Raw genomic sequence first — 57671 nt, 5'->3', positions numbered from 1 at the left:
TCCTTGGACGGCCGGTCCATGTAGCGCAGCGGCTTGCCGTCGAGGTCGATGTTGATCTTCTCGCCGATCAGGTAGTCACCGACGTCGGAGGAGTTGTTCGCCCAGAACTCCACCGCGGTGGCCAGGATGTCGGAGGTGGCCTCGTTCAGACCGCCGGACTCGAAGTCGTAGATCAGGCCGGCGGTGTTGGAGGTGACGCCGTGCGTCATCTCGTGCGCCGCGACGTCGATCGAGGTGAGCGGGTTGGTGTTGTAGTAGCCGTCGCCGTAGGTCATGCAGAAGCAGACGTCCCACCAGAACGCGTTGCGGTAGATGTCGCCGTAGTGGACGCGGGAGTACGCGGCGACGCCGTTGTTGCGGATGCCCGTGCGGGCATGGACGTTCTTGTAGTAGTCCCAGGTCAGCTGCGCACCATAGGCGGCGTCCACACCGGCCGACTGGTTGTGGCCGGGGGCGCCGGTGCTCCAGACGTCGTCGGAGTCGGTGAACGTCGTGCCGACGGGGATGTTGCCCCCGAAGGGGTCGTCCGTGGCGTGAGCGAGGTCGGTGGTCTTGTGGCCGCCGCGGGTGCTGTCGACCAGGCTGTAGTTGCCGGCGGACCCCGTGGTGTTGAGGGTGACCTGGCCGGCGTACTGGCTGTTGCCGACGCCGTTCTTGACGGCCTGGTACTCGAACAGCCGGGCGCCGGTCTTCGCGTCGGTGATGACGTGCAGTTCGGAGGGGGTCTTGTCGTGCTGCACGCCCCCGACGACGGTCTCCCAGGCCAGGGTGGGTCTGTCGGCGGCGGCCCAGACGACCTTGCGGACCGAGTCCGCCCTCGGGGACGTGGCGCCTTCGGACGTGGCGCGCCCCAGTGCGAAGGACTTCGCCGAATCGGCCGTCTTGACCGCGGTGGTGGAGGCGACGGCGACCGTCGCCCGGGTGGCCTTGGTGACGCTCTTGACAGCGCCGTCGGCCGCTGCGTGCACGACCAGGTCTCCGCCGAGGACCGGCAGGCCGGCGAAGGTGCGTTCGTAGCGGGTGTGCAGCGTGCCGTCGGCGTCCTTCAGGACGGACTTCGGCAGCAACTGCTCCTGCGCGCCCAGGCCCAGGGCATGGGCGGTGGTGGTGCGGTGCGCCTGCGCGTCGGCGAGCAGCGCCGCGTGCTGGGCCGGGGTGAGCTCCGCCTTCAGAGCGCCGGCTCGGGGCGCCGGACTGAGGGAGGCGGCCGGCGCTCGGGTGCCCGTGGCGGCGGAGGCCGGAAGTGCGGAGGCGGGAAGTGCGGAGGCGGGAAGCGCGGCGGCGACCATGGCGACGCTGGCTATCAGGGCACCCGCGGCGACGACTTTGCGGGGGGAAGGTCTCACAGTGAACTCCTAGGATGGCGGCCGAGAGGCTCGGCCGAACACCGGGCGGACGACGGAGCCCGCCCGGGGAACGGCGCCGATGTTCAGCGCTGGGGCATCGGTCGTGCGCGAAGTCAGGGAGCGACGGTGAGGGCGATGTCGTCGAGCAGGAAGGACGTCTGCATGGCGTAGTCCTCCGCGGCCGTGAACTTCAGGGTGACGCTCTGCCCGGCGAAGGCGGAGAGGTCGATGGTCTTCTTCGCGTAGTCGTTGTTCTTGTCCAGGTTGGAGTACGTGACCAGGGTGGTCCCGTTGGCCTGGACCTTCATGGTGTCGTACACGGTGTTCATGATCTCGTTGGTGTTGATGTTCAGCCAGTACGTCAGGGTGGTGGGGCAGCCGGCCGGGATGGTCACCGTCTGCGTGAGGGCGTCGGTCTTCGTGAAGCCGTAGCCGCCCATCCACGCCTTCCACGTACCGGTGCGCGGCTGCAGCTTGACGCCGTTGTCGATGATGCTGCCGGCGGGGGTGGAGGTCCACGCGGTGTCACCGGACTCGAAGCCGGGGTTGCCGAGCAGCTGCGCCGGGTTGCAGGGGCCGGGCGTGTAGATCTTCCACGTGAACGTGGCGGTGGAGGAGGCGTTGGTGGAGTCCGTGACCGTGACCGTGACGTTGCTGGTGCCCAGCGCCGTCGCGGTGCCGGAGATCAGGCCGGTGGAGGCGTTGATCGACAGGCCCGCGGGCAGGCCGGTGGCCGTGTAGGTCAGCGCGCCGGGGTTGGTGCTGATGGCCTGGACCTGCAGGCTCCCGGCGGTGTTGATCGCCGTGTACTGGTTGCCCGGGTCGGTGATCCTCACGCCCAGGGGGAGTCGGGCGCCGACGTTGACGGCGGCCCAGGCGTTGGCGGCGTGGACGTAGGTCGCGCTGCCGTTGCCGTACAGGTCGGCGGCGGCCCGGAGGGTGGCGAGGCGGGCGCCGGCGTAGTTGGTCGAGCCGGTCATGTAGGTGGTCAGCGCGCGGTACCAGATCTTCATCGCGGCGTCGCGGCCGATCGCGGTGACCGGCTGCCCGTCGAAGGTCGGGCTGTTGTAGCTGACTCCGTTGACCGTCTTGGCGCCGCTGCCCTCGGAGGCCAGGTAGAACCAGTGGTTCGCCGGGCCGGAGGAGTGGTGGACGTCGGCCTCGCTGAGGGTGGAGTACCAGTAGTCCTTGGACTTGCCGTCCTTGGACGGCTGGTCCATGTAGCGCAGCGGGGTGCCGTTCCCGCGGATGTCGATCTTCTCGCCGACCAGGTAGTCGCCGACGTCGTTGGCGTTGTTCGCCGAGAACTCCACCGCGGCGGCGAAGATGTCGGAGGTGGCCTCGTTCAGACCGCCGGACTCGCCGCTGTAGATGAGGCGGGCGGTGGCGCCGGTGACGCCGTGCGTCATCTCGTGGGCGGCCACGTCGATCGAGGTGAGCGGCTTGGCGTTGCCCGCGCCGTCGCCGTAGGTCATGCAGAAGCAGAAGTCGTCCCAGAAGGCGTTGACGTAGGCGTCGCCGTAGTGGACCCGGGAGTAGGCGGCCACCCCGTCGTTCCTGATGCCGCTGCGCGCATGGACGTTCTTGTAGTAGTCCCAGGTCACCTGGGCGCCGTAGTGCGCGTCCACGCCCGCCGTCTGCGTGTTGGCCGCCAGGCCGTTGCCCCAGACGTCGTCGGCGTCGGTGAACAGAGTGCCCTGCTGGCTGTCGTTGGTCGAGTGGCCCATGTCGTAGGTCTTGTGACCGCCACGAGGGGCGTCGTTCAGGGTGTAGCTGCCCGCGGATCCCGAGGTCCCGATGGTGACCTGGCCGCTGTACTGGCTGTTGCCGACGCCGGTGTGAATCTCGTCGTACTCGAAGATCTCGGCGCCGGTGGTCGCGTCGGTGATCACGTGCATCCGGCTGGGGGTGCCGTCGTGCTGGAGCCCGCCGACCACGGCCTCCCAGGCCAGGACCGGCTTGCCCGAGCCGGCCCAGACCACCTTGCGGACCAGGTCGGCCTTCGGGGCCTTCGAGCCCTCGTCCTTGGCCTTGGCCAGTGCGACGGCCTTCGCCGACTCTGCGCTCTTGGCGGCCTTCGTGGAGGCGACGCCGATCACGGCCTTGGTGTCCTTGGTGACGTCCCTGACGGTGCCGTTCGCTGCCGCGTGCACGATCAGCTCGCCGCCCAGGACCGGCAGTCCGGCGTACGTGCGGTCATAGCGCGTGTGCACCGTGCCGTCCGCGTCCTTGAGCACGGACTGGACCACCAACGCCTCCTGCGCACCCAGGCCCAGGGCCTTGGCCGTGGCAGCGCGCCCGGCCGTGGCGTCGGCGACCAGGGCGGCCCGCTCGGCCGGGCTGAGCCTGACCTGCAGCGCACCGGCCCGGGGCGTGGCGCCGGCGGAAGCGGCCTGCGCCCCCGCCGGGGCCGGAGAGCCGGCGTGCGCGGTGCCGGCCGGAAGCGTCGCCGCGACCATGGCGGCACCGGCTATCAGCACTCCCGCACTGACAGCCTTTCGGGAAGAACGTCTCACTCTGAGCTCCTTGACTGACGACCGAGGGTCTCGGCCGTTGAGGAATCGGGCGGCTCGGTCCGAGCCGCCTCGACGGAACCGACGAAGTGGTGCGCGATCAACTACCGCCGAGAGACTGCTCGTTGCGAGCACGTTCTCTGCGCCAGATTGCTCAGAAGAGTGCCATGGTTGCGTTAACTCGTCATTACGCCGACGCAGGTTGGCTGGAATCCACGCTTCCAGATGTCCTCTGTGGTCTGGACCTGGGAGTGGTCGCACCTATGGCACAGAACCATCGGCGCTGCGTAAGCGGGTCCGCGTGAAGGGATGGGGTCAAGCGGCCGGCTCGCACACTGCGGCAAGATGTCGCCATGCGCGTGTCCCGGCCGAAGTGCGCCGATGTGATGCGCATGGCCCAGGAGCCCCTGGACGCCGCGCTCAGTGGACGGGCGTCAGGAGTGGCAAGCGCCCCGCAGCACCCGACCGAGTGAGCATCCAACCTGACGGCGGATGAAGGGAGTTGGGGGACGACCGCACGGCACGAAAGTGACGAACCCTCGGACGGCTGCCGTCCGTCACACCCCCGCTCCGCCCGGCCTCGTCCCCCTCACCGCCGCGTGCCCCCCCACGGCACCGTCGACACTCTGGTCGTACCAAGAGGTCGGCCGTCCTACCCGCGCTTGGGGCCCGCCACCTGAACGTCGAGGAGCGCGGGAGATCACGGACGTCGTGCCACGAAGACGAACTCTCCCCCTGGGCGGTCGGGCGCATCGAGCACATCCATGCTGACCTTTCGGGATCGAGGGAATGTCCCGCATGGGTACAGACATGAGCGGGCGATCATGCGGGCGCCGTGTTCTTCGGCGTCGAACTTGGGCGGCCGGCTGCCGCGCGACCCGAGCTTCTTGCGGGTGCGCGCCTGGTCGGCCTTGTCCGGGATGGTGCAGCGGATACCGTGTCGACGCAGGTAGGCACGGTTCTTGCGCGACGCGTACGCCTGGTCGGCGCGGACCCGGTCGAGCCGGGTCCGCGGACGGCCCGAACCCGGGTGTGCGACGCGCACCTACCGCACACGTTTCCCGGATCACCGCCTCGGGCGGCCGCCGTCGCCGTCGGGGGCTTCGGCGAGTTCGGCGCGCAACTGGTTACGGGTGCGCACCAGAATCCGTCCAAGCATGTTCTTGCCGTTCCCGGTTCTGCCCCGACCCCAGTAGTGATCGGTGGTGGTGTCTTCGACGATCCCTTCGTCACCGGTGGACAGGAGAATGTCACGGATATCGGCATGCGTGCGGAACTTGGTTGCCACCGCACGGCGCATCACGTCGTCCTTGACCCGCTCCCAGTCCCTCCGCGGAGGTCTGAACGAGTCACGACCCAGCTCCGCCGCCCGAAGCGGCGTGCGCGCACGCCGGATGAGATCAGCGTGACGAGTTCCCTTGAACTTCTGCGCCTGGAAGTAGTGTTCCGCGGTTGGCCACCGCACCCCGTCGACGTCGAAGCCGTGATCGGAAAAGTTCGAGAAGCATCCATAAGGGACTTCGTCGGCGCCATAGAAGTAAATCGTCATGGGAACCTCACGCATGTCACGGAAACCCGCACCGTGTCAGGCATGCCCCAGCCTCCGCAACCAGATTTCTCTGCCATACCCGGACCTTCACGGCACCAACGACCCGGTGAACCTTCCCGGTCACAGCGCTGGAGACCCCGGCCCGAGCACGTACTCGCGGATCGCGAAGTCCGCCCCCTGGATTCGACGCTGAGACGTACAAGGAGCGCAATACCGTTGAGCCGTGCATCGTTCGGCTCTATCAATGGAGGGGGCCTGGCCATGCGAACCGACATGCTTGTCATCGCGTATCAGGCTGTACTCCGGCCGGCTGCCATCCTTGTCTGGGCCCGTCGATGACCAGGCATCACGACGCGCGCCGTGGAGCGGAGAAATACGGTGGTCCCGGCCTGAAGGCACCCATAGCATCCGCCTATGACCGAAGACATCAGGATTGCGGGCGACGAGCACGAAGCAGAGGCTGAAAGGGAGATTTCCTGGCGGGCGAAATCCGTCGGCCTCGCAGTACTCGACATAGACGACGCAGAGCTCATGCACAGCTGGCGATCCGATCCTGTAGTCGCCCACCAGATGGGCATCTGGCCACGCTCACTCACCGCCGTGCGCGCGCGCATCGAGCGCGACATCGAGGACGACGACCGCGACGACTTCCTGATCCTCCCTCCCGATGGCACCCCTGTCGGCTACGTCGCACTGACCGGCCAGAACATCGTCAACGGCACAGCCCAGGTCGAGCTGATGCTCGCTGCTCGGCATCGTGGGCAGGGCCACGCCACCGCTGCCCTCGACGCCGTGGTGGACCTCGCCTTCGGTGAACTCCCGATGTATCGACTCACGGCGGAAACCCACACCGACAACGCGCCCGCGCTCGCCGTCCTTGCCAAGTCCGGCTTCACCCAGGAAGGGATCAGCCGCGCCGCCTGCCTTCACCGCGGCCGCCGCCACGACCTCGCCGTGTTCTCGCTACTCCGCCCCGAGTGGGAAGAGCTGAACCGTCCTCGTGCCTGGGATGCCTGACCCGGGACGGCGTAGGGATCCCGCTCCGTGGACCGCCCCCTCGTCGAGCCGCCGAGAATCGGCTGGTCAGCGGCGGGTGGTGCTGACCATCCTGTCCCCATGGGAGACAGAGCCAACGTCATCGTGGTCCGCGAGAACGGAACGCACGAGCTGTACCGGACTGGCTGGGCGGTAGGGATCGACCTCGACCTGCTGGACGGACCGGAGGCCGTGCTCGCCATGCTCCCCGAACTCCATCAGGACGACTGGTGGTTGGACGAGGAATCGGCCCAGGGCGGAGTGCTGCTCGACCTCGGCCAGAAGGTCCTGCTGTTCTTCGCGTGGGAGGGGCCGAGCACCGAGCTCCGGCACCGTGCGTCCACCTTCGAGCTGATCCGGGCGGCGTGGCAGGGCTGGAAGGTCCGCTGGTTGTACGACGGCGCGGCTGAGCTGCGTAAGTACGTCGGACTGGATCCGGAGTACGTCCGCCGGCCCGGATCCGCCCTCTCCACAGCCCCGTTTCTCGCCCCCGACGACGAGGACCTGGCAGGGCCGGACCCGGGCGATGTGGTGGTCACCGTCGGTACCGTCGGTACCGTCGGCACCGACCACTGCCACGTCGCCTCCGGCGCCTTCGACCACCCCGTTCGTGAGGGTGCCTCCCTGCTCGACCGCCTGGCGGATGCCCCCGAGCACGGAGTGTGCCGCCTGCACGTGAACTCCGGCATCCACCTGGATCCGGAACGCCACCGCCTGGGCTGGTGGTCCCTCGCCTCCTCCACGCAGGCGTACGAGATACCGAAACTGTGGTCGGGCTGGACAGTGGAGTTCTGGCAGGACGACTGGGAACGGCACGTCCGGGCCTCCGGCGGCCGCTTCTCCCCGGCACCGTTCGACCCCGCGGGGGAGGAGGCCAGGGCCGCGGTGCTCGCAGAGGCCGAGGAGCGCAGGATCCAGCGGGCCCGTCACCGCGCCCAGGTCACCCACCTCCGCACCGCACCGGCCCCGCCGGCCGGCTGATCCTCCGCAGGCGTGACTACGCGCGCGCCGGCTACGCAGGGGCCCGAAGCCCTGCGGCGACTGCCGGGCCTCTTCCGACTCCCGGCCCGGCGTTCCCGCCCGGCGGACTGACCTTCGTACACCGGCTTCCACCCACCGACGACTGCCATCGGCTCACGGGCTGTCGGCGGTCCCGCCGGAGGTCCTCGTCAGCGGCGCCCGTATCTGGCCGCCATCGTGTGGAACACCTTCTTCGGTTCCCAGCGCCTCTCGTCGAGCACCCGGACGACGCCGTAGGAGCCGAGGTCCAGCTCCCCGGGCCTGCTGTACCCGGCGAAGGTGAACCAGAACGCGGAGTCCACACCTTCGTCCTCGAAGACGTCCAGCAACTCGACGAGGTAGTGCGCCTGTTCGTCTTCGTCCGGGACCGCGCCGTCCGGCACCTGCCAGGCCATGCCGCCACGCTCGCCCGCGCCCCGGTACGCACAGGTTCCGTACTCGGTCACCGCGACGGGCTTGCCGTGCGCGAGGTGTCCACGCAGCTCGTCCCGGAAGTGGTCGGCGTTGTAGGCGGCCCGGTAGGCATCGATGCCGACGAGGTCGAACGCGGTCCAGTCGACGAACTCCCAGGGACCCGAGGCGTAGGTCACCCGACCGCCGAAGTGCGTCCGCACGGTCGCGGCGACCTGGGAGAGGAAGTCGTTGAGGCGTTCCTGAACGGGTCCGAGGGAGGACCACCACTCCATGTCGGCGGCGGCCATGGCCCGCATGCGGTCGCCGTAGGTGTCGCCCGGAAGGAAACCGCCGCAGAACGCGCTGATCTCGCAGCCGGCGACGAACACCACATCGGCACCTGCCCTCCGTACGGATTCGGCCCGAGCCGCGCAGTCGGCGAAGAACGGGAGCAACCGGTCGCGGGGAAGGTCCACGGGGAACGGGGCGAACCAGACCTCAAGGCCGGCCTCCGCGGCGAGCCGGGCGGCGATGCTCAACCGTTCGGGCTCTCTTCCGGAGACGCGAACGGCGTCGCAGTGGAGAACCTCGGAGATCACCGCCATGTCCTGTGCTGATCGGTCTCGACTTGTCAGAGATGCTTGCGTCCCCCTATTCGATCTTCGCCGTCCTCGCCGGAACCGGCCTGCTCGTCGACGGCGCGCGAAGGATCATCCGGCTCCGACGTCCCGGCGCGGGTACGTCGAGCGTTGGCCCGGCAGCTCGACGAAGCCGGCCAACGGGTTCCGCGAGCCGAACTCGCGTCAGTCATGCGCATGTTGGCCGGAGAGCCGATCCCGCCGTGGCGCCCCGTGCACGTCGAAGACCCGGAAGAAGCCCGCGCGGGTGCCCGGCGTCGCGGCGGCCCGCGCGGCGGGAATGCGAGCCTTCGGCTACGCAGGCGGTCCGACCCCCGCCGAACGACTCGAAGGCCCGGGCACCGTCGTCTTCGACGGCATGCGCGAACTGCCGGCCTTGCTCAGCGGGCGGGCTCGGACCTGATCGCCGCCGCGTCGACCGTCCTGACCCGCCGGCGGTACTGCTCGGAATCCTGATGTCCGATCGTGGCGACCGCCGGTGGTGTCGGCATCGGCCCCGGGAGGAGGAGGGGCGCGGAATACGGTCGTTGGTGGACTCTCGCTCCACCAAAGGCGTGGGGGTGATTCCGAGTGGGTGGTGGGGCGTGCGGGGTTCCTCCATCAGCGGATGACGGGGAGGGGGCGGGTCCCGAGGATCGGTGGTTGTTCGGCTGAGGAGGCCGAGTGCATCCCAGGCCCTTGGGGGAGAAGTGAACGAGTACGCAGCACCCCGTCGCATATCCGTCTTCGACACCACGCTCCGCGACGGTGAACAAGCGCCGGGCAACGCGATGAACCCGGAGCAGAAGCTCGAACTGGCCCAGCTGATCGCCGGGTTGGGGGTGGACACCATCGAGGCGGGCTTTCCCGCCTCGTCGCCCAGCGACTTCGAGGCGACCCGGCTGATCGCGCGGCATCTGACCGGGACCAAGTTCGCCACGTTCTCGCGGACGACTCGCCGGGACGTCGAGATCGCCGTCGAGGCCGGCGGAGTCGACAACCACCAGGTGCAGATGGTGGCCACCGGCAGCCAGATCCACCTGTCCCACAAGCGGGGCATCACCCGGCAGGCGGCGGTGCGGGAGGTGGTGGACACGGTGAGGTTCGCCGTGTCCCTGGGCGTCACCGACATCGCCGTCGGCATCGAGGACGCCAGCCGCGGTGAGGACGACCTGCTGCGGGCGCTGACCGAGGCGGCCGTGGACGCGGGAGCGACCTGCATCATCCTGGCCGACACGACGGGATGCCACACTCCCGAGGAGTTCGGCACCCTCATCGGCAAGATCCGCCGATGGGCGCCGCACCCCATCAAGGTCTCCACCCACTGCCACAACGACTTCGGTCTGGCGACCGCCAACACGCTGGCCGGCCTCGCGGCCGGCGCGGACGAGATCCAGGTCGCGCTCGGCGGCATCGGCGAGCGGGCCGGCAACACCTCGCTGGAGGAGGTCGCCGCCGTCCTCGCGTACAAGACCGAGCTGCTCGGGATGACCACGGGCGTCCGCCTGGAGGCCATGTACGCGGCGTACAACCGGCTGCGCGAGATCATCCGCCTGGAGGAGCCCCGCAACAAGCCGATCTTCGGCAAGTACGTCTTCGGCACCGCCGCCGGGATCCACCAGCAGGGCATGCTGAGCGACCCGAGCACCTACGAGTACGTCGAGCCCGCGCGCTTCGGCCGCGAGCGCTCGCTGCTGATCGGGCGCCACTCCGGGCGGACCGTGCTGCGCCACCTCATCGAGCAGCTCGACGTGGACGTCGACGAGACCGAGCTCGACGAGCTGTACCGCGTCCACATCGCCGAGCGGGAGCAGGGCGACTGCGAGGACCTGTCGGTCGTACGCGAGCGGCTCGCCCTGGAGCTCGGCACGCGCCTGGCGGTGGCAGCGGCGCGATGAGGTACGCCTATCTGGGCCCGGAGGGCACCTTCACGGAGTCCGCCGTCCGGCGGCTCGCGCCCTCCACCCGGCAGACCGCTCCCTTCCCCACCGTCCCGGCGGCGGTGGAGGCCCTGCGGTCCGGCAGGTTCGCCAGGGCCGTGGTCCCGCTGGAGAACTCCGTCAGCGGCGTGGTCCCGCCCACGCTCGGGGAACTCGTCGCGCACGCCGGGCAGCTCAGAATCGATGCCCAGGTGACGATCGGGGTCACCTTCGCCTTGATGGCGGCCGAGGGAACGAGACTGTCCGACGTACGGCGGGTGGTGAGCCATCCGCACGCGCTCGGCCAGTGCCGCCAGTGGGTGGAGCGGCACCTGCCGCACGCGGAGACGGTCATCGCCGACTCCACCGCGGCGGCCGCCGTGGCACTGGCGCAGGGCGGGGCGGCCACCGACGCCGCGATCGCCGCCCCTGAGACCGCCGCACGCTACGGGCTGAGCGTGCTGGCCCACGACATCGGCACGCGCCGCGACGCCATGACACGTTTCGTGTCACTGCGCCGCAGCGGCCCCGACGGGCCGCCGACCGGACAGGACCGCACCGCGTTGCTGATCACCTCCGACCGCTCGGATCCCGGCGTGCTCACCGGCGTGCTCGGCGAGCTGAGCCGGCGGCAGGTGTCCATCGCCTGGATCCAGTCCTGGCCCCGGCTGACCGCGCGGGGGCGCTACCACTTCCTGGTCGAGGTCGACCGGCACCTCGCCCATCCGGGCCTGGCGGAGGCCGTCGAGGCGATGCGCAGGAGCGTCGACTCGCTGAGCCTGCTGGGGAGTTATCCGTACATCGTCGACCGTGAGGTCAAGGGGGAGAAGGCAGCCGCATGAGTGCGACGCGCATCGCTGTGATCGGCAGCGGGCCCAGAGGAATGATGGTGCTCGAGCGGCTCGCGGCCCGGCTCGGGGAACACCCGGGCCCGCTGGACGTCCGCATCTTCCTGGTCGACGCGGTGGAGCCGGGGGCCGGGCAGGTCTATCGGACCGACCAGCCCGACTGGTTCCTGATGAACACCGTGGCGGGGCAGTGCTCCGCGTACTCGGGCGAGCCGGACGGCGGCCCGGCACGGGCCGGGGCCGGCCCGTCGTTCGGCCAGTGGTGGGAGTCCGTCGGGGACTACCCCGGCCCGGACAGCTACGCGCCGCGCGGGCAGTACGGCAGGTACCTGCGCTCGGTGCTCGACGCGGTGACGGAGTCCCTGCCGGCCGGCGTACGGCTGCGGAGCATCAAGGAACGCGTCGAGGACGTCGTACGGCTCGACGGCCGCTACCGGATCGCCCTGTCGGGCGGCGAGCGGCTGGACGTCGACCGGGTCGTTCTGGCCACCGGGCACTCCAGGCACCGGCTCACCGGGCGGGAGGGCGGCCTCGCCGACCTCGCCCGGCAGCACCCGGAACTCCGCTACATCCAGGGCGAGTCGGCGGCCGACATGCCGCTGGACGAGATCGCTCCGGGCTCCGGCGTCGGCGTCATCGGGCTCGGTCTGTCCTTCTACGACGTGATGGCGGCCCTCACCGTCGGACGCGGCGGCCGGTTCGCCCCGGGCGAGGGCGGCACGCTCGTCTACCACCCCAGCGGCGAGGAGCCGGTGATCGTGGCCGGATCGCGCAGCGGAATGCTGCTGCCGGCCCGGGGCCGGAATCAGAAGCCGCCCCAGTACTCCTACCGCCCGGTCCTGTTCACCCCGGGGCGGATCCGGTCCCACCAGCCCCGCGGCCCGCTCGACTTCACCCGCCACGTCCTCCCGTGGCTGAAGGCCGAGATCGAGCTGGTGTACTACGGAACGGCCTTGCGGAGCGGCTTCGGCGGCGAGGTCGCCGACCGGTTCGTCGCCGGGGTGGAGCTCGCCGCCGAGCAGGGCGTGCCCTCCGTGGAGGCCATCGCCGCACGCCTGGGACCGCCCGGCGTGCCGCCGATCGACATCGACGCGCTCGCCCGGCCCTTCGCGGACCGCGCCTTCGCGGACCCGGAGGACTTCGGCCGGGCGCTCCGCGAGGAGATCGAGCGGGATCTCGCGCATGCCGAAGTGGGCAACGTCGCCTCGCCGCTCAAGGCCGCGCTCGACGTCATGCGCGACACCCGCTGGGTCCTCCGCGAGCTGGTCGACTTCTCCGGGCTGACCGGGCGCTCGCAGAAGGAGGACTTCCTCGGCTGGTACGTACCCAGGGCCTCGTTCCTCGCGGCAGGGCCGCCGATGGAGCGCCTCCGGCAGGTGCTCGCCCTGCTCGACTGCGGGCTGCTCCGCATCGTCGGGCCGCGGACCCGCTTCGACGGCGATCCGGCCGAGGGCGTGTACGTGGTGTCCTCGGCCCAGGTCCCCGGCTCCGCCGTGCCGGTGACGACGCTGGTCGACGCGCGGATTCCCAGCCCCGACCTGCTCGGCGACCTCAGCCCGCTCACCGCGAGGCTGCGCGAGTCCGGCGCGTGGACGAGCTACGTCAACCGCAGCGGCGGCGCCGGTTACGACACCGGCGGCGTCGCCGTGACCAAGAGTCCGTTCCACCCCGTCGCCGCCGACGGCGGAATCGACGAGGACATGTACGTGCTCGGCATCCCCACCGAGCACACCCGGTGGTTCATGCAGGTCGGCAGCAGCCGGCCGGGCATGTGGAGCGACTTCGTCCATGACGCCGACGCGATAGCGGCGCACGCGCTGCGCCCCGTGGCCCGGGTCGACGTGTCCCGGGCGCAGACGCCCGAGTTGGTCGGCTCGGGCGTGGAGAAGGCAGGCGAGCGATCGCCGGAGAGGAAGGTGGGATGAGCATGCGTGTCGCACAGCGGTTCTCGAATGTGGAGCGGTCCGCGACCGTCGCCCTGCTGGAGACGGTCCAGCGGCTGCGTCGGGAGGGCGTCGAGGTGCTCGACCTCAGCGGCGGCGAACCGGACTTCCCCACGCCGGAGCCCGTGGTCGCGGAGGCCGTGTCGGCGCTGCGGGGCGGAGACACCCACTACACCCCGAGCCGGGGCGTTCCCGAGCTGCTGCGGGCCGTGGCGGACAAGCTGGCCGTCGAGAACGGCGTCCATGTGGATCCGGCCACCGGCGTCATCGTCACCCCCTCGGCCAAGCAGGCGCTGTTCACCGCGCTGATGACCGTGCTCGACCCGGGTGACGAGGTCATCGTGCCCACACCGGCCTGGGTCAGCTACCCGGCGATGGCAGGTCTGCTCGGCGCCCGCGCGGTCGCGGCCGAACTCCGCGCGGAGGACGGATTCAGGCTGTCGCGGCGGGTCCTGGAAGGCCTGGTGACGGACCGCACCCGGGCCCTGGTCGTCAACACGCCGGCCAATCCGACGGGACACGTGCTCGACCGCGAGGAGGCCGAGGAGATCGTCGCGTTCGCGGTCGAGCACGACCTCGTCCTCGTCGTCGACGAGATCTACGAGAAGATCGTCTACGACGGCCGCGTCCACCTCAGCCTGGCGAGCCTGCCCGGCGCCGCGGAGCGGACGCTCACGGTCAACGGCTTCTCCAAGGCGTACGCGATGACGGGCTGGCGCCTCGGCTACCTGGCGGGGCCCGAACCGCTGATCTCCCAGGCGCTCAAGGTCCAGGAGCACACGGTGAGCTGCGCCGCGTCGTTCGTGCAGCGCGGAGGTGTGGCGGCGCTGACCCGGACGACCGACGACGTGGCGGCGATGCTGAAGGAGTACACGGTGCGCCGGGACATGACGGTCTCCGCCCTGGACGCGCTGCCCGGTGTCACCTGCGCCTCCCCCGAGGGCGCGTTCTACGCCTTCGCCGACATACGGGGGACGGGGCTGTCGTCGGCCGCCTTCGCGCAGCGGCTGCTCGACGAGGCCGCGGTCACCGTGGCCCCGGGCTCGGCCTTCGGCGCGGGCGGCGAGGGGTACGTACGACTGTCGTTCGCGGCGTCCCGCGAGGTGCTGCAGGGCGCGGCGGAGCGGCTCCGGCGCCTGGCCGCCGAGTGGGCGGGCAACTGACGGGAGTCGCTCCGCACGCCGGGAGGCCGGCAGCCCGGCTTCGGGGCTGCCGGCCTCTCGGCGTATCCGGCGTATCTGGTGCATCCGGCGTATGAGGCGTCGACCCGGCCCGCGGACGTCGTCGGCCTGTTCCGTCCTGTTCGCGGGGGGACTTCAGGCCACTTCGACAGGCCTGGCCGGTGCGACGGGCAAGGCTTCCCCCTCCGTGGTGCAGGACCGCTGGAACAGCAGCACGGCCTCCAGCCGGTTGCGGGCGCCGAGCTTGGTCAGCGCGTGGGAGATGTGGCTCTTCACGGTGGCGGGCGAGACCCTGAGGCGGACCGCCGTCTCGGCCGTCGACATGCCCTCCGTGAGGTTGCGCAGCACCTCCTGCTCGCGGGAGGTGAGGGTGTGGAGGAGATCCTTGGCGCCCGCCGAAGTGGGGGCCGGTGCGGCGCCGGAGGGACGGGCGTACAGGGTGCGCAGCTCGGGGGAGAGCACCGTGTGGCCGGAAGCCACCGCACGGATGGCCGTGGCGAGTTTGGCGACGTTGATGTTCTTCACCAGACATCCGGTGGCGCCGGCCGCGAAGAAGGCGTCGAGGCGCCGCTGGGTCCATCCGGTGCCGACGACCAGCACCCGCACCCGGCGCAGGTCCAGTTGGCGGATCAGGCCGGTGGCGTCCTCCCGGGGGGCCACCGCCAGGACGGCCACGTCGACGCGGTCGAGAGGCCACTGCCGCAGCGGTTGCTGGTTGTTCACGCCGCCCACCACGTCGAGGTGGGCCGACGCGCCGAGGACGCGGGTCAGGACGTGACGGGAGATCGGGTCGTGATCCGCGACCAGCACGCGAGCTGTGTCGTCTTCGGCGTGCTCCGCGCCGAAGAGATCACGTTCCAGAGACATGAGGTGCGCCCTTCGTCAGATTGTTCGATGCCTGCCGAACAAGCCTAAAATCGAGAACGCTGTTCAGCAATGATGAACAGCGTTATGGCCAAATCTGAGCGCTCCACGGTCGACCCTCGGGCACGGATGGGTGAAAACCCTCCATTTCCAAGGTGATCGCCTTGATCCTTCCTTGGTCTGTCGTTTGTTGACGCCCGACAGAGTCCCCACCTACGGTCGGGAATCGGGGGCCGCCCGCCATCGCCGTCGGGTGCAGGGCTTCCGTGTGCCGCTGCAGCGGAGGGGGAAGCATGCAGGACGATGCGCTGGCCAGGGCGTGGCTCCGAGGGTTCGCGCGGGCCGTCGAAGAGGGCGAGGACAGGCTCACCGCTCTCGATTCCGCGATCGGGGACGGCGACCACGGCATCAACATGCGCCGGGGCGCGTCCCACGTCCGACGCATGCTGCTGCGGGACCAGGTGCCGGGCACCGCGGGCGAACTGCTCGACGAGGCCGGCCTGTTGCTCCGGGACCACGTAGGAGGATCCGCCGGGGTGCTGTACGGCAGCGCCTTCCAGGCGATGGGTGCCGCGCTCCCGGGCGACCGGGCCGGTGCGGTCCGGCTCGGCGACGCGCTGCAGGCGGGACTCGACGCCGTCGTCAGACTGGGAGCCGCGGTCGCGGGCGACAAGACCATGGTCGACGCCTACGCGCCCGCCGTGACGGCGTTCCGCGCGGTGTGCGCGCGGGGCGGTGACCTGGGAGAGGCCGCGACGGCCGCCGCCGCGGCCGCCAAGACGGGCGCCCGGTCGACCGTCCCGATGCAGGCGCGCAAGGGCCGTGCCTCGTACCTCGGTTATCGCAGCGTCGGCCACCTGGACCCCGGTGCCGCCTCCACGGAGATGCTCTTCAGATCACTCGCCACGGAGGTGACGGCCGGCCCGGACCCGGAGTTCTCCTACGTGCGGATCGCCTGCATGCCCGGAGTGTGAACGCGAGCCCGCGCTCGGGGCCGTGACGCGGGCCCGCCCCTTCCCGGACCTTGGAGGATCCTCGGCTGTCCGAGACCCCGAAGGAGCCCAGGCCTCCCGGGACCCCGAGGAGCACAGATCGTCCCGGACCCTGACCAGGCCTCCTCCGTCACGCTCCGACGCCCGGCCGGGGAGGAGGCCCCCACGCACCCACCACGGTGAACGCCTGCTGGGCGTTGAGCCGTGGATCGCGCGGCGGGGTCGCGCGCTCGGCCACCCGGTCCGCGTCGCCGAACCCCCAGGCGCATTCCGTCACCGAGTCCGGGGTGGTCGGCAGCCGCAGTCCCGCGGCCACTCCGCCCGCCTCGACGACGGCCCGCTGGAAGGCGACGACCTCCTCGATCACCATCGACACCAGCTGGGACCGGTGGCCCGAGAGGGCGGTGAACGTGTTGCCGCCCATCGGGTCGCACAGCCACGCCGAGGGATGCCCGGCCCGCCGCACGGCGGCCACGAGACGGGGCAGCTCCGACGCCGCACGGTTGACGCCCATCCGCGAGACGAGCGTGAGGCGGCCTGGCGTCCGATCGGGATCCAGCACGCGGCACAGGCGTACGAGCTCATCGGGAGTGGTGTGGGGGCCGACCTCGCAGGCGATCGGGTTCGCGACCCGGGCCAGCAGCCCGGCCCGCGCCCCGTCCGGCCGGAGGGCGTGTTCGCCGAGCCACGGCAGGTGCGTGGACGCCAACAGGGGTCGGCCCGTCGGCGTGCGCCGAAGGAAGGGCAGCTCGTCGTCGGGCGCCAGAACCTCACGGCTCGTCCACAGGGGATCCCCGGAGGGCCGGAGGCCGTGGTTCGCACGCTCCCGGGCGATGCGTAACACCGGTCTGCCGCTGTTCACCCGCATGATCCCCGCCAGCGCGTCGAGGAGGCCCGCCTCGCGGGCGACGGCCGAGCGGTCGCCCCCGAGGCGAGTCCCGGCCACGGGGTCCCCGGCCTGGAGCACCTGGTACTCGCCGGCGGCGGCCCGGGCCAGCAGCAGCCGGAGGGTCTCGATCTCCTCCCGGGTGACCGGATCCGGCGGCACGGCCGGCTCGGCCCGCAGCGTCGCGGCGTCCGCCGGGGAGTCGGGCGAGGGCACGGTCAGAGCTCCGCCGGCCCGGCGGCGGGAGTCCCGGCGACCAGGTCGGGGCGCAGCGCGGCCGCGCCGTGCAGGTAGACGTGCGCGGCCGAGGCCCGCGGCCGGGAGGAATGGGTGTGGATCAGGACGCGGACCGCGCGCGGACTGCCGCCCGGTACGTCGATCTCGCTCGCGCACATCAGCGGCACGTCCACGAACCCCATCTCCCGGGCGGCGCGGGCCGGATACGCGGCGGTGAGGTCAGGGCTGGCGGTGAACCAGATGCTGATCAGGTCGGCCGGGTCGAGCGCGTTGCGGGTGACGATTTCCCGGAGCAGCTCGGTGGTGGCCCGCACGATCTCGTCCGGATCGTTCGATGCCGCCTGGGTGGCACCGCGCAGCGCCAGCACCCGGGACGCGGGTGGCGCGGCCGTCGGGCCCGTGGGCTCGACGGCGGGGTGTCCGTTCACTTCACGATGTCCGTTCACTTCTTCTCCGGGGATGCCGACGGGCGGATCGAACAGGCGCGGAACGCGGTGTCATCCTGTTCGGCCCCGGGCGCCCCCGTCATCCACCGACGGAGGACCCGACCGGCCGCCTCGGCCCGGTCGCGCGGAAGGTGGAGCGCCGTGCACCGGCGAAGGAGGCCTCCACCATCGGCCGATGCCCCGGCACGGCGCGTGCCAGGAGCATGGCGGCCATGGGTTCAACGCTTGCGCAAAAGGTCTGGGCCGACCACACGGTCCTCAAGGGCGAAGCAGGGGGAGACGACCTGCTGTACGTCGATCTCCACCTGCTCCACGAGGTGAACACGCCGGCGGCGTTCGACGGCCTGCGGGCGGCCGGACGCACCGTGCGGCGCCCCGAGCTGACGGTGAGCACCGAGGACCACAACGTGCCCACCACCTCGCCCCTCGACGGATTCGACGACCCCGCGGGCCGCCGGCAGTCCGTCCAGCTCCGGGACAACTCCGACGCCTTCGGGATCCCGATGTACCGGCGCGGTGACGAGGAGCACGGCATCGTGCACGTCGTCGGTCCCGAACAGGGCCTGGTCCGGCCCGGTATGACGGCCGTGTGCTGCGACTCGCACACCACCACCCTGGGAGCGTTCGGAGCCATCGCGTTCGGCATCGGCACCAGCCAGGTGGAGCACGTACTGGCCACGCAGACGCTGTGGACGCGGCGGCCGCAGGACATGGCGGTCAACGTCACGGGCACGCTCCCGGCGGGCACGACGGCGAAGGACCTGGTGATGGCGCTGATCGCGGCCATCGGCACCGGCGGCGGCCAGGGGCACATCATCGAGTACCGGGGTCCGGCCGTCGAGGCGCTGTCGATGGAAGGGCGCATGACCCTGTGCAACATGTCGGTGGAGGCCGGCTCCAAGGCGGGGCTCGTCGCCCCCGACGAGACGACCTTCGCCTACCTGCGCACCCGCCCCGGCATGCCGCAGGGCGCGGAGTGGGACGCCGAGGTCGCGTACTGGACCTCCCTGCGCACCGACCCGGACGCGCGGTTCGACAAGGAGGTCACCCTCGACGCCTCGGCGATCCGGCCGTACGTCTCCTGGGGAACCAATCCGGCACAGAGCCTGCCGCTCGACGGCCGCGTGCCCAGCCCGGCCGACTTCGACACCGCCCCGCAGCGAGCGGCGGCCGAACGCGCCCTCGACTACATGGACCTGAAGCCGGGCAGCCGGTTGACGGACATCGGAATCGACACCGTGTTCGTGGGCTCCTGCACCAACGGCCGCATCGAGGACCTGCGCGCCGCGGCCGACGTGCTGCGCGGCCGCCGGGTCGCCGACGGGGTCCGCATGCTGGTCGTACCCGGCTCCGCCGCGGTGCACCGGCAGGCCGTGGACGAGGGGCTCGACCAGGTCTTCACCGGTGCCGGCGCGGACTTCCGCCCCATCGCCGGCTGCTCCATGTGCTGCGGTCTCAACGAGGACCGGCTGCGGTCCGGACAGCGCGCCGTGTCGACCAGCAACCGCAACTTCGAGGGCCGGCAGGGCAAGGGGGCGCGCACGCACATCGCCTCCCCGGCGGTGGCCGCGGCCAGCGCCGTCGCCGGCCGGATCACCGCACCCACCGACCTGTGAGGCCACGCACCTACATGGAACAGTTCACCGTGCACGTCGGTACGGCGCTGCCGCTCCGGCGCAGCAACGTCGACACCGACCAGATCATCCCCGCCCGCTTCGTCCCCTACTTCAGCCCGACCGGCCAGGGCAACGGCCTGTTCGGGGACTGGCGGGACGACCCGGCGTTCCCCGCGAACCTGCCCCAGTACCAGGGCGCGACCGTCCTCGTGGCGGGCAACGAGTTCGCCACCGGATCCTCCCGGGAGTCCGCCGTCTGGGCCCTGCAGAAGTCCGGATTCCGGGCCGTGATCGCCGCCAGCTTCGGCGACATCTTCCGCGAGAACGCCCTCATGCGCGGCCTGCTGCCCGTCGTGCTGCCCACGGACGCCGTGGAGCGGCTGTGGGAGCTGACCGAGGCGGACCCGACCACGCCGGTCACCGTCGACCTGGAGCGGCGCCAGGTCCGCTTCGCCGACCGGACCGAGACCTTCCGGATCAACGAGGGCGCACGCGACCGGCTGCTGCGCGGCGCGGACACCATCAGCGACACCCTGCGCCACGAGGCGGAGATCAGCGCACACGAGCGACGGCGCCGCCCGCTCCTGCCCACGACGACGAGGAGCGGCCGATGACCCGCCGACCTGCCCTGCTGGTGCTCGACCTCATCAACGAGATCGCCCACCCCGACGGGAAGTACAACGACGTCTGCCTCGACCAGATCGAGAGCCGGGGCGTCCTCGGACACGCCCGCCGCGCCATCGACCAGGCCCGCGAGCGCGGCATACCGGTGGTCTACGTGGTCGTCGGCTTCTCCCCGGGCCTCCCGGACTGGTCGCCGGTGTCGCCGCTGTTCAGCGAGGCGGCCGACGGCGACCGGCTGATCCTGGGGACCTGGGGCACCGAGGTGCACGACTCCCTCAAGCCCGAGGCCCACGACCCGGTCATCGCCAAGCGCCGGATCAACCCCTTCCTCGGGACGCACCTCGAACTGACCCTCCGGTCCCTCGGCGTGGACACGCTGCTGCTCACCGGGGTGACCACCGACCTCGTCATCCTCTCCACCGCCCGCGAGGCCCACGACCTGGACTTCCACGTGGAGGTACTGGAGGACGCCACCGCGACCTCCAGTCCGGAACTGCACGAGGCGGCGCTGACCCTGCTGCGCCGCACCGCCGAAGTCACCACGGTGGACGCGGCGTTGGGGCGGGACCGGGCCGCCGACGACAACGAGACCGAAGAGAAGGTGTGACACCGATGCAGCCGTTCTACCTCATGACCGACCGGGAGAAGGACGAACTGTACGGGGTTCTCGAGACCATCGACACCAACCCGTACGACGACTACCACGCCTTCTCCGCCGCCGTACGGCGGGCGACGGACGGCAACGTCCCCGCGTCGCTGCTCCGGGCCGCCGAACGGATCAGGACGGAGCGGGAGGCGGGCGTCTCCGACACGCACGTGCTCCGCAACTGCCCGGTGGACAAGGACCTTCCCGAGCTGGGGCACGACGACCCGCAGGCGGACAAGTACGCCCACAAGGCGACCTTCGTCGGCGAGGGCTTCCTCGAGCTCGTGGCGCAGCTGACCCGCACCCCTGTGATGGCGTACGCGACCCGCTTCAACGGCGACTTCTTCACCGACGTGTACTCCATCAGCAAGTACCACGGGAAGCAGACCGGATACAGCGACGGCGAGCTCGTCTACCACAACGACCGCACCGCGCACCCCGTCCGTGCCGACTACATCAGCCTGCTGGGCATGCGGTGCCCGGTGCAGGAGTACACCTGCACGAGCCTCGTCGAGGCCCGCACGCTGCGCGCCGGACTGTCCGGGGACGCCCTGCGCGTCCTGGGGGAGGCGCACTTCGTCACCCCCTTCGACGTGGTCTCCCGGGACAACAACAGCAGCCTGACCCTCTCGGAGAAGCACGCGATCTTCCAGGGCGACTACGGCATCCGCTACCTGGACACGCACACCACGGTGGCGCCGGACGCTCCGGGCGAGGCCAAGGACGCCCTGATCGCGCTGAAGAACGCGCTCACCCGCGCGGAGAAGAAGCGGCACCGCATCCTCGAGGGCGACCTGCTGATCTTCGCCAACCAGAACGGGCTCCACAGCCGCGAGCTGATCGAGGTCAACGACCCCGAACGGTCCCGCTCGCGCTGGCTGCTGAAGACGTACACCCTGCGCAGCCAGGCCGTCGCGGACGGCTTCGCGGACCGCTGGGTGGAAGGCGTGGCCGGCCGGGTCGGCGACTGACCGCCGGGCGGACGGCGGGATCCGAGGGGCAGGTGCGCGGGAGGTGTTCCCGCGCACCTGCCCCTCGCCTTCGCGCGTCCGCAGGGGGTGAAGGCCGAGGTCAGTCGGTCACGCGCCAGGCGACGCCCCGGCCCGCCCCGAGCTCGCGGGAGAGCAGCGTCGCCACATCGCGTACGGCGATGGCGTGCCGCTGCCGGTTCGCCTTGGACAGGAGCCGCTCGACGGGACCGAGGATGCCGATCGCCCCGGCCGGTTCGCCGGACCGGTCGAACACCGGCGAGGCGATGCAGGCCTCGCCGAGCGTGCTCTCCTGCTCCTCCAGCGCGTAGCCGGTCTGCCGGATCGCCTCCAACTGGTCCGCGAGGACCACCGGGTCCACCACGCTGTGTCCGGTCAGCCGGGCCAGCTCGCCGTCCAGCAGGTCCTTCTGCCGCTGTGCGGGAAGGAACGAGACGAGGGACTTGCCGAGCGCGGAGGTGTTCCACGGAACGCTGGCGCCGATGTCGGGGATCTGCACCCCGCTGCGGGGCCGGAAGGCGTGGTGGACGACGAGTATGTGCCGGTCGTCGTCGAGCACCGCGACCCACACCGCCTCGCCGGTGCGCTCGGCCAGGGTGTTCGCCCACGCGACCGAGTGGGACCGCAGCTCCTGCGTCTCCAGGTAGGAGTTGCCGAGGCGGAGCAGGGTCATCCCCAGGAGGTACTTGCTCGTCCCCTTCTCCTGCCGGACCAGGCCCTCGGCCTCAAGGGTCTGCAGGAGTGCGTGCACGGTCGGCTTGGAGACTCCGATCCGCTCGGCGAGCTCGGTGACACCCAGGCGGGGACCGTGTGTCGCCAGTTCCCTCAGGATGCGTGCGGCACGCTGAACGGACTGCACCATGCTTCAACTCGCATTCAGTATGGCGGAACGCCGTTCAGAATAGTGTCGCGCCGTGACGCACCTGCTGACCGATGGACGGGCGAAGTTTACGCCCTGATGGCGAGGAAGGGGAGATTCCGGCCGAAGGATGATCAACCGCGGAGCGTCGACTGCGAAGTGTCGACCGCGGAGCATTGGACGGGGTGCCCGGGCCGGAGCCGACGACCGGCGCGCACGCGCGGACGACGAAGCGGGCGGCGCGCCCCTCGGCCGCCGGACCATGGCCGGACGCCTCGGAGCCCGCCGCCCGCGGCGACCGGAAGGGCCGTCGAGCGGATGCCGGTGACGTCACCCGGCCCGGGCGGCGTCGGCACGGCGCCCGGTGACGGCGGCCAGCACCGAAGCCGACAGGAACGCCACCGCTGCGATGACCGCCGACACGTGCAGCCCGCCGATCATCCCGTCCGCCGTGCCGACGAGTGTGCCGAAGAGGGCCACACCCATCGCGCTGCCCACCTGACGGGACACGTTGAACACCGCCGACGCCGTGCCGGCCTTCTCCGCGGGGCTCGCCTCCATGACGGCCACGGTCGCCGCCACCACGGTGACCGGCGTCGCGAGCCCCGTCGCCATGAGCGCGAAGAGGAGTACGGGATAAGGGGTGTCGGGACCGGCCGCCAGCCAACCCAGGAAGCCGACGCTCCCGAGCAGCAGCGCCCCCGCCATGGGCACGTACGGACCGCTGCGGGCGGTCAGGCGACTCGACAGCGGCGCCGCGACGAAACCCATGCAGACCGACGGCAGCAGGGCGAACCCGGTGCTCAGGGCGCTGAGTTCACGCTCCTGCTGGAAGTACAGCGTCGAGACGAAGAGCAGCCCGTAATAGCCGAAACTGAGCAGCAGGCCGATGACGTTCGTCGCCGTGAGCCGGACCTCGCGGAAGAGCGACGGCGGCAGCAGCGGCCGCCTGCCCTCCGGCCGCACCGCCGCGTTCCTCTCCAGGCGCAGTTCGACGACGACGAAGGCCGTCAGACACACGACGCCACCCGCGAACATCGCCAGCACCTCCGGCGACGACCAGCCCGCGGACCCCGCCTCGTTGAGCGCACCGGCCACGCCGAGCAGCCCGAGCACGCCCAACAGCAGACCCGCCGGATCCATCCGGCCGGGCCGGTCCTTCCGGCCCGGGGCCGGCACGTGGCGCAGGGTGAGCAGCACCGCCACCGCGGCCACGGGCAGGTTCACCCAGAACACCGCGCGCCAGTCGAACCCGGCGACCAGCAGCCCGCCGACCGCGGGTCCGGCACCGAAGGCGACCGCGGAGACGAGCCCCCAGTAGCCGACCGCCCGGGCGCGCTGGGCCCGGTCGGGGTAGGCCGCCTGAAGCAGGGCGAACGACGCGGGAACCAGCAGCGCGGCCCCGGCGCCCTGAGCCAGCCGGGCGGCGATCAGCACGCCCGCCGAGGGCGCCAGCGCGCAGCCCACGGACGCGGCGGCGAAGACCCCCAGTCCCGAGAGGAACAGCGTCCGGTGCCCGAAGCGGTCACCGAGCCCGCCGCCGACCAGCAGCAGCCCGGCGAAGAAGGCGCTGTACCCGTCGACGATCCACTGCAGGTCCGACGGACCGGCGTCGAGCGAATCCTGGATGGCGGGCACGGCCACGTTCACGACCGTGACGTCGAGCATCACCAGGAAGTAGCCGAGGCTCAGCGCGATGAGCGGCGGAAGGGAAAGAGGAGGGCGCTCGGCCGGCGGGCCGGCGGACGCGCCGGGCGCGAGCGCGGGGGAGGGCGAGGGATCCGTGGACGTCATGCGTTCCAGTCTCGGGTCGCAACATTTAGTCGTCCGTCAAAGTGTGATCGGACTACGCTTGCCGCATGGCAAGGACGACGACCGGTCGACGCCGGAACCAGGACCAGGTACACCACCAGCCCGACATCGCCCGGGCCGCCCATCTCATCGCCGACCCCTCCCGCGCCCGCATGCTCAAGGCGCTCAGCGACGGCCGCGCCCTGGCCGCCGGCCTGCTCGCCACCGAGGCGGGGGTGAGCGCCGCGACGGCGAGCGTCCATCTGGGCAAGCTCGTCGAGGCGCGCCTGGTCGTCATGGAGAGCGCCGGCCGGTGCCGCTACTACCGCCTGGCCAACCCCGACGTCAGCGTCGCCCTGGAGGCGCTGGCCGTCATCGCACCACCCCTTCCGGTCACGTCACTGCGCGAGAGCAGCACCGCCGGCGCCCTGCGCCGCTCCCGCACGTGCTACGACCACCTCGCCGGCCGACTCGGCGTGAGCCTTCTGGAGTGCCTGCTCAAGGACGGCCTGCTCGCCGGGCACGACGGCAGCCACCGCCCCGAGAACGCGGTGCGCGACGGGGTCTCCGGATACGGGCACGACATCGACTACCGCCTCACCGGCGCCGGCCGGGACACCCTGGCCCGCTTCGGAGTCGACCTGGACCGGCTGCCGGCCCGCCGCCCCCCGATCCGGTACTGCGTGGACTGGAGCGAGCAGCGACACCACCTCGCGGGCGCGGTCGGCGCCGCGCTCACCGCGCGGCTCTTCGAGCTCCGCTGGCTGCGCTACGGCTCCAGCCCCCGCGTCGTCCACGTCACCGAGGAAGGCGCCGACGGCCTGGCCCGTACCTTCGGCCTGCAGCCCACGGACTGAGCCTCCCCGACCGACCGGCCCCTGACCGACTGGCACTCCGACCGACCGGCACCCCGACCGACTGTCGTATCGACCGACCGGAACACCCGCCGTTCGGCACTCCGACCGCCCGGGACCCGGATCTCGGCCGATCGGTGTACTCCTCCGGAGGAGCGGCCCCCGGAGCTTCCTCCGATGAGCGATGACGCGCGGCCCTCTTCCGCCGAGCCTGGATCGGGCCGAAGAACCACCGCACGAAGCCGGCCCGCGGAACGCGCGCGCCGGCAGAAGCAGAGGGAGAACACCGACGTGCCCAACACGCCGAACCGCACGGACCGCACGGTCACGGTGCTGCGCGACCTGCTGTCGTCCGAGGCGCTGGACTCCGTCGAGTGGCGGCGCTGGCACGAGCCGGGCCGTACCGGCACGGCGATCCACGCCCTGTACGAGACCGACGACGACCGGCCGGCGACCGCCCAGCTCATCCGCTTCGACCCCGGAGCCCACGGAGACCTCCACGAGCACCTGGGGTACGAGCTGATGTTCGTCCTCCAGGGGGAGCTGGTGAACGACAACGGCGACCGCTACGGGGTCGGCGACCTGGTCATCGAGGAGCCGGGAAGCGTTCACCGCATCAGCACGGAGACCGGGTGCACCCTGCTCGGGATCCGTGAGGCCCCGGTCGTACCGACGAACTGAAGGGCACGGGCGTGAACCTCCACAGACCCAGCGGATCCTGGCAGTCCCTGCCCGCGGCGCAGCAGCCCGAGTACCCCGACCCGGACGCCCTGCGCGAGGTCGTCGCCGACCTCCGGTCGTACCCGCCGCTCGTCTTCGCCGGCGAGGCCGACCAACTGCGCGCCCGTATGGCGGCCGTCGCCAAGGGGGAGGCGTTCCTGCTCCAGGGCGGCGACTGCGCCGAGGCCTTCGACGGCGTGTCCGCCGACCAGATCCGCGACAAGCTGAAGACCCTCCTGCAGATGGGCGTCGTGCTCACGTACGCGGCCTCGGTGCCGGTGGTGAAGGTCGGCCGCATCGCCGGCCAGTACTCCAAGCCGCGCTCCAGCCCGACCGAGACGCGCGACGGGGTGACCCTGCCGACGTACCGGGGCGACTCGGTCAACGGTCAGGCCTTCACCGAGGAGGCCCGGACACCCGACCCGGAGCGCCTGAAGCGGATGTACCACGCCTCCGCCTCGACGCTGAACCTGGTGCGCGCCTTCACCACCGGTGGTTACGCCGACCTGCGCCAGGTGCACGCCTGGAACCAGGACTTCGTGAAGTCGTCCCCCTCGGGCCGGCGCTACGAGGCGCTCGCCCGCGAGATCGACAACGCGCTGACCTTCATGCAGGCCTGCGGTGCCGACCCGGAGGAGTTCAAGGCGGTCGAGTTCTTCTCCTCTCACGAGGCGCTGCTCCTCGACTACGAGTCCGCCCTCACACGCGTGGACTCGCGCACCGGGCGCCTGTACGACGTGTCGGCCCACATGGTGTGGATCGGTGAACGCACGCGCCGACCGGACGGCGCACATGTGGAGTTCGCCTCGCAGATCAGCAACCCGATCGGGGTGAAGCTGGGCCCGACCACCACTGCGGACGAGGCGCTGACGTACATCGACCGCCTGGACCCGGACCGCGAGCCGGGCCGGCTGACCTTCGTCGTCCGCATGGGCGCCGACAAGGTCCGCGACAAGCTCCCCGAGCTGGTCGAGAAGGTCACCGCGTCGGGTGCGGTCGTCGCGTGGGTCACCGACCCGATGCACGGCAACACCTTCGAGGCCGCCTCCGGCCACAAGACGCGCCGTTTCGACGACGTGCTCGACGAGGTCAAGGGCTTCTTCGAGGTCCACAAGGGCCTCGGCACCCACCCGGGCGGCATCCACGTCGAGCTCACCGGTGACGACGTCACCGAGTGCGTGGGCGGCGGCGACGAGATCTTCGTCGACGACCTGCACCAGCGTTACGAGACGGCCTGCGACCCGCGCCTCAACCGCAGCCAGTCGCTCGACCTGGCGTTCCTCGTCGCCCAGATGTACCGGGAACACGTGCGAGGCTTCTGAACCCCGCGTGGCCGCACCGAGAGACGTCGGTGCGGCCACGCGCGCGCGTACCGTACGGCGGCACGGCCGTTTCCGCAGGGTACGGCCCCGAGGGACCGCCGACCCCGCCGGTCAGGTGGACTCGCGGACCACGAGTTCGTTCGGGATGACGACCGGATCCCTGGGGCCGCCCTCGATGAGCCCGAGCAGCAGGTGCACCGTGGCGATGGCCTGGTCGGCCATCGGGCTGCGTACCGAGGTGAGCGCCGGTGCCGTGTACGCGGCCGCCTCGATGTCGTCGAAACCGACGACGGCCACGTCCTCGGGAACCCTGCGCCCCGCCTGACGCAGGGTCCGCAGAGCTCCGATGGCCATGAGGTCGTTGCTCGCGAACACGGCGTCCAGCGCCGGGTCGTCCTCCAGGAGCTGCTCCATCGCCAAGGCGCCCGACGCCCGGGTGAAGTCGCCCAGCGCGACGATCGACCGGCGGCCGGTGCCCCGCAGCGCCTCGCGGTAGCCTTCGAGCCGCTCGCGCGCCTCGAACAGGTCCAACGGCCCGGTGATGGTGGCGATCCTGCGACGCCCCCGCTCCAGCAGGTGCCGTACGGCGAGCGAGGCACCGCCGACGTTGTCGAGGCCGGCATAGGGCACCTGCGGTGCGGACGTGCGGTTGAAGGAGGCGATCGGCAGGCCCGTCCTGGCCAGGGCCGCAGGCAGCGGATCCGTCCCGTGCAGCGCGACGAGCATGACGCCGTCCACGTGCCCGCCCGCCACGTACTGCTCCACCCGCGCCCTGCTGCGGTCGGACTCCGCCAGCATGAGCACGACCTGCTTCCCCGCCGCTTCCAGCTCCCTGCTGACAGCACGCACGACGGTGGAGAACAGGGGGTCGTCGGAGACCACGCCCTGAGGCGGATCGGAGACGACCACGGCCACCGCGTCCGTCCGGCGGGTGACGAGGTTGCGGGCAGCCGCGTTGGGCACGTAGCCCAGTTCCTGCACGGCCCGCATCACGACGTCACGGATCTGCGGGGCGACCGTCGTCTCACCGTTGACGACCCGCGAGACACTCGACTTGGACACACCCGCGCGAGCGGCGACCACTTCCAGCGTGGGTCGTTTCATCCCGGTCCGTTTCGATCGACGACGCGCGAGCCGCTCAGGGAGCGTTCTCCGGCGAGAATGACGCCCCCTCACCGCCCATGTCAACGGCACCGCGGACGACGGCAGGCTCGGCACCCCTGGCGGTAACGCACCCCGAACGGCATGACTCCTTCCCCCCCGGCACAGCCAGCACACTCGACCCCTGATGGTCCATGAGAAACCGTTCCCTGCAAGGGTGTTGACGAGTCAATCGCGTTTCCAGTCGGTGAACCAAGCCCTTGACAGCCGATACGGACCGGCCCATTCTCACCCCTCAGGGAGCGCTCCCTCGCCCACCCCCACCTGAGGAGCCGCCGTGCGTCCGCTGCTTCGCCGCCTCGGATTACTCACCGCCGTCGTGGCCACCCTGCTCACTTTCACCACCGTGCCCGCCACTCCCGCGCCACCTGCCGCATCCGCCGCTGCCGCTGAAGTCCCCCTGTCACAGGGCAAGTCCGTCACCGCCTCCACCACCGCAGGCGCCTTCGCCGCCTGCGGCAGCACGGACGCCGCACGAGGCCGGCCCGCCACCGCCTCCAGTACCGAAGGCGCCTTCGCCGCCCCGAACGCCGTCGACGCGGACCCCGCGACGCGCTGGTCCAGCGGCTTCACCGACCCCCAGTGGCTCCAGATCGACCTGGGCACCACCCAGCAGGTCTGCGGCCTGACACTCGACTGGGAGGCCGCTTACGCCAAGGCCTTCCGGATCGAGGTGTCGAACGACGCCGCCACCTGGACCACCATCCACGAGACGACGCAAGGCACCGGAGGCAGCCAGAGCATCACCGCCTCGGGCACCGGACGCTTCGTCCGCCTGTACGCGACCCAGCGCGCCACCGCCTACGGCTACTCCTTGTGGACCTTCGCCATCCGCACCACCACCGACGGCGGCACCGGCGGCGACACGCTCCTCTCCTACGGCCGCCCGGGCGCGGCCTCCTCCTCGCAGAGCGACCAGAACTGCTGGGAATGCACCCCTGCCCGAGCCTTCGACCGCGACCCCGCCTCCCGCTGGGCAACCAGCTCCACCACCGGTTGGACAGACCCCGCCTGGATCTCCGTAGACCTCGGCGCCACCGCGCAGATCGACAAGATCGTCCTCCAGTGGGACCCGGCGTACGCCAAGTCCTTCCAGATCCAGGTCTCGCCGAACGGAACCGACTGGACGCCGATCTACTCGACCACGACCGGCACGGGTCTCAAGCAGACCATCCCGGTCGCCGGCACCGGCCGCCACGTACGGATGTACGGCACCGAACGCGCCACCCCCTACGGCTACTCCCTGTGGGAGTTCCAGGTGTACGGCACCGGTGGCGCCCCGAACCCGGCACCGCCGCTGCCGCCCGACCCGGCGACGCCGCCGCGGCTGGTCTGGAGCGACGAGTTCGACGGCGCCGCAGGAGGCAAGCCCGACCCGGCCAAATGGAAGGCCGACCCCGGCACCGGCCAGAACGGCGAGCTGCAGTACTACACCGACCACGACAACGCCGCACTCGACGGCGCCGGCCACCTCGTCATGGAAGCCCGCAAGCAGGCCACGCCCGGCAAGGGATGCCCGCCCGACCCGCTGACCGGCAGCACCACCTGCCAGTACACCTCGGCCCGCATGAACACGGGCTCCACCTTCCAGTTCACGTACGGGCGCGTCGAGGCACGCATCAAGGTCCCCAAGGGCAACGGGCTCTGGCCCGCCTTCTGGATGATGGGCGCCGACTTCCTCACCGGCCGGCCGTGGCCCTACAACGGCGAGATCGACATCATGGAGATCCTCGGCAAGGACGTGAAGACCGCGTACTCCACCGTCCACGCGCCCGCGTACAACGGCGGCGGCGGAATCGGCTCACCGTACAAACTGCCCCAGGACGCCGACTTCTCCGACGACTTCCACACCTGGACCGCCGACTGGACGAGCAAGGGCATCGTCTACAGCCTCGACGGGCGCACCGTCTTCACCCTCGACAAGGAGCAGGTGGAAGCGACCCGCGGTCCCTGGATCTTCGACCACCCGCACTACATGATCCTCAACCTCGCGGTCGGCGGCGACTGGACCGGCCCCACCGACACCACCACGCCCTTCCCCTCCAAGCTGCTCGTCGACTACGTGCGCGTCTACCAGTAGCCCCGCGAGCGCCATCTCAGAAGCCCCCGCCGGCCACCCCACACCCCCGGAGGAACCGACATGCGCCGACGACAATCCGTCCACCACCTCTACACGCTGATAGCGGGCGCCCTGGCCGTCGCCCTCGCCGCCGCGCTCGGCATCACCCTCACCGCCCAGACCGCGTGGGCCGCCACCGTCGTCGTCCAGGCCGAGTCCTACGCCGCACAGTCCGGCGTGGGCGTCGAAGCGACCGCGGACACCGACGGCGGACAGAACGTCGCCTACCTCGCCGACGGCGACTGGATGCGCTTCGACAACATCGACCTCGGCGCCGCCGGCCCCCTGACGGCCTCCGCCCGCGTCGCCTCCGCCACGGGAGGCCCCGGCACCGTGGAACTGCGCACCGGATCGCCGACCGGCCCCCTGCTCGCCGCCTTCCCGATCTCCCCGACCGGCGGCTGGCAGAACTGGGCGACCAGGACCGCCGACATCACCACCCACCCCACCGGCCCGCAGACGCTGTTCGCCGTCATCCGCAGCACCGCACCCGGCGACTTCGTCAACATCAACTGGTTCTCCTTCGACAACGGCACCACCGGCGGCGGCACGGCACCGGGCTGGGTCGCCATCGACCAGACCGCGTGGAACACCCAACTGGCTCAGTTCCGGGCCATGACCCCGGCCACCGTGCCCGCCGACGCGGTCCGCGTACCCGAGTTCAACGCCACCTGCACCTACAGCCACTCCAAGCCGGACGACCCGATCGTCGCCCCGGGGCTGCCCGGCGCCTCCCACATGCACAGCTTCTTCGGCAACAAGAGCACCGACGCCTTCACCACGCCCCAGAGCCTGCCGGCCAACCCGGGCACCAGCTGCACGCCCGCCAAGGACCTGTCCGCCTACTGGACCCCCACCCTCTACCAGGGCGGCAAGGCCATCGAGAGCGACGGCATGATCGTCTACTACGGCTCCCGGCTGCCCGACCCCACCGCGACCGTCCCCTTCCCCCAGGGCTTCCGCATGATCGCCGGCAACGCCAAGTCCCAGGTCCCCACCCCGGCCGGCTCGGCCAACCAGTTCTTCTGCGCCGGCGAGGGAGGCGAGATCGGGCGCAGCTCAGACGGCAACTGGCCGATCTGCGCCCCGACCGCCAAGCTCGTCCACCAGCTCCTCTTTCCCGACTGCTGGGACGGCAAGCACCTCGACAGCCCGGACCACAAGTCGCACGTCGCCTTCACCCACAACGGCACGTGCAGCGGCGACCACCCCGTCGCCATCCCCTCCCTCTCCTTCGTCATCGGCTACCCGACCTCCGGAAACGCCGCCGGTTTCTCCCTGTCCTCCGGCATGGCGTCGTCCATCCACGGCGACTTCTTCAACGCCTGGGACAACGCGTCCCTGGGCCGGCGGGTGAAGGACTGCATCGTGCAGAGCGCCAAGTGCAACTCCGCCGGCACCTTCTGATCCTCCGGGCGTGGACCCTGCTCGCGGCACTCGTCGTCACCGGCTGCACCACGCAGCAGCCGGTGACCGGCCCGTCGCGAGCAGCGGCCTTCAACGCCACGGACACCGCATGGATCCAACTGATGATCCCCATGTCCGAACGAGCCCACCTCCTGACCACCCTCGCAGCCACGCGCACCACCGACCCCACCGTGACGGACCTCGCCTCCCGCATCGGCACACGTCTGGACCAGGAGCAGACGAGACTCCGCGCCCTCCTAGACCTGTCGGGCGTCCCCGACACCCGCCCCCACGAGGGGCACAACATGCCGGGCATGGTCAGCCTCGACACCCTCACCAAGGCGAGGGCGGCGACGGGCAAGGGGTTCGACCAGCTCCTCACCGACGGCCTCCGCGCCCACTTCGCCCAGTCCGAAACCCTCTGCGCGAGCGAACAGGCCTCTGGCAGAGCCAAGGAAGCGAAGGACCTGGCCGCCACCGTCGAAGGAAACGCCGCGGAGGCGCTCAAGGAACTCACCCGGCTCGGCCCCGGCACACGGACCGCGACCACGACCGAAACCACAACCACACCCACGTCCGCAACCACAACCACAACCACACCCACGTCCGCAACCACACCCACGTCCGCGACCGCCTCGGCAACCGCCTCCGCAGCGGCGACAGAAGCCCCCTGATATCCGGCGGCACGTCCAAGACCTGGGTGTCTAGGATCTGCGGCATGGCAACAAGACTCGTGCAGATCAACATGAAGGCCCAGGACGACTCCGCGCTCGGCCGGTTCTGGGCGGAGGCACTCGGATGGGGTGTCGACAGCGAGGGACCCGGCGTGACCAACCTCGAACCCGTCGGTTTCTCCTACCCCGATCCCGAGGCCGTCTGCATCGACATCATCGCCCGCCCGGAACCGAAGACGGTGAAGAACCGGGTGCACCTCGATCTGGCCACCACCTCGACCGTCCATCAGGCGGAGTTGGTCGCGCGCTTGAAGGACCTCGGTGCCACGCTCGCCGACGTGGGACAGGGCGACGTCCCCTGGACGGTCATGGCCGACCCGGAAGGCAACGAGTTCTGCGTCCTGGAGCCCCGCCCGATCTACCAGGACACCGGGCCGATCGCCGCGGTGGTGGTCGACTGCGCCGACCCCCGAGCGATGGCCCGGTTCTGGGGCAAGGCGATGGACTGGACGCTGCACGAGGTCGCCGACGACCACGCGACCATGCGATCCGCCCAAGGCGTCGGCCCGTACCTGGAGTTCGTCCGCACCCCCGACACCAAGACCGTCTGGAACCGCGTCCACCTCGACGTCCGCCCCTACCCCGGTGACGACCTGGCAGCAGAAGCGGACCGACTGCGCGCCCTGGGCGCCACCGACCCCGGCATCGACCAGTCCGCGATCTCCTGGACCGTACTGGCCGACCCTGAAGGCAACGAATTCTGCCTCCTCACCCCGGGCTGACCTCAAGGGGCTGCACCGCCGGTTCGTGCCGTAGCTCCGGGCGGCTACGAACCGGCGGCCGGGCACCGCAGCGAGCGCAGGGACAGGACCCGGGTGTCGGGACGCGGATCCGCGTGGTCCGGCGCATTCCATCGTGAAGATCCTGGCGCGGAGTACTCGTTCACACGGGTGTCCGGAACGACGTGACCCGTACAATTCCGGACGTGACCACTGTTGCCCTGGCCATCACCGACGGCATGCTGCACCTCGAACTGTCGCTGGCGATGGAGGTCTTCGGCGCCGACCTCACTCACATAGTCGACCCCTGGTACGACTTCGCGCTCTGCGGTCCGAGCGCCGTCCGGGTCGGCCGATTCAGGGTGGACCCGGACCATGGGCTCGACCACCTCCGGCGAGCCGACACCGTGATCGTCCCCGGCTGGGCCGACATCGACCAGGACCCGCCGGCCGAGCTGGTCGACGCCGTGCGAGCGGCCCACGAGGCGGGCGCCCGCGTGGCCTCTCTGTGCACGGGCGCCTTCGTACTCGCGGCCGCCGGCCTCCTGGACGGCCGGCGCGCGACCACGCACTGGGCGCACACCGACGAGCTCAGCAGACGCCACCCCCAGGTCACCGTGGACCCCGACATCCTCTACGTGGACAACGGCAGCGTGCTCACCTCCGCGGGCAAGGCCGCCGCCATGGACCTCTGCCTGCACCTGGTGCGCCTCGACCACGGCTCGGCCGTCGCCAACACGATCGCCCGTCGCCTGGTCGTCCCTCCCCACCGTGAAGGAGGCCAGGCCCAGTTCGTCACCACCCCCGTGCCCGCCCCCGGCAACCATCCGCTGGCCGACCTGTTCCCCTGGGTGCTGCAGCGCCTCGACCAAGCGCTCACCGTGGAGGACCTGGCCCGTCAGGCCGGCATGAGCTCCCGCCACCTCGCCCGCCACTTCAAGTCGGTCACCGGCACCACCCCGCTCCAGTGGCTGCTCACCCAGCGCATCCGGCACGCGCAGGAACTCCTCGAGACCAGCGACGGCACCGTCGACACCATCGCGACGTCCACCGGCATGGGCACCGCCACCACCCTCCGCCGCCACTTCGCCCGCACGGTCGGCGTCCCACCGGACACCTACCGCCGCACCTTCCGCACCCGCACCCGGCCCACCCCCACCGCACCCCGGCACCTCTCCTGAGCCCCTCCCCGGCGTGGTGGGTGGACGACGCGTCCGGCGGGGGTCCGGATCCCGTCGGGAAGCCCCGCGGCGAGGAACAGCCGCACGGTGCCCCCCGAGACCTGCACATCCTTGCCGCCCGCAGCACGGGTAGTCCGGGGCGTACCGGAGGCGCGACTACGGGAGAGAGCGCTTAGTGACATGCTACGGACATCCCCGAAGTGATACGCGGACCTTCCTTCACATCTTGACGGAAGCGTGGTCCAGACCTATGGTCTCCGCTCGACACGTCTGTTCATAAAGGCGCTTCACGTTCACGTACGCGACCGGAAGGCCCCCACTCATGCGCAGAACCGGACTCCTCGCGGCTGCCGCCGCCCTCGTCGCCGGTGTCCTCGTCTGGCCGTCCGCACCCGGCGCCGAAGCGGCCCCCGCCGTCTTCGCGCACCCCGGAGTTGCCGTCTCCCAAAGCCAGTTGGACTTCGCCCGCTCCAAGGTCCTCGCCGGCGCCCAGCCCTGGAAGGGCGCCTACGACCAGATGATGGCGAGCAAGTACGCCGACCTGAACCGCACTCCGAAGCCCCGCGCCGTCGTCGAGTGCGGCTCGTACTCCAACCCCAACTACGGCTGCACCGACGAGCGCGAGGACGCGATAGCCGCGTACACCAACGCCCTCGCCTGGTACATCACCCGTGACGCGCGCTACGCGCAGAAGTCGATCCAGCTGATGGACGCCTGGTCCGTCGTCATCACGGACCACACCAACAGCAACGCCCCACTGCAGACCGGCTGGGCCGGCTCCTCCTGGCCCAAGGCCGCCGAGATCGTCAAGTACACGTACACGGGCGGCTGGCCCAACTCCGGCCAGTTCGCGACGATGCTCCGCAACGTCTACCTGCCCGAGATCATCAACGGATCCAATTCCAACGGGAACTGGGAGCTGTCGATGATGGAGGCCGCCGTCGGCATCTCCGTGTTCCTTGAGGACCGGGCGTCGTACGACAAGGCCATGGCGAAGTTCCGTACGCGCACCGCCGCCTACGTCTACCTCCCCGCCGACGGCGCACTCCCGAAGACCGTCCCGAGCCAGAACCTCGACACGCGGGACAAGGTCGTCAACTACTGGCAGGGCCAGTCGACCTTCGTCGCCGGCCTCACCCAGGAGACCTGCCGCGACTTCACGCACACCGGCTACGGCATCTCCGCCATCTCGCACGTCGCCGAGACCAGCCGCATCCAGGGCCAGGACCTCTACGGCACGGACGTCGGCGAGCGACTGCGCCAAGCCCTCGGATTCCAGTCCAAGTACGAACTCGGCACCGCCGCGCCCAGCTGGCTGTGCGGTGGCTCCCTGCACCTGGGCCTCGGCCCGGTCACCGAGGTCGGCTACAACGCCATGCACAACCGCCTCGGCTTCGCCATGACGAACACGGAGACGCTGACCAAGAACAACCGCCCGGCCGGCAGCAACAACCTCTTCGTCGCCTGGGAGACCCTCACCCACGCGGACAACCCCTCCTGAGCCCGGCATGCCGACCGCCCGAGCTCCCCGGAGGTGAGGCATGCGGTGCGGGGCCGACGCGGGAGATGGGCCGGCGTACCGGAACGGTCGTCGAGCAGCTGTGCCGTATTGGGAAGGAGCTGGAAGGCCAGAGCTTGCACGTGCGGTGGACGGCCGACGCGCGGCACGCGCAGGCCGTGCTGCGGACGGAGACGGGGCTCGGCGGAGCCGAACCGCGCTTGACCACCGTGCGGACTCATGGCCCTTGGCCTCCGGCCAAGTGGGCACGGCGGGCGGCGGCCGAGGTGACTCACCCCGCCGCCCGCCCCTGTGCCGGCGTGGGTGCCGACCTCGGCTCCGTATCGACGACGGTGGATGGACCCGGAAGCGGGATGCCGCCGAACGGGGCGTCTGCGCGTGTCCCGTCTCCGCAGCCCACGACGCCGGTGTCAGGCTGGACAACCCGTGCCACAGGTTCCTCGGAAGGGTCGCCGGGGGCGGGGCGGCGGGCCGACTGCCACCTGATGGGCCGTGGAGAGGGTGGAGGTGGGCGAGTGCCCCGGGGTCCGCTGTTGTCCCTGCGCGGGATCACCAAGCACTACGGCGGGGTCGTGGCCCTCGACTCGGTCGACCTGGAGGTGGACCGCGGTCAGGTCCTCGGTCTGGTCGGCGACAGCGGAGCCGGCAAGAGCACCTTGGTCAAGGTCGTATCCGGAGTCGCCCCGCCGGATGCGGGAGCCATCGAATGGCAAGGCGTTCGAGTCGAGCTGCCCCGGCCCGTCGACGCCCAAAGGCTGGGCATCGCCACGGTCTTCCAGGACCCGTCACTCGTCGACCGGATGGACGTGGTCGCCAACCTCTACCTCGGCCGTGAGCTGCGCAGGTTCGGGGTCCTGCGGCAGATCGAAATAGAAAAACGTTCCCTCGCGCTGCTCGACCGGCTCTCCATCACCCTCCCCGACATCCGGGTGTCCGTGAGCACCCTCACCCTGGGCGAACGTCAGACGGTCGCCATCGCCCGGGCACTGCTCGGGCGGCCCCAGCTGGTCGTCCTCGACGAGCCGACCGCCACGCTCACCGTGGAACAGACCTCGAGGATGCTCGACCTGATCCGCCGGCTGCGCGACCAGGGCCACGCCGTGATCATGGTCAGCCACAACCTGGACGACGTCCAGGCCGTCGCCGACCGCATCGCGGTGCTCCGGCTGGGCAGCAACGGGGGAGTGTTCGACGCCCGGTACACCAGTCAGGAGCAGCTCGCGGCCGCCATCAGCGGCGGCCACCCGCTCGCGGTGACCCTCCAGCAGAGCCTGCTGCCGCGCGGACTGCCGGCGCAGGACGCCGTCGAGGCCGCCCACCGGTACCTGCCCGCACACGCCGGGGTCGGCGGCGACTGGTTCGACGTCGTCCCCCTGTCCGGCGCCCGCGTCGCACTCGTCGTCGGCGACGTCGTCGGACACGGCCTGCACGCCGCCGCCACCATGGGACGACTCCGCACCGCCGTACACAACCTCGCCATCCTCGATCTGCCACCCGACGAACTCCTCACCCGCCTCGACGAGGTCGTCGCCCGTATCGACGAGGAACAGACGGCCGGCGGCCGCGACGACGCCGTCATCGGCGCCACCTGCCTCTACGCGATCTACGACCCCGTCACCTGCCGCTGCCAACTGGCCCGCGCCGGACACCTGCCCCCCATCCTCGTGAGCCCCGACGGCACCACCGACATCCCCGACACCCCCGCCGGTCCACCCCTGGGACTACGAGGGCTCCCCTTCACCACGATCGAGCTCGACATCCCCGAGGGAAGCCAGCTCGTCCTCTACACCGACGGGTTGGTGGAGTCGCGAACCAGGGACATCGACGTCGGCCTGGACCGCCTGCGCGCCGCCCTCGCCCACCCCGGGCGCCCTCCGGAACAGACCTGCCAGGCCGTACTGGCCGCGATGCTCCCAGCCGACTCGGCCGACGACATCGCCCTGCTGATCGCCCGTACCAAGGCGCTGCCCGCCGACCGCATCGCCGAATGGAACGTCCCACCCGACCCCTCGGCAGTGGCCGCAAGCCGAGCCGCCGCCGGCGTCCATCTCCGTCACTGGGGGCTCGACGACCTGGTCCTCGGCACCGAACTGATCCTCAGCGAACTCGTCACCAACGCCATCCGCTACGGCGCCGCCCCGATCGGCGTACGCCTCGTCTACGCACGGACCCTGATCTGCGAGGTCGCCGACGCCAGCAGCACCTCCCCGCGAGTCCGGCTCGCCGCCGACACCGACGAAGGCGGACGCGGCCTCTTCCTGGTCGGTCAGATCGCACAGCGCTGGGGGACCCGGTACACCGAGACCGGGAAGATCATCTGGGCCGAACAGAATCTGCCCTGATCAGAAGGCACACCACGCAAGCCTGTTCGGTACGACCTCCCACGTGACTCGTTCGTGTAAATCGATCACCCGATCGCCGGACGTCCCGTTCTACGAACTCGTTCGTTATGTGACTGCGAAAGGGGCGCAGACGGGTTCGAAGAAAGGTTTCCTCCGTCGGTTCCCCACTCGACAACGTGAACGAACACCCACGACCCAGGGACACCCCACCGCATCATGCACCGCACCCCGACCAGCCACCCAGCCCAGGCACTCGCGGCCGACCTGCCACCCCCGACAGCCGAGTCGGCCTTCGACGCGCTGTACCTCTCCGCCGTCCCCGCCCTCACCCAACAGGCCTACGTCCTCACCGGATGCCGCCGCCTCGCCTTCGAATCCGCCGAACAGGCCTTCCACCAGGTCTGGGAACGCTGGCCCGAGGTCGCACGCGACCCCGATCCCGCGGGCTGGGCGCGGGCACGCACCCACGAGTACGCGCTCTCCCCCTGGCATCGCCTGCGCCCCCGCATCACCCGCCCGGACCCCCCCCCGCACACCGACCCCATCGCGCAGGCGCTCCTGAACCTCCCACCACAGCAGCGCCGAGCGGTGCTGCTGTGCGACGGCCTGGACCTGAGCGTGGCCGAAGCCGCCGCCGAAACACACGCCACCACCGCGGCCACCGCCTGCCGACTCCACAACGCCCGCGCCGCCATCAACCGACAACTGCCGGACACCCCCGCCACCACCTCGCTCCAAGCCCTCAGGAAGCGAGTCAAAGACGTATCCGTCGCCACCCTCGCCCAACCCTGGTCCGTCCGCGCCGCCAGCGAACGCCGCGCCCGCACCCTCACCCGCGCCGCATTCGGAGCCACCGCCACCCTCATCGCCCTCGTCACCGCCACCAGCGCCATCGGCCCGACCCCCACCGACCCCGTCGACGACCGCCGCTCTCACCGCCACATCGCCCAGACAGCCAAGGAGTGAGTCGTGGGCGGGGCCGCCCCCCCGCATCGGCGTGAACGCAAACGTGCACGTGCCCAGCCACGTGCACGTGAACGAGGTCTGCCGCCGCTGATCCTGTGACGCAGTGAAGCGACCGGGGGGAGCGCCGATCTACTCGTAACTGATTGCTGCGCGGAGGGCTCGCGCCATGAAGGCCCAGTCTCCATCGATGGATTGCCGCGCGACCCAGCAGTAGACGCCCTGGTCCTGACACAGGGCGCTGCTGACGAGGGCAGCGAGATCACCCACGATGGCATCGGCGATTTCACCCGGGCATCATGCCCGACAGCCACAGCCACAGCCACAGCCACAGCCACAGCCGCAGCCATGATCGGCTGGACAAGTCCTTGTGGAAATCAAGGAGTTCGCGAGCGAAGGCCCACGGTCGATCACTGGAGCCCGGCCTCGTGCGCGACGGGCCGTTCCGCGCGCGAGGCGGGGACGAGCTGCAGCAGTTCGGGACTGACGGGATCGACCGGCGCGGTGCAGTTGTGGCCCGCCGGCCCTGGGACGAACCGTCCACCGTCGAACCACAGGCGGGCGAGCATGGCGTAGATCGGGGACTCGCGAAGAATCGTTTCGTCTACGGCGGTGAAGGTGACGCAACGGCAGGAACTCATGACTGATGAAACGATGCTGCAAGATCTCGGTCACTCCCGAGGTCAACATTGCTTGACGCTCCGGTCGCGGCTGCTCATGGGCCCGGGGCGGACGCCCGCCTCTCGGGCTGCGATGAGAGACGCTCAACTGTTCGTCTACATAGCGACCCACCTGGCGTTCGCCCATGCGTTTGAAGTGAAAACTCTGTGTAACTCATTCGTGTGGTTTGATCACTCCTTAGTGGTGCAACCTCGCCCCCGACCTCGGTCGTTAGGTGGGCGTGAAGATGCCAGGAGAGCCAGAAGAAAGGGTTCTTCAATGAAGCTCGGTAGTGCGAACGAGTTAACCGGCAAGGAAGGCATCTCCACCCTATTAAGTGATCATCTGGGCGAGGGTGGAGTGGCGGTGCCTAAGCCCCCACAGGTGGCCCGACAGGAGCGTCTGCGCAATGTTTCGCAACAGTCCTGCGGACTCCGCGCTCCAGACGGAACGACCTGACACGAGGGCACGGAGGAATCGGATGGACCGGTACGGAGACAGGTCGAACTTGTACGGCCCGCATTACCCCATGCAGTCGGGTAGGGAGGTGCCGGAGTACCCGGGGGTGGGACGGGATGTTCCGCTGTACCCCGCAGGCTCCGGATGGGGTACGCGGGAGTATCCGGGGATGGGGCGTGACATCCCGTCATACCCCACGGGCCCGGGCCAGGAGGTGCCGGAGTACCCGGGAGCGGGGCGCGATGTTCCGCGATACTCCCCACTTTCGGGGCGCGATCAGCGCGACCCGTATGGCGCCACTCCCATCCCCGCCCAACAGGCCTGGGGCGATGCGGCGATGGACACCACGATGGACCACCAGGACCTTGAGGAGGAGCTGGCTCATCTCCTGTCCACGGAGCCGCAAGCCCCGCCGACTCCCGACTCGATGGACCGGCAGGCGCCCAGAATCGACAGGCGACGCACAAGGCCGAAGCCGCAGTTCCTCAGCATCTACCAGCGAATCACTCAAGTGACGGCCCTTTTCGCCGCCATCGCGGTATGCGCGGCATGCTTGCTCGTTTGGTCCATCGCCTACACATACGGACAGCTCTCCGAGACCGCAGGGTCCGTCCTCCCCACGAACCTTGCGCAATGGTGGCCGCTCACGCTCTACGGCCCCTGGTCCGTAGCGGCTCTTTCGATTCTCCGCGCAGCCGTACAGCGACAGCCCGCGAAGCGCTCCTGGGGCGTTCTCCTCGTGACCTCGGCCATGGCCGTCGCCCTCTGCGTCAGCCACTCCTCCCACTCCGTTCTGGCCTTTGTGACGCTCGGAATTCCACCCATCACCTCGCTGGTGTGCTTCTGGGAACTCGTCGGCCAGTTCTCCTCCAAGCAGCGGACCCGGAGGAGGGGTCGCGTCCAGCAGCCTTCCAAGGTGTGAAGAACTGACTTGCGAAGGCCATGCCGGTACGCATGGACACCACCTCGGAAGCTGAGTGAATCCCGCACGGCTCGACGGAAGCTTTTTCTACAAGAATGACGGCGCCGCCTTTCCCTTATGCACGGGCAGAGGCGGCGGGTGTGCTCGATGTCGAATCGTCACGTCGACGGCCAGGACCAACCGGCCGTCGACCGCCCGCGGCAGCGGCACCGAGGCCAGGACGCGCCGCAGCCGGCCGGTGTCGACCCGGCCCTGGGCGAGCGCGCTGTAGAGCCCCCGTACCCGCGGCGGCTTGGGCGAGTAGCGGGCCCCACGGGCGTTGAAATGGGCCAGGTAGTAGGTGACGCCGTCGAGTTGCAGCTGCATGGGTGGAGGGTCGGTGACCACGTGGAAGACCCAGCCGGGGTGACCGTCCACCCGAGCTTCCATCGTCGGCGTGTTCCAGGACCGCGCCCGGCTCTCCGCCTGTTCCGGGGGCCACAGGAAGCGGGCGCCCCACTCCGTCTCCTCACCGGGATCCAGCTCCGTCAGTGCACGGACCAGTGCCGGGCTGTAGACGGCGCGGACCCGGAAGTTGGTCAGGAATCGGCGCTCGATCACGATCCGCATGTAACGACGGCTGTTGCCCCGATGGCGTCCGGCCACGATCACGCGTTCGCCCCCGTCGCCCCAGACCGGCGGCGCGATCCACACCTTCGCCCCCGGCGCAAAGTGCCGCAGTCCCTTACGGATCTCCAGCCCTCCTTCGCCGTGGCTGGTCTCCTGGGCGACATTGGCCACGAGGCATACGCCCAGTGGCTTAGGCCCAGTTGCATCCGTCATGACTGCCATGATCGCCTAATGCGGGCGTAACGACGTGGGGGTTTCCGGGAACAGCTCTTGAGCCGAGTAATTGTCAAGAGTTGTGGATCGCATGGCCTGATCAGGTAGCTGGAGGCATCAGCCGTGAGGCTCCGGTGAAGACGACGAGGGCCACGGTTGTTGCTGCTGCCGTCGCCAGTGCATCCGCTGTGATTCGGTGCCAATGCGGCCGTGTCAGGTCGGCCAGGACGAACACGACGACCGAGCCCGCGAAGGCCGCCGCAGCACCCGCAGCCCAGTGTCGGTGCCGGTCCCAGAACCAACGTGCCAGGAGCATCACGACGGGCGCGGCAATGGGCAGCGTCGGCTGATCGAGGAGGTTGAGAACGGCGTACGCCACTGCGCAGACTGCCCAGCACAGCGCCATGACCTGTGCTGTTTCACGCCAGGAAACTCCGCGTATGTCACCCATCGAGTCTCCTCCGGCGCTCTGTGTTTCTCGCTGAGTGGAGCATACGGGTGCGATTTCTTGCCAGGGGTGGCTGACCAATCATGCTGCAAGAGTCTCCGGGCGTTCGGCGAGGTGGCCGCGTTGAAGCGGGCTCCGGCGCGCACGAGGCGACGAGGTGGGGTGCGTTCACAGCTCGCGAGCGGGCCTGGGCAGACTCGATCAGCTTGAAGACATGGCCAGTCCGGCCGCGCGGCTGCCGGCATCCGCCTCGCGCCCTCACGGACGATCTCGTCGATCAGGGGCTGTCTCGCGTGGAGCCGTCCTCGTTGACCACCGTAAGCGTGGGCGTGTCGACATCGACTCCCAACCGGTCGCCTCGGCCAATGGTGCCTGCTGATCCGCCGCAGCCGCCGAACCAGCGAGCTCGCCAAGCCTGCCAGGGGGGCGTCCGCGCGGACGAGCTTGCTCCGTTCCCAACGGAACTGTCGGCCGGCAGGCCTGGGCCAGTACGCGACGACGCCGTCCTATGGATCACGCACGACCTTGCGGTCAGTCGCCGACGAACCACAGATACCGGTGCGACCCCTGGTCGACGATTCGGCACAAATCGCGGGCGCGCTCGACCCAATCACCACCGCAGGAGGCCGGGAGTCGGTCGAGTTCCGTCAGTAGCAGCGACACCTGCCGATGGTTGAAGACCGCGTCCCCATAGGGGATGAGACCCCAGAGCATCGGGAACAGGCCCGGATCCAAATCGCCGAAGTCGGAAGTCCACTGCACCCCGCGTGCCTGGGCCACGATGTCGCCGCTGTCATCACGCACCTGCATGTCGATCATCCGTCGAGCGTATAGGCGTCCTCCCGGGGCCGGCGCAGGAATGTGCAGCCATGACGTTTTCCAGGTTGCGGCTCTGCCCGAGGAACACGACAAGCCCGTGCACCGCATGCGCTGCACGCACCGCATGCGCCAGCCTGGTACCGCTCATCGCGTGGCCGTCACTGCCGGCCTCGCTCCAGCAGTTTCATCAGTGCGCGGGCTGCCGGGCTGGTGGCCTGTGGTGGGGGCAGCAGTGCCACCGTCTCGTACACCGCGTCGCCGGTGTCGGCGAGGGGGATGGCGTGCAGGGAGGACCGCTTGTGGCGGAAGTGCCGAGGTACGGCAGCGATGCCGAGGTCTTCCTCGACCAGGTCCAGGAGGCTGTGTACGTCGTTCACCTCCAGGCTCACGGTTCGCGGTACGCCTGCGGAGGTGAAGGTGGCGTCCGTGGCTCGGCGTGGTCCCCAGCCGGGGTGGAAGTCGACGAAGAACTCCTCGGTGAGGTCTTGGAGGGCGAGGGTCGGACCGGCCGAGGCGAGGGGGTGGTCGGGGTGGCACAGGAGCGTCATCGGCTCGGCTGCCAGCGGCACCGAGCGCAGGTGGTCGGAGTCCGCGCGGGTGCGGTAGGCGAAGGCCAGGTCGAGGCGTCCGGCGGCCACGTCGTCGGCCAGTACGAGGCCGCCCTCCTGGCGGAGCCGTATCTCCACCTCGGGGTGTCGGCGCCTGAACGCGGCCAGGAGTCCCGCCACGTGCACTCCGGCGACGCACTGCTCGGCCCCGAGGGAGAGGGTGCCGCGCACCACGCCCTGCACGGCGGCCACTGCCTCGTGTGCGGCGCGTACCTGCGTCAGGATGCGCTCGGCCTCGATCAGCAGCGCGCGACCGGCCTCCGTCAGCGTCACCCGGCGGGTGCTCCGTACGAACAGTGGCGCCCTCAGGTCGCGCTCCAGGGCTCGGATCGATGCCGAGAGACCGGACTGGGAGACCATCAGTCGCTCGGCGGCGCGCGTGAAGTGCCGGTCCTCGGCGACGGCGACGAAGTGCTGAAGATGTCGCAGTTCCATGACTCAGAAGCCTAAGCGCTGAATGCCATCGGATTCTCCTGTTGGATTCATGCCCTCAGGTCAGGGGAGATTGGTCACGCCACGACAAACCCGCCGCGCACCGATCGCCGGGCGCCGGTCCCCATGCCATGGAGTCGCGTTGTACACCGCACATTCCGCCCGTTATGACGACATGCCCTACCGGCGTTCCGGGCGCAGCGGCCTGAAGCTTCCCGCCCTCTCCCTGGGGCTGTGGCACAACTTCGGCCCGGACCGTCCCGCCCAGACCCAGCGCGCCATCCTGCGCCGCGCCTTCGACCTCGGGATCACCCACTTCGACCTGGCGAACAACTACGGCCCGCCGCCCGGCGCGGCCGAGTCCGCGCTCGGTGACTTCCTCCGGACGGATTTCGCGCCCTACCGCGACGAGCTGGTCGTCTCCACCAAGGCCGGATACCTGATGTGGCCCGGGCCGTACGGCGAGTGGGGCTCCCGAAAGTCCCTGCTGTCGTCGCTCGATCAGAGCCTCGGCCGGCTCGGCCTCGACTACGTCGACGTCTTCTACTCGCACCGCTTCGACCCGGACACGCCCCTGGAGGAGACCATGGGTGCCCTGCACTCCGCGGTCCAGCAGGGCAAGGCACTCTACGTCGGCGTCTCCAACTACTCGGCCGAGCAGACCCGCGAGGCCGCCCGCATCCTCGGCGAGCTCGGCACACCACTCACCATCCACCAGCCCCGCTACTCCATGCTCGACCGCCGCCCGGAGGACGAAGGCCTGCTCGACGCCCTCGACGACCTGCGGATCGGTTCCATCGCCTACTCCCCGCTCGAACAGGGCCTGCTCACCGGACGCTACCTGGACGGCATCCCCGAGGACTCCCGAGCCGCGAGCGACAGCCCCTTCCTCAACCGCGACGCCGTCACCGAAGACCTGGTGACCCGACTGCGCGCCCTGAACGACATCGCCGCGTCCCGTGGCCAGACCCTGGCCCAGCTCGCCCTCGCCTGGGTACTGCGCGGCGACCGCGTCACCTCCGCCCTGGTGGGAGCCAGCAGCGCACGACAGATCGAGGACAGCGTGGCCGCCCTGCGCAACCTCGACTTCGACACCGAGGAGCTGACCCTCATCGACACGCTGGCCCGTCCGTGAGTTGCGAGAGCCGTACGGGAGTGTGAGCGGGAACGACATTGCCGGGTACGGCACCGCCGGGAATGACACCGTCGGGTACGGCACCGCCGGGAATGACACGGTCGGGTACGGCACCGCCGGGCGCGGCCGCCGCCACCTCGAACCGAGTCAGCGCACCAGCTCCGCCGCCACCAGGTCCATCAGCAGACCGTCGTGCCAGGTGCCGTCCGCGCCCCGCTCGTACTGGCGCATCACGCCGACGGGCCGGAAGCCGACCTTCTCGTAGCAGCGGATGGCGGCCGCGTTGTCGGCCGCCGGGTCGATGACCAGCCGGTGGTACCCGCGGTCGTCGACGAGGTGTCGGGCCAGAGTGCGGACGGCGTCGGTGCCCAGCCCCTGGCCGTGCACCGACGGATCGAGGAAGAGGTCGATTCCGGCGTGCCGGTATCCGGGATCCTCCTCGGAGTACCACTGGATCATGCCGACGATCCGGCCGCCGTACCGGACCGTCAGGCAGTGGGTGGCGGGATCCTCCAGATCGGACGCGACCTCGCCGGCCAGGTCGTCCTCGCCGAGCCACCGCGCTCGGACCTCGGGCGTGGCCCGGATGGCGGCGAGGGCGGGGACGTCCGCGAGGGCCGAAGGGCGTAGGACCACAGAAGCACCGGACAAGTCGCTCATGATGCCCAGCCTGCCTCAGGACGCGGCTGGCCGTGCCGATTATCCAGCGGTCTCGGGCGGACGGGTCGGCTCGCCAGCCGCCAGCCGCCAGCCGCCAGCCGCCCGGTGCCTGTCGCCCGGTGCCAGTGGTCCGGCGGCAGTGGTCCGGTGCCGGGCATCCGGCGATGGGCGGGATCATGGACAGGTGTCCAGGTATCATGGACACCTGTCCATGATCTGTGAAGGAAGATGCCCTGTGAACGTAACTGCGAATGTGATGGTCGCGCTGATAGCCGCGCTGCACGCGTACATCCTGGTTCTCGAGATGTTCCTGTGGGAGAAGAAGCCGGGCCGTGAGCTTTCCGGCTTCGATGCGGAGATGGCCCGTGCCACCGCCCCGCTCGCCGCGAACCAAGGCCTGTACAACGGGTTCCTGGCCGCCGGATTGATCTGGGGGCTGATCGCAGGGGACCCCACGGGCTTCCGGGTCCAGGTCTTCTTCCTCTCCTGCGTGATCATCGCCGGGCTGTACGGCGGTTTCACTGCCAACCGGCGCATCTTCGTCGTCCAGACGCTGCCCGGCGCCCTGGCCCTGGCCGCGGTCCTGCTCGCCCGGTGACCGAAGTGCAGTCGGACCCCCGTGCGGCACGGACCCGTGCCAAGCTGCGCCAGGCGCTGCTGGAGGAATGCGCGCACCGCCCGCTGGGGGAGGTCAGTGTCGCCGCGCTCGTACGCCGGGCGGGAGTCGCCCGCGCGACCTTCTACCTCCACTACGCGGACCTGGAGGCGCTCGCCGTCGATGCCTGTGCCGATATCGTCCGCGAAGCCGTGGACGCCCTCCACGCGTGGCGCGGTGCGCCCGACCCCTCGTCTCCGCCACCGCCCCTGCCGGCCTTCTTCGAACGCCTCGCCCTGCACGGCGGGCTCTACCGCGAGTTGCTGCGCCCGGGCGGCAGCGGCCCGCTCGGCCAAGTGCTCCACCAAGACCTCCGTGCCCGCAGCCGCACAGAGCGCGCCTTGGCCGGCGCACCGGAGCCCGACCTGGTCGCCTCCGCCGTGGCCGCAGCCTTCGCCGGGGTCCTCGCCGACTGGCTGCACGGCCTCATCGAGGCGACACCCACCGAGATCGCTCAACGGGTCTGGCGCCTGCTCGTCAACCTGCACCGCACCCCACTGCCCTGACGAAGGCCCCTGCTCCTGGCTTGAGTGGGGGTTGCCCGCGGTGAGGCCTCTAGGCACTGTCCGGCGGATCATGTGATTACTAGGATCCAGGGGTGTCTGTTCCCTGTTGGTCAGTGCCGGGGGATGGGGGGATGCGGCAGTGATGAGCGGTGCGGACCCGTTGCTTTCCGCAGCGGACGGCGAACGGGGGCCTGTGGGGAGTCGACGGCTGCATGGGTGTCTCGGGGCGGCGGTGGCTCTGCTTCTCGCGGTATCCGCTGCCGTGCTTCTGGGCAGGTCGTGGACCGCCTGTGACGTGGGAGTGAACAACGCGGCCAACAGCGGTTTCCTGCTGTGGCTGTTCATCCCGGGCCTCTGGATGGTCCTGCTGCTGGTCTGGGTCGCGATGGGCGCCCTTCTTGGGAACCGTCCCCTTCTCCATGTCTTTGCCCTCGCGGTGACGCTCCTCGGTGTTGTCTGGTGCGCCATTTCGATCTTCTGGGAGGGCGCCGCCACTCCTTTGTGCCCCGGCGGCGTGCCCCAGTGGTGGCCGAGCTTCATTCCCTCCCCGGGTTTCTGAGAGCTCGGTTCCGGCATTTCACGGCTTGAGCCAGAGGTGGACTGCTGCTGCGGTGACGGTGCCGTGGAAGACATAGGCTCGTTTGAGACCGCCTGCAGGATTCGGTCCCATGGAGAGGTCTCCCGTTGTGGCGCCCTGTGCCTGGAGGTAGTCAGGCCGCACCGGCGTGGCGCCCGTAGCCCCCGCTTTCGTCGGGCAGGCTCACGACTCCTCGGCCACGCTGTCGCCCGAGGGCAGGGTCGCCCTTCTCTTGCGGTACACGACCACCCCACACATTGCGGCGAGGAGGACGGCCACGGCGGACACCCCAAGGGCCGTCTGCTCGGCGAAGAGCCTGCCCAGCACTTCGAGTACGCCCAGCCCCGCGGTCGCGTAGATCAGCGCCCAGCACGCTCCGCCCACGAACAGGGCGGGAAGGTAGCGGGGCAACGGCATGCGCATGCTGCCCGCGAGGAAGTTGGCGGCGGTCTGGAAACCGACGGTCAGGAACGAGACGGCAACCACCGGCGCTCCCCAACGCTGGATCGCCCGCTCGGCGCGTTGGAATCTCGCGGAGGAGATCCGTCCGGCGAATCGGCTGCGCCGGGCGCCGGCACCGGCCAGCCATCCGACGGCGAACGTCCCTCCGGCGCGGAGCAGGACGATGACGTAGAGGGCTCCGGCAGTGAGCGCGATCTTATCCATGACGCCTCATCCCGGGCGCCGGGTGGAAACCCGCGTCCTCTGTCATCCCGCCCGCAAGTCCCGCCCCGGTAGGTGCACGACGCGCACAAGCATGGTTTCCGTCTCTCACCTACGCCCTGCCTCCGCCAGTTCCGTCCTCTGGGCTCCTGCCTACAGTGCTGGAACCCCGAACCCGCACGCTCGGGTCCGAACGATAAGTAAGGTCACCCTAACAAACGCGTGTGTGGTGGAGGGCAGTGCACCGGGCTGTCCGAAGAACGGCAGGCACGGTCATGCCGCGGCTCCGGGGCAGCGGCAGACGCACGTGTCATGGAAGTAAGGCGGCCGTGTGTGCTGGTCGCTGGAGGACGTCGGTTCTGTCGCCGCTCGGACACTGACCAGCAGTCGGAGGTCCGTACGTAGCACGCGGTAGGCGTCAGCCCCGCTGCCTCATTCCCCAGGCATGACGAGCCGCCTCCGCCCCCTGACGGAACGGTGCCGGATCTAGGATCTGCCGAAGCGGCGCCAGAAGCCGGAGCGCTTCTCCTGTGGCGGGACTGTCCTTGTGGGACCGACTTCCAGCGACCAGTCGCCCGCTCCCCGGACGACCGCCACGAGCAAGGGCCCCTCCGGCAGTGCGCGCGAGTCCTTCAGGCTGCGGTCGTACTTGTTCGCCAGCGGGATCGGGTATGTGGCGGGGGTGTTGGGGCGGCGGGGCTTGTGCCCTTCGACGCGCAGGGATGCGGTTGCCTCCGTCGGATGCAGACGGGTGACCAGTTCGCCGGCGGGCCCGGTGTGGAGCAGCACTTCTGTGCCGCGGCCGGTGGCTGCCTCGCCGAGCCTGCGCACCGTGCTCACGGGCCGGATCACGATCGTCCATGCGTCGAGGTCGTCGCAGTCGACGCGGAAGCGCAGCGGGTACAGGTTGTCGCACCACATCACCCGCTGCTCGAACCGGTGGGACGTGTCCGTGCCCCCGAGCTCGACGGCCTCTCTACCGTCCCAGTCGATGGAGTCCAGGTCGAAGAAGCCTTTGCCGGTCCGGGCGAACTCGACCAGGACGTAGCCGGGCGGCGGGGTGGTGTCCATGGCGAACTTCGCGCCGCCCCGCCCGCTGTACACGATGTCGTCGAACTCCCCACCGAGGATCGCGGCGGCGGCGACCGCCTCGGGCGACCGCGTCGGCGAGGGGGCCACCGGGATCGCTCCCGGCTGGCGGGAGGGGGCCAGGGGTGAGCGCTGAGGCTGGGGCTGGACTCCGGTCTGCGACTGGACTCCGGCCTGGGCCTGGGTGGAGGTATGTGAGGGAGCGGAGGCATGCGCCGTATGCGCGCCGGGATCGTGTGCCTCGGCCCCGCTCTTCGTCAGCCCCGAGCCTCCACCGTGACCCTGGCCCAGGGCCGCCGCACCCGAACCCTGCCCGCGCTCCGCATCGGCACCCGACCCCGAGGACTTGCCGACGGCCCCGCGTGGAAGCTCCACAGGCACAGGCACAGGCACAGGCATCGGCCCGCCGCCCGGGCCCGCGGACTTGCCCACCGCCCCATGCGGAAGCTCCATCGGCACTGGCACCGGCAGCTGCACCGGCACCGGCCCGCCCGGGGTCGGTGCCGGCACCGAGATGCCGAGGTCCTCCGCCAGCGCCTTGAGCCCCCCGTCGTAGCCCTCGCCCACCGCACGGAACTTCCAGCCGGGATCGCGCCGGTAGTACTCGCCGAGGATGAGCGTCGTCTCGGTGGTGGCGTCATCGATCTCGTACAGGGCGAGTTGCTCCCCGGTCGTGGCGCTCAGCGTCCGCACCGACAGGCGGGGCACCTGCCCGAGCGTGCTGTTCTGGGCGACGGCGATGACCACGATGCGCCGGACGTCCCGTCCGGCACGTTCGGTGTCGAGGTCCAGGTGGTCCTCGGACCGGTCGGCCACGGTGCCGGCCCGTTGGAGGAGCAGGTGTCCGACGGCCTCGCCGGTGGCATCCAGGAGCAGCGCGGAGGCCGTCACCTCCGGTAGTGCATCGCCGGTCGTCTGCCGGGCGACCTCGATCCGCCACGCCTGCCCGGGGATCGGCAGGTTCTCGCCCTTGATGATCTGCGTCACCGCGTCATGCTGGCACGTGGTCCCGGGCAGGTCCATGGTCGGAGGTGCTGGTTCCCGTCGAACCGGCGTGCGTGCCGGTAGGCGGCAGCGCTTCCGACGATCCCCGGTACGTCGTACGGCCGTTTCGCCCGGCGCGCGTGCCTGGGGTCGTCCCGCCGTACCCGCCGGAGCCTTCCGGGCAGCTGCGTTCGGGAAGCGACACCAGCGATCTTGACCGCGCCGTACACCGTTCGTCGGCGTTTCGCGTGTACCTTTTCCGGCTGACTGTGGCCCAATATCCGTGTTTGCCGTGATAGCACCGATACGACCCAAGGGGTGGCAGTGAGAGCGGTGAAGCGGAGTCGGACGTCAAGGAGTGCCGCGGTGGTCTCGGCCGGAGTGCTTCTGCTGCTGACGGGGTGCGACGTGCCGGGTGTCTACCGTCCCGCCCGGCCTGCCACCGGAGGGCCGTTCACCTTCTACGTGAGCCCGGACGGCGACGACGAGAACGACGGCATGTCGCCCGAGAAGCCCTGGCGGACCCTCGACCACGCGAACAGCGTGCGGTTCCAGCCCGGCGACCGGCTCCGGATCCGGGGTGGCGCACGGTTCCGCGGGAGCCTGACGCTGGAGAAGGGCGAGGCCGGCAGCGCGGCCGAGCCCGTGGTCATCGAGTCGTACGGGACCGGCCGCGCCACCATCGCCCCGCGGGGCACATCGGCGATCACGGTGCGGAACACCGCGGGAGTCGAGATCCGGAACCTGTCGCTGGTCGGCGACCGCAAGGCCCTGCGGGAGGGGGTCGGCGTCGCCTTCCGCAACAGCCTGCCCGGCGCCAAGCGGCTCGGCCACGTCAGGATCGCGAACGTGGAGGCCAGGGGCTTCCAGAACGGCATCAGCGTGGGCGCGGACGGGGACGCCGCGGGGGGTTTCAGCGACGTGCGGATCACCGACGTCTCGGTGCATCACAACCTCGAAGCCGGACTCACGTTCTACGGGCCCGTGTTCGACGCCGAGAGCCCGAGCTACGCGCACGAGAAGCTCAGGATCGAGCGGGTGAAGGCGTACGCCAACGCCGGCGACCCTGAGAGCGACGACCGGAACACCGGCAGCGGCATCGCTCTCGGCAGCGTCCGGGACGCGAAGGTCATGCGCTCGATCGCCCACGACAACGGTGGGAACTCCGCGGCCGATGCAGACGAGGGACCCGAGGGAGTCTGGGTGTACGACTCCACCCGCGTCGTCCTGGAGCACAACACCTCCTACCGCAACCGCACCGGTTCCCACGTCGACGGCGGCGGCTTCGGCCTCGACAACAACGTGTCGAACTCGGTCATGCAGTACAACCTCGCGCACAGCAACGACGGCTCCGGCTTTCTCGTCTATTCCGGGCAGCCGACCGGCGCCCACAAGAACAACATCGTCCGCTTCAACATGAGCTGGGACGACGCGCGGAAACTGCCCGAGTACGGCGGCATCGTGGCCTACGGCACCCGCCTGAGCAACCTGGACATCTACCACAACACGGTGGTGATGCGATCCGAGAACCTGGACTCCGCGGACGCCGCCGGCAGCCGGCCGCCGGCGCTCCGGCTGCGTGACGGCATGCGCGGTGTACGCGTCCACAACAACATCTTCGCCACCGACGGCGGCCCCCTGGTCCAGGCTGACTCCGCCTACGACCCCTCCCGGATCCAACTCCAGGGGAACGACTACTACAGCACCGGCCGTTGGGCCCTGGACTGGGGCTCCCAGCGCTACACCACGCTGGTCGGCTGGCGCACCGCATCCCGCCAGGAAATCTTCGACGGGGAGCAGACCGGCTCCAACGACGACCCCTGCCTGCTGGGCCTGGCCGCACCGGTCGCCGACGGGGCCGGCGCGGTGAACCTGGTGCCCCGCTGCGAGGGCGCAGCACCCCTCGGCCTCGGCACGGAAGCCTTCGGAGTCGACCCCGGGCCCGTCGACTACTTCGGCAACCGACTCGGGACGACTCCGACCGTAGGAGCCGCCCAGCCCCGCGAAGAGGCAGCAGGTGCCCCTTCACCGCAGGAAGGGGACTGACAGTCTCCGACGACGAACGGAATCCGGCCGGGTCCGCTGACCCGGCCGGATTCCGCTGTCCGAGACCGAGAGCGCGCACAACCTCGTGCAGGATCCCGCCCCAGCAATGCACGTGCACCGCATCGGTGAACCAGAGGCGTACGGCGACGCAGCTCTGCCCTGCCCCAGCGGTGGATTCCGCCAGGACAGGGCAGCGACGACCAGTGCAGCGACGACCAGGGCCGCGAGGGACAGCCCGTGGGAGACAGCCCCCGTCCGAGCCCTAGCCCTAGCCCCCTAGGCCTAGGCCAAGGCTGTGGTGCGGTCGGGTTCGGTGGCCGGGGAGGCGATTGTGGTCCGCAGCGGGTCGCGCGGACGGGCGGTGTCGGTGCGGGGGGTCGGAGTGGGGCGGCCCAGGGCCTTGACCGTCCAGCCGGCGGCCCGCCACTCCTCGTGGGCGAGTGCGTTGCGCCCGTCGATGAGCAGGGGCACGCGCACGACGCGGGCCAGTTTGACCGGGTCCACCTCGCGGTAGTGGCTCCACTCGGTGAGGTGCAGGACCAGCTCGGCTCCCTGGCAGGCGGTCAGCAGGTCGGAGCTGCAGCGCAGTTCGGGGTGGGCGAGCTGTGCGTTGGCCGTGCCCTCCGGGTCGTGGACCCGGACGTCCGCGCCCTCGCGGTGCAGTGCGGACGCGACGGCCAGCGCCGACGAGTCGCGTACGTCGTCGCTGTCCGGCTTGAACGTGGCACCCAGGACGGTCACCCGACGGTTCGTCAGGTCACCGCCGACCAACTGGCGGGCGAGCGCGACGGTCCGGGTTCGCTGCCGTTTGTTGATCGCATCGACCTGTTCGAGGAACGCCACCGCCGCGCCGACGCCGAGCTCCTCGGCCCGGGCGGTGAACGCCCGGATGTCCTTGGGCAGACAGCCGCCGCCGAAGCCGACGCCGGCGTTCAGGAACCGTCGGCCGATCCGGGTGTCGTGGCCCAGTGCGTCGGCGAGGGTGACGACGTCCGCGCCCGCCGCGTCGCAGACTTCGGCCATCGCGTTGATGAACGAGATCTTCGTGGCGAGGAAGGAGTTCGCCGCGACCTTCACCAGCTCGGCCGTGCTCGGGTCGGTGCTGATGTAGGGAACGCCCGCCGCGAGCATCGGCGCGTACACCCGGCGCAGGGTGTCGTCGGCCTCGCGGCTGGTGCTGCCGACCACGAGCCGGTCCGGCCGCAGGGTGTCCTCGACGGCGAAGCCTTCGCGCAGGAACTCGGGGTTCCACGCCACCTCGGCCCGTACCCCTGCCGGTGTGAGGCCCGCGATACGGGCGGCCAGACGGGCCGTCGTGCCCACCGGGACCGTGGACTTGCCGACGACCAGGCAGGACGCGGGCAGGTGCGGCGCGAGCCCGTCGACGACGGCGTCCACGTACCGCAGGTCCGCCGCCTGGGAGCCGGCCTTCTGCGGTGTGCCGACGCAGATGAAGTGGACCTCGCCGTGCGCCGCGGCCTCGCGCAGGCTGGTGGTGAAGCGCAGGCGCCCGGAGGCGAGGGCACGGGTCAGGACGTCGTCGAGACCCGGCTCGTAGAACGGGGGCCTGCCTTCGGCGAGGGAGTTGATCTTCTCGGCGTCGACGTCGACGCCGAGGACGTCGTGTCCGATGTCGGCCATGCACGCGGCGTGCACAGCCCCTAGGTAGCCCGTGCCGATGACGGTCAGCCGCATGTGGGGTTCTCCAGTCTGAGCGGAAGCGCGTGAAGGAAGGGAGGAGGGAGGAGGGGACGGAAGGAGGGAGGCACGGCACGCGTCAGGGGGCGTAGCCGTACGGGTTCTGCTGCTGGAAGTTCCAGGAGTCTCGGCACATCGCGGCCAGATCGCGCTGCGCCGTCCAGCCCCAGGCCGCGGCGACCTTGGCCGGGTCGGCCACCAGCTCCGCGACGTCGCCGGGGCGGCGTGGCGCGATGCGGTGCGGGATCGGCCGACCGGACGCCTCCTCGAAGGTCCGCACGAGCTCCAGGACGGACGAGCCGCGCCCGGTGCCGAGGTTGAAGACCTGCAGGCCGGGCTTGTCGTCGAGGTGATCCAGGGCGGCCACGTGCCCCTCGGCGACGTCCACGACATGGATGTAGTCGCGCACTCCCGTGCCGTCCTGCGTCGGGTAGTCGTCGCCGAAGACGCTGAGCTCCTCGCGGCGGCCCACCGCGATCTGGGTGAGGAACGGCATGATGTTGTTGGGCACACCGCGCGGGTCCTCGCCGAGCAGCCCACTGGGGTGCGCGCCCGCCGGGTTGAAGTACCGCAGCGCCAGCACCCGAAGCTCCGGTACGTGCTGGCACAGGTCCGCGAGGATCCGCTCGCAGGTCCACTTGGTGGTGGCGTACGGGTTGGTGGGCGCGGCCGGGGACTCCTCGGCGAGCGGGACGACCGTCGCGTCGCCGTAGATCGAGCAGGACGACGAGAACACCAGCCGGTGCACGCCGTGGTCGTGCATCGCGGAGACCAGTGCCGTCGTGCCGCCGACGTTGATGTCGTAGTACGTGAGCGGGATCCGCACCGATTCGCCGACGGCCTTCTTCGCGGCGAAGTGGACGACCGCGTCGACCGGGTGGCTCGTGAACACGGCGTCCAGCGCCCGTCGGTCGCGGATGTCCGCGGTGTGCACGGCGGCGATCGGACGGCCCGCGATCTTCGCGACGCGTTCCAGGGCCTCCGGGGAGCTGTTGGAGTGGTCGTCGAGGACGACCACCTCGTGGCCGGACCGGAGGAGTTCGACACAGGTGTGGCTACCGATGAAGCCGGCGCCACCGGTGACCAGAACGGTGTGGGGCACGGAAGACCTCGTTTCTCGAGTGGCCGCGAGGGGCCGTCACCAGGCGTAGAAGCCGGTGAGGTAGGTGGGGAAGACGGCGATGGCGAGTGCCAGGGGAAGCAGGCAGATCAGACCGGCGGTCAGCGGGATCGCGGCGGTGCGCAGCGCGCGGAGCTTGGGGACTCCGGTGGCCCGGGAGGTCTCCTTGACGTGCAGCGCGCCGATGGCGAGCGTGACGGCCGTGTACGAGGCGGAGCCGAGGATGCAGAGGAAGACGTAGCCGACGGCGGGTCCGGTGAACTGGCCGACGAGGGCCGAGACCGACAGGAACAGGGTGATCACCAGGTACGGCGCGACGGCGCGCAACGGGAGCGGCTCCAGGCCGTCGCGCTTCTTCGGGGTGACCTTGAAGGTGATCTGGCGGGGCCGCAGCTTCTGCGTGACCGCGGCCAGCACGCCCCACGTGACATAGGGCCATCGGGACAGGCCGAAGAGCCAGATCTCCCAGCTGAAGATCGGGGAGTCCTTGGGGCGCAGCAGACCGCGGCGCCGGCAGAGCAGCGTCAGCAGGATCAGCCAGGCCGACATGCTCCAGAAGTGGGCGAGGAACGAGAGGTAGTTGACGTTGATCCACGGTGCACCGGTGATCGCGGCGATCGGCGGCAGCAGGATGCCCATGAGGGTGGCGATGGCGAGCAGCGGGTAGTACATCAGGGCCGCGCCGAAGCGGATCCGCAGCTTCATCGGCATGCGACCCAGGTGACGCGGCAGCATCCCGAGGAGCATCACGGCCAGGCTGCGCGACCACTGGAACTCCTGGGTGATCATCGCGCCGAAGGTGATCGGACCCTCTCCGTGTGCCTCCGCGTCGATCGCGAACGCGCCCTGCCATCCCGCGGAGGTGAGCAGGAACGTGGTGGAGAAGTCCTCGGCGAGTTCCGGGCCGAGGCCTCCGATGTCCCGGAGCGCCTTGGTGCGGACGGCGTAGTGCGAGCCGATGCAGACCGGGGCGAGGCCGGCGGAATGGCCGAGCTGTACGGGGCCGTGGAACATGGCCTCGCGCTGCAGCCTGCCGCGGGCCGCCCAGGACTGGTCGGCGTTGGAGTCGCAGACGCTCGGCGCGGCGACGTAGCCGACGCTCGGGTCGGCGAACGGGCGGACGACCTCCGCGAGGTAGCGCGGGCCGGGCACGTGGTCGCAGTCGAGCTGGGCGACGACGTCGTAGCGCTCGTAACCCCAGTGGTCGTAGAAGAAGGCGAGGTTGCCTTCCTTGCACCGGGTGCGCCGCGGCCACTCGGCCCGATGGTAGTCGGCGCGGCCTCTCCGGCAGGAGAGGCCGACGCCGTGCGCCCGGCACCAGTCCACGATCTCGTCGGTGGGGTCCTCGTCGCACAGCCACACGTCGTAGGCGTACGGGAACTGCTGGTGGAGCATCGCCTCCAGGGTGGTGCGGGCGATGTCCCAGCCCTCGGACGGGGCGCGCGTGACCACGAAGGCGGTGCGCACGGCGGGCACCTCCACCGCGGGGTCGAAACGCCGCATCCGGATCAGCGCGACGATGAAGTGCACCGGCAGGTAGGTCAGGTAGAGCAGCAGGGCACTGTTGACGATCAGGCCCAGCCAGCCGATCCGGTGGGACGGCTCGAGCCACCACGTCCAGAACCAGATCAGGCAGACCACCCAGCCGAGGGAGAGCAGCGCGACGAGGAGGCGGTCGAAGCGGGAGAAGGCCCGTACGAAGCTGGAGCGGAGCGGCGTGAGCCCGCGTGCCGGCCGCGCCAGGACCGGACCGTCCGGGCCGATGGAGGCCACCGAGCCGTGCGAGAGTGCCTTGATCTCCCTGCCCAGCGCCTCCCATTCCTCCGGTGAGCCGGGGGAGGGCGCGGCGAGTGGGAGATCCTGGAAGGTACCGGTCCCGTCGAGGGGACCCTGCTCCAGCGACGTCATGACAGCGGGTTCTCCAGGCGGTGTGACAGTGGGCCGTGGGCCGTGGGGGCGGAACGAGGAACGGGGCTCGAAGACCGCCGCGGCCGGCCGGAGCAGCTTCGGCCG

Annotated in this window: 48 protein-coding genes and 4 pseudogenes (1 of these 52 running past the window's edge); 30 read left to right on the top strand and 22 right to left on the bottom strand. The window is 70.4% G+C overall.

Annotation, left to right across the window (positions count from 1 at the left end):
- The 4 genes from ACFCY7_RS14040 to ACFCY7_RS14025 all read right to left on the bottom strand — a co-directional run.
- Nucleotides 1-1289, bottom strand: the 5' portion of a protein-coding gene (locus ACFCY7_RS14040) for a M4 family metallopeptidase (protein WP_376484433.1). The gene continues 1093 nt to the left of window position 1, outside the view; only the first 1289 of its 2382 coding nucleotides appear in the window; its start codon is at nt 1287-1289; the stop codon falls past the left edge of the window.
- A 170-nt stretch (nt 1290-1459) separates the two neighbouring features.
- Complete coding sequence (locus ACFCY7_RS14035; RefSeq protein ID WP_376484417.1) at nt 1460-3862, bottom strand: M4 family metallopeptidase; 2403 nt, start codon at nt 3860-3862, stop codon at nt 1460-1462.
- Between the two features lie 697 nt (nt 3863-4559).
- Nucleotides 4560-4904 carry a hypothetical protein gene (locus tag ACFCY7_RS14030; RefSeq protein ID WP_376484416.1) on the bottom strand — a complete coding sequence of 115 codons (345 nt, stop codon included), beginning with the start codon at nt 4902-4904 and terminating at the stop codon, nt 4560-4562.
- Nucleotides 4905-4925: 21 nt separating this feature from the next.
- Nucleotides 4926-5408, bottom strand: coding sequence for an NADAR family protein (locus ACFCY7_RS14025; RefSeq protein WP_376484413.1), 483 nt, complete (start codon nt 5406-5408; stop codon nt 4926-4928).
- 414 nt (nt 5409-5822) lie between these two features.
- Between ACFCY7_RS14025 and ACFCY7_RS14020 the strand changes: the two genes are divergently transcribed.
- Complete coding sequence (locus ACFCY7_RS14020) at nt 5823-6425, top strand: GNAT family N-acetyltransferase (RefSeq protein WP_376484412.1); 603 nt, start codon at nt 5823-5825, stop codon at nt 6423-6425.
- Nucleotides 6426-6524: 99 nt separating this feature from the next.
- On the top strand, nt 6525-7424 hold the full coding sequence (locus ACFCY7_RS14015) for a hypothetical protein (protein WP_376484411.1): 900 nt from the start codon (nt 6525-6527) through the stop codon (nt 7422-7424).
- 188 nt (nt 7425-7612) lie between these two features.
- Here ACFCY7_RS14015 and ACFCY7_RS14010 read toward each other — a convergent pair whose 3' ends face one another.
- Entirely contained in the window at nt 7613-8455 is an 843-nt protein-coding gene (locus ACFCY7_RS14010) for a hypothetical protein (protein WP_376484410.1), read from the bottom strand.
- Nucleotides 8456-8747: 292 nt separating this feature from the next.
- Here ACFCY7_RS14010 and ACFCY7_RS14005 point away from each other — a divergent pair.
- The 5 genes and pseudogenes from ACFCY7_RS14005 to ACFCY7_RS13985 form a co-directional block, all read left to right on the top strand.
- Nucleotides 8748-8897 (top strand): annotated as a pseudogene (locus tag ACFCY7_RS14005) (HAD family hydrolase); the annotation flags it as partial.
- Nucleotides 8898-9183: 286 nt separating this feature from the next.
- Nucleotides 9184-10371, top strand: coding sequence for a LeuA family protein (locus ACFCY7_RS14000; protein ID WP_376484407.1), 1188 nt, complete (start codon nt 9184-9186; stop codon nt 10369-10371).
- Nucleotides 10368-11234 (top strand): prephenate dehydratase, encoded by an 867-nt coding sequence (pheA, locus tag ACFCY7_RS13995; RefSeq protein WP_376484405.1) that lies wholly within the window; start codon nt 10368-10370, stop codon nt 11232-11234. The genes ACFCY7_RS14000 and pheA overlap by 4 nt, the downstream gene beginning before the upstream one ends.
- Nucleotides 11231-13165, top strand: coding sequence for an FAD/NAD(P)-binding protein (locus tag ACFCY7_RS13990; protein ID WP_376484401.1), 1935 nt, complete (start codon nt 11231-11233; stop codon nt 13163-13165). Before pheA ends, ACFCY7_RS13990 begins: the two co-directional genes overlap by 4 nt.
- A gap of 2 nt (nt 13166-13167) precedes the next feature.
- Entirely contained in the window at nt 13168-14346 is a 1179-nt protein-coding gene (locus ACFCY7_RS13985; RefSeq protein WP_376484399.1) for a pyridoxal phosphate-dependent aminotransferase, read from the top strand.
- A gap of 153 nt (nt 14347-14499) precedes the next feature.
- Here ACFCY7_RS13985 and ACFCY7_RS13980 read toward each other — a convergent pair whose 3' ends face one another.
- On the bottom strand, nt 14500-15231 hold the full coding sequence (locus ACFCY7_RS13980; protein WP_376484397.1) for a LuxR C-terminal-related transcriptional regulator: 732 nt from the start codon (nt 15229-15231) through the stop codon (nt 14500-14502).
- A 290-nt stretch (nt 15232-15521) separates the two neighbouring features.
- Here ACFCY7_RS13980 and dhaL point away from each other — a divergent pair, with 290 nt between their 5' ends.
- The gene (gene dhaL, locus ACFCY7_RS13975; RefSeq protein WP_376484395.1) at nt 15522-16202 is read left to right on the top strand and encodes a dihydroxyacetone kinase subunit DhaL; all 681 of its coding nucleotides are present in this window, start codon (nt 15522-15524) and stop codon (nt 16200-16202) included.
- Between the two features lie 148 nt (nt 16203-16350).
- Here dhaL and ACFCY7_RS13970 read toward each other — a convergent pair whose 3' ends face one another.
- Both ACFCY7_RS13970 and aroH read right to left on the bottom strand, forming a co-directional pair.
- Entirely contained in the window at nt 16351-17322 is a 972-nt protein-coding gene (locus ACFCY7_RS13970; protein ID WP_376484393.1) for a 3-deoxy-7-phosphoheptulonate synthase, read from the bottom strand.
- Nucleotides 17323-17324: 2 nt separating this feature from the next.
- Nucleotides 17325-17771 carry a chorismate mutase gene (aroH, locus tag ACFCY7_RS13965; protein WP_376484392.1) on the bottom strand — a complete coding sequence of 149 codons (447 nt, stop codon included), beginning with the start codon at nt 17769-17771 and terminating at the stop codon, nt 17325-17327.
- 230 nt (nt 17772-18001) lie between these two features.
- Here aroH and leuC point away from each other — a divergent pair, with 230 nt between their 5' ends.
- Genes leuC through ACFCY7_RS13945 form a run of 4 tightly spaced genes read left to right on the top strand, consistent with a single transcriptional unit; the run spans nt 18002 to nt 21646 of the window.
- Nucleotides 18002-19405 (top strand): 3-isopropylmalate dehydratase large subunit, encoded by a 1404-nt coding sequence (gene leuC, locus ACFCY7_RS13960; protein WP_376484390.1) that lies wholly within the window; start codon nt 18002-18004, stop codon nt 19403-19405.
- Nucleotides 19406-19419: 14 nt separating this feature from the next.
- Entirely contained in the window at nt 19420-20019 is a 600-nt protein-coding gene (leuD, locus tag ACFCY7_RS13955; protein WP_376484388.1) for a 3-isopropylmalate dehydratase small subunit, read from the top strand.
- Entirely contained in the window at nt 20016-20636 is a 621-nt protein-coding gene (locus ACFCY7_RS13950) for a cysteine hydrolase family protein (protein ID WP_376484385.1), read from the top strand. The genes leuD and ACFCY7_RS13950 overlap by 4 nt, the downstream gene beginning before the upstream one ends.
- A gap of 5 nt (nt 20637-20641) precedes the next feature.
- Entirely contained in the window at nt 20642-21646 is a 1005-nt protein-coding gene (locus tag ACFCY7_RS13945) for a TauD/TfdA family dioxygenase (RefSeq protein WP_376484382.1), read from the top strand.
- Nucleotides 21647-21746: 100 nt separating this feature from the next.
- Here ACFCY7_RS13945 and ACFCY7_RS13940 read toward each other — a convergent pair whose 3' ends face one another.
- Complete coding sequence (locus ACFCY7_RS13940; RefSeq protein WP_376484379.1) at nt 21747-22526, bottom strand: IclR family transcriptional regulator; 780 nt, start codon at nt 22524-22526, stop codon at nt 21747-21749.
- 327 nt (nt 22527-22853) lie between these two features.
- Nucleotides 22854-24317, bottom strand: a complete 1464-nt coding sequence (locus ACFCY7_RS13935; RefSeq protein ID WP_376484377.1) for an MFS transporter — start codon at nt 24315-24317, stop codon at nt 22854-22856.
- 65 nt (nt 24318-24382) lie between these two features.
- On the opposite strand from ACFCY7_RS13935, the gene ACFCY7_RS13930 reads away from it, so the two are divergent.
- The 3 genes from ACFCY7_RS13930 to ACFCY7_RS13920 all read left to right on the top strand — a co-directional run bounded on the left by ACFCY7_RS13930 (nt 24383) and on the right by ACFCY7_RS13920 (nt 27210).
- Complete coding sequence (locus ACFCY7_RS13930) at nt 24383-25171, top strand: ArsR/SmtB family transcription factor (protein WP_376484374.1); 789 nt, start codon at nt 24383-24385, stop codon at nt 25169-25171.
- A 288-nt stretch (nt 25172-25459) separates the two neighbouring features.
- Nucleotides 25460-25849 carry a cupin domain-containing protein gene (locus ACFCY7_RS13925; RefSeq protein ID WP_376484372.1) on the top strand — a complete coding sequence of 130 codons (390 nt, stop codon included), beginning with the start codon at nt 25460-25462 and terminating at the stop codon, nt 25847-25849.
- A gap of 11 nt (nt 25850-25860) precedes the next feature.
- Nucleotides 25861-27210 carry a class II 3-deoxy-7-phosphoheptulonate synthase gene (locus ACFCY7_RS13920; RefSeq protein ID WP_376484370.1) on the top strand — a complete coding sequence of 450 codons (1350 nt, stop codon included), beginning with the start codon at nt 25861-25863 and terminating at the stop codon, nt 27208-27210.
- Between the two features lie 111 nt (nt 27211-27321).
- Here the strand turns inward: ACFCY7_RS13920 and ACFCY7_RS13915 are convergent, their stop codons facing one another.
- Nucleotides 27322-28314, bottom strand: a complete 993-nt coding sequence (locus tag ACFCY7_RS13915) for a LacI family DNA-binding transcriptional regulator (protein WP_376484368.1) — start codon at nt 28312-28314, stop codon at nt 27322-27324.
- Between the two features lie 334 nt (nt 28315-28648).
- Between ACFCY7_RS13915 and ACFCY7_RS13910 the strand changes: the two genes are divergently transcribed.
- The 9 genes and pseudogenes from ACFCY7_RS13910 to ACFCY7_RS13870 all read left to right on the top strand — a co-directional run bounded on the left by ACFCY7_RS13910 (nt 28649) and on the right by ACFCY7_RS13870 (nt 39358).
- Nucleotides 28649-30451, top strand: a complete 1803-nt coding sequence (locus ACFCY7_RS13910; protein WP_376484365.1) for a discoidin domain-containing protein — start codon at nt 28649-28651, stop codon at nt 30449-30451.
- 60 nt (nt 30452-30511) lie between these two features.
- On the top strand, nt 30512-31897 hold the full coding sequence (locus ACFCY7_RS13905; protein ID WP_376484362.1) for a DUF1996 domain-containing protein: 1386 nt from the start codon (nt 30512-30514) through the stop codon (nt 31895-31897).
- A complete protein-coding gene (locus ACFCY7_RS13900; protein ID WP_376484361.1) occupies nt 31873-32571 on the top strand; it encodes a DUF305 domain-containing protein in 699 nt (232 codons plus the stop codon). The genes ACFCY7_RS13905 and ACFCY7_RS13900 overlap by 25 nt, the downstream gene beginning before the upstream one ends.
- Before the next feature lie 44 nt (nt 32572-32615).
- On the top strand, nt 32616-33353 hold the full coding sequence (locus ACFCY7_RS13895; RefSeq protein ID WP_376484358.1) for a VOC family protein: 738 nt from the start codon (nt 32616-32618) through the stop codon (nt 33351-33353).
- Nucleotides 33354-33556: 203 nt separating this feature from the next.
- Entirely contained in the window at nt 33557-34531 is a 975-nt protein-coding gene (locus ACFCY7_RS13890; protein WP_376484355.1) for a helix-turn-helix domain-containing protein, read from the top strand.
- A 322-nt stretch (nt 34532-34853) separates the two neighbouring features.
- Complete coding sequence (locus ACFCY7_RS13885) at nt 34854-36032, top strand: alginate lyase family protein (protein WP_376484354.1); 1179 nt, start codon at nt 34854-34856, stop codon at nt 36030-36032.
- 65 nt (nt 36033-36097) lie between these two features.
- Nucleotides 36098-37069, top strand: a pseudogene (locus ACFCY7_RS13880) (ATP-binding cassette domain-containing protein); the annotation flags it as partial.
- A gap of 222 nt (nt 37070-37291) precedes the next feature.
- Nucleotides 37292-38392, top strand: a pseudogene (locus ACFCY7_RS13875) (SpoIIE family protein phosphatase); the annotation flags it as partial.
- Nucleotides 38393-38608: 216 nt separating this feature from the next.
- Complete coding sequence (locus ACFCY7_RS13870; protein WP_376484351.1) at nt 38609-39358, top strand: sigma factor-like helix-turn-helix DNA-binding protein; 750 nt, start codon at nt 38609-38611, stop codon at nt 39356-39358.
- Between the two features lie 407 nt (nt 39359-39765).
- Here ACFCY7_RS13870 and ACFCY7_RS13865 read toward each other — a convergent pair whose 3' ends face one another.
- Nucleotides 39766-39996 carry a hypothetical protein gene (locus ACFCY7_RS13865; RefSeq protein WP_376484349.1) on the bottom strand — a complete coding sequence of 77 codons (231 nt, stop codon included), beginning with the start codon at nt 39994-39996 and terminating at the stop codon, nt 39766-39768.
- A gap of 815 nt (nt 39997-40811) precedes the next feature.
- On the opposite strand from ACFCY7_RS13865, the gene ACFCY7_RS13860 reads away from it, so the two are divergent.
- Complete coding sequence (locus ACFCY7_RS13860) at nt 40812-41396, top strand: DUF2637 domain-containing protein (protein ID WP_376484347.1); 585 nt, start codon at nt 40812-40814, stop codon at nt 41394-41396.
- A gap of 129 nt (nt 41397-41525) precedes the next feature.
- On the opposite strand, the pseudogene ACFCY7_RS13855 reads toward ACFCY7_RS13860, so the two are convergent.
- The 4 genes and pseudogenes from ACFCY7_RS13855 to ACFCY7_RS13840 form a co-directional block, all read right to left on the bottom strand.
- Nucleotides 41526-41672 (bottom strand): annotated as a pseudogene (locus ACFCY7_RS13855) (transposase); the annotation flags it as partial.
- A 646-nt stretch (nt 41673-42318) separates the two neighbouring features.
- Nucleotides 42319-42669: a hypothetical protein gene (locus tag ACFCY7_RS13850; protein WP_376484346.1), complete on the bottom strand. Its 351-nt coding sequence runs from the start codon at nt 42667-42669 to the stop codon at nt 42319-42321.
- A gap of 528 nt (nt 42670-43197) precedes the next feature.
- A complete protein-coding gene (locus tag ACFCY7_RS13845; protein WP_376484345.1) occupies nt 43198-43485 on the bottom strand; it encodes a hypothetical protein in 288 nt (95 codons plus the stop codon).
- A gap of 158 nt (nt 43486-43643) precedes the next feature.
- Entirely contained in the window at nt 43644-44528 is an 885-nt protein-coding gene (locus ACFCY7_RS13840; protein ID WP_376484344.1) for a LysR family transcriptional regulator, read from the bottom strand.
- Nucleotides 44529-44667: 139 nt separating this feature from the next.
- Here ACFCY7_RS13840 and mgrA point away from each other — a divergent pair, with 139 nt between their 5' ends.
- Nucleotides 44668-45660, top strand: coding sequence for an L-glyceraldehyde 3-phosphate reductase (mgrA, locus tag ACFCY7_RS13835; protein ID WP_376484342.1), 993 nt, complete (start codon nt 44668-44670; stop codon nt 45658-45660).
- A 147-nt stretch (nt 45661-45807) separates the two neighbouring features.
- Here the strand turns inward: mgrA and ACFCY7_RS13830 are convergent, their stop codons facing one another.
- Nucleotides 45808-46320, bottom strand: a complete 513-nt coding sequence (locus ACFCY7_RS13830) for a GNAT family N-acetyltransferase (RefSeq protein ID WP_376484340.1) — start codon at nt 46318-46320, stop codon at nt 45808-45810.
- Between the two features lie 235 nt (nt 46321-46555).
- Between ACFCY7_RS13830 and ACFCY7_RS13825 the strand changes: the two genes are divergently transcribed.
- The 3 genes from ACFCY7_RS13825 to ACFCY7_RS13815 all read left to right on the top strand — a co-directional run bounded on the left by ACFCY7_RS13825 (nt 46556) and on the right by ACFCY7_RS13815 (nt 48040).
- Nucleotides 46556-46918, top strand: a complete 363-nt coding sequence (locus tag ACFCY7_RS13825) for a DUF1304 domain-containing protein (RefSeq protein ID WP_376484338.1) — start codon at nt 46556-46558, stop codon at nt 46916-46918.
- A 5-nt stretch (nt 46919-46923) separates the two neighbouring features.
- A complete protein-coding gene (locus ACFCY7_RS13820; RefSeq protein WP_376484431.1) occupies nt 46924-47481 on the top strand; it encodes a TetR/AcrR family transcriptional regulator in 558 nt (185 codons plus the stop codon).
- Between the two features lie 295 nt (nt 47482-47776).
- Nucleotides 47777-48040, top strand: coding sequence for a hypothetical protein (locus ACFCY7_RS13815; protein WP_376484336.1), 264 nt, complete (start codon nt 47777-47779; stop codon nt 48038-48040).
- Nucleotides 48041-48241: 201 nt separating this feature from the next.
- On the opposite strand, the gene ACFCY7_RS13810 is transcribed toward ACFCY7_RS13815, so the two are convergent.
- Nucleotides 48242-48724, bottom strand: coding sequence for a DedA family protein (locus ACFCY7_RS13810; RefSeq protein WP_376484333.1), 483 nt, complete (start codon nt 48722-48724; stop codon nt 48242-48244).
- 483 nt (nt 48725-49207) lie between these two features.
- Entirely contained in the window at nt 49208-50797 is a 1590-nt protein-coding gene (locus tag ACFCY7_RS13805; RefSeq protein WP_376484330.1) for a TerD family protein, read from the bottom strand.
- 363 nt (nt 50798-51160) lie between these two features.
- On the opposite strand from ACFCY7_RS13805, the gene ACFCY7_RS13800 reads away from it, so the two are divergent.
- Nucleotides 51161-52840, top strand: a complete 1680-nt coding sequence (locus ACFCY7_RS13800) for a right-handed parallel beta-helix repeat-containing protein (protein ID WP_376484327.1) — start codon at nt 51161-51163, stop codon at nt 52838-52840.
- Nucleotides 52841-53122: 282 nt separating this feature from the next.
- Here ACFCY7_RS13800 and ACFCY7_RS13795 read toward each other — a convergent pair whose 3' ends face one another.
- The 3 genes from ACFCY7_RS13795 to ACFCY7_RS13785 all read right to left on the bottom strand — a co-directional run bounded on the left by ACFCY7_RS13795 (nt 53123) and on the right by ACFCY7_RS13785 (nt 57566).
- Nucleotides 53123-54535, bottom strand: coding sequence for a UDP-glucose dehydrogenase family protein (locus ACFCY7_RS13795; RefSeq protein WP_376484325.1), 1413 nt, complete (start codon nt 54533-54535; stop codon nt 53123-53125).
- An 82-nt stretch (nt 54536-54617) separates the two neighbouring features.
- Nucleotides 54618-55640, bottom strand: a complete 1023-nt coding sequence (gene galE / locus ACFCY7_RS13790) for a UDP-glucose 4-epimerase GalE (protein WP_376484323.1) — start codon at nt 55638-55640, stop codon at nt 54618-54620.
- A 36-nt stretch (nt 55641-55676) separates the two neighbouring features.
- A complete protein-coding gene (locus ACFCY7_RS13785) occupies nt 55677-57566 on the bottom strand; it encodes a glycosyltransferase family 2 protein (protein ID WP_376484320.1) in 1890 nt (629 codons plus the stop codon).
- Nucleotides 57567-57671 lie beyond the last annotated feature (105 nt).

Origin of the sequence: Streptomyces sp. NPDC056361 (genome assembly GCF_042262805.1) — a bacterium.
In the GTDB taxonomy this organism is placed as follows: Bacteria; Actinomycetota; Actinomycetes; order Streptomycetales; family Streptomycetaceae; genus Streptomyces.
This window is presented reverse-complemented; position numbering and strand designations above follow the sequence as displayed.

Coding starts and splice junctions, on each gene's coding strand:
- ACFCY7_RS14025 (WP_376484413.1), bottom strand. CDS start 5,408: ATGACGATTTACTTCTATGGCGCCGACGAAGTCCCTTATGGATGCTTC.
- ACFCY7_RS14020 (WP_376484412.1), top strand. CDS start 5,823: ATGACCGAAGACATCAGGATTGCGGGCGACGAGCACGAAGCAGAGGCT.
- ACFCY7_RS14015 (WP_376484411.1), top strand. CDS start 6,525: ATGGGAGACAGAGCCAACGTCATCGTGGTCCGCGAGAACGGAACGCAC.
- pheA (WP_376484405.1), top strand. CDS start 10,368: ATGAGGTACGCCTATCTGGGCCCGGAGGGCACCTTCACGGAGTCCGCC.
- ACFCY7_RS13990 (WP_376484401.1), top strand. CDS start 11,231: ATGAGTGCGACGCGCATCGCTGTGATCGGCAGCGGGCCCAGAGGAATG.
- ACFCY7_RS13985 (WP_376484399.1), top strand. CDS start 13,168: ATGCGTGTCGCACAGCGGTTCTCGAATGTGGAGCGGTCCGCGACCGTC.
- ACFCY7_RS13980 (WP_376484397.1), bottom strand. CDS start 15,231: ATGTCTCTGGAACGTGATCTCTTCGGCGCGGAGCACGCCGAAGACGAC.
- dhaL (WP_376484395.1), top strand. CDS start 15,522: ATGCAGGACGATGCGCTGGCCAGGGCGTGGCTCCGAGGGTTCGCGCGG.
- leuC (WP_376484390.1), top strand. CDS start 18,002: ATGGGTTCAACGCTTGCGCAAAAGGTCTGGGCCGACCACACGGTCCTC.
- leuD (WP_376484388.1), top strand. CDS start 19,420: ATGGAACAGTTCACCGTGCACGTCGGTACGGCGCTGCCGCTCCGGCGC.
- ACFCY7_RS13950 (WP_376484385.1), top strand. CDS start 20,016: ATGACCCGCCGACCTGCCCTGCTGGTGCTCGACCTCATCAACGAGATC.
- ACFCY7_RS13945 (WP_376484382.1), top strand. CDS start 20,642: ATGCAGCCGTTCTACCTCATGACCGACCGGGAGAAGGACGAACTGTAC.
- ACFCY7_RS13940 (WP_376484379.1), bottom strand. CDS start 22,526: ATGGTGCAGTCCGTTCAGCGTGCCGCACGCATCCTGAGGGAACTGGCG.
- ACFCY7_RS13935 (WP_376484377.1), bottom strand. CDS start 24,317: ATGACGTCCACGGATCCCTCGCCCTCCCCCGCGCTCGCGCCCGGCGCG.
- ACFCY7_RS13930 (WP_376484374.1), top strand. CDS start 24,383: ATGGCAAGGACGACGACCGGTCGACGCCGGAACCAGGACCAGGTACAC.
- ACFCY7_RS13915 (WP_376484368.1), bottom strand. CDS start 28,314: ATGAAACGACCCACGCTGGAAGTGGTCGCCGCTCGCGCGGGTGTGTCC.
- ACFCY7_RS13905 (WP_376484362.1), top strand. CDS start 30,512: ATGCGCCGACGACAATCCGTCCACCACCTCTACACGCTGATAGCGGGC.
- ACFCY7_RS13895 (WP_376484358.1), top strand. CDS start 32,616: ATGGCAACAAGACTCGTGCAGATCAACATGAAGGCCCAGGACGACTCC.
- ACFCY7_RS13885 (WP_376484354.1), top strand. CDS start 34,854: ATGCGCAGAACCGGACTCCTCGCGGCTGCCGCCGCCCTCGTCGCCGGT.
- ACFCY7_RS13870 (WP_376484351.1), top strand. CDS start 38,609: ATGCACCGCACCCCGACCAGCCACCCAGCCCAGGCACTCGCGGCCGAC.
- ACFCY7_RS13865 (WP_376484349.1), bottom strand. CDS start 39,996: ATGAGTTCCTGCCGTTGCGTCACCTTCACCGCCGTAGACGAAACGATT.
- ACFCY7_RS13860 (WP_376484347.1), top strand. CDS start 40,812: ATGGACACCACGATGGACCACCAGGACCTTGAGGAGGAGCTGGCTCAT.
- ACFCY7_RS13850 (WP_376484346.1), bottom strand. CDS start 42,669: ATGGGTGACATACGCGGAGTTTCCTGGCGTGAAACAGCACAGGTCATG.
- ACFCY7_RS13845 (WP_376484345.1), bottom strand. CDS start 43,485: ATGATCGACATGCAGGTGCGTGATGACAGCGGCGACATCGTGGCCCAG.
- ACFCY7_RS13840 (WP_376484344.1), bottom strand. CDS start 44,528: ATGGAACTGCGACATCTTCAGCACTTCGTCGCCGTCGCCGAGGACCGG.
- ACFCY7_RS13830 (WP_376484340.1), bottom strand. CDS start 46,320: ATGAGCGACTTGTCCGGTGCTTCTGTGGTCCTACGCCCTTCGGCCCTC.
- ACFCY7_RS13810 (WP_376484333.1), bottom strand. CDS start 48,724: ATGGATAAGATCGCGCTCACTGCCGGAGCCCTCTACGTCATCGTCCTG.
- ACFCY7_RS13795 (WP_376484325.1), bottom strand. CDS start 54,535: ATGCGGCTGACCGTCATCGGCACGGGCTACCTAGGGGCTGTGCACGCC.
- ACFCY7_RS13785 (WP_376484320.1), bottom strand. CDS start 57,566: ATGACGTCGCTGGAGCAGGGTCCCCTCGACGGGACCGGTACCTTCCAG.